Origin of the sequence: Microbulbifer okhotskensis (assembly GCF_023895975.1) — a bacterium.
Taxonomy (GTDB): Bacteria; Pseudomonadota; Gammaproteobacteria; order Pseudomonadales; family Cellvibrionaceae; genus Microbulbifer; species Microbulbifer okhotskensis.
The window spans coordinates 1-57096 of the sequence record NZ_JALBWM010000001.1 but is presented as its reverse complement, the minus strand read 5'-3'; the positions used below and the strand labels follow the sequence as shown (position 1 = coordinate 57096).

Sequence of the window (57096 nt, the reverse complement as noted above, 5' to 3'; positions counted from 1 at the left end):
TCATTGGCAGCCAGGAGCAGCCCAAAGTTCTGTACATTATCCCTTGGAAACAAGCCAACAGCCTACAACGACTCGATAGTGTTTTACCTCAGACCTTTTCTGCCGTATTCCAACATCAGGAATATTCAGAATTTCGCCGTGAAATTATTCTGCAAGAAACTCAGCAGAATCAATCCGAATAAATCGTTTTTGATGGCTAATCAATAAGTGGCGCAGGGAAGCGGCGCTGCCGAATTTTATACAGCACAAGTTGGAATGGCAATGTGCCCAAGGGCTTCTGCTGTCGTTCCTAATGGATATTGATGGAGTTGGAATCACTCACTCAATACACAAACATTCTATTTTAGCTTCTTACCCTTTTGGAGAATTTAACCATGGAATTTACTCAGACAATGCTACGTTTTTTTCAAAACGGCGGTCCTTTTATGTACCCGATTGCAGTGGTACTGGTCATCGGTTTGGCGATGGTGATCGAGCGTTGGATATTTTTGAGCCGCGCTGGAAGTGCGAACAAAAAAGCCTACCAACAGGTTTTACCCATGATGCAAAAGCGCAGCTATCAGAGCGTATTACAATTGGCAAACGATAGCGACGCCGCCATGGGACGTATTGCCGCTGCAGGGATCAACACCCTACAATTCGCCAAACGCGAAGAGAATATCGCCCTCGCCATTGAGGAGGGTATTCTCGAAGCTGTACCACGCCTGGAAAAGCGCACCAGTTATCTGGCCACACTGGCTAATATCGCCACTCTGCTAGGCCTGCTTGGCACCATTATGGGGCTGATTGCTGCATTTACCGCTGTGGCCAGTGCAGACCCCTCTGAAAAAGCCACTATGCTGTCCACCAGTATTTCTGTCGCCATGAATACCACTGCATTTGGCCTTATATCCGCCATACCTCTGTTGCTATTCAACTCCATGCTGCAAAACAAGACCAATGAAATTGTCGACAGTCTGCAAATGGCCGGAGTTAAATTCCTCAACCTGCTGACCATGGGGCGCCCACAGAAAGCGGATCCACGCACCGCCAACAGTTAGGGGTTACCACCATGCTGAATATTAATATTCGCCGGCGTGGGCACGAAGAAGCAGAACTGGATATCACCTCATTTATGAGCTTGATGACAATTCTGGTTCCCGTGCTGCTACTCAATATGGTGTTCTCCCATATTTCCGTGCTTAAACTGAACTTGCCTGGTCTTAGTGATGGCAGTGCCAGTAGTGCACAGGATAACCGTCAACTGGAAATGGTTTTGCGCGCACAATATATCGATATTAATTATCCTGCGGGAAACCCGGTGAAGCATATCCCCCATGTTGAGAACGCACCAGACTTCGCTACCGTCTCTCTGCTGTTACAGCAGATCAAGCGTCAATTGCGTGAAAAATCTATCGATAAAGATGACTTGGTCATTCTCTCGGAAAAGGGAACGCCCTACAAAACCCTGGTTGCTGCCATGGATACCGCTCGTAGTTATCGAGCGGTGCTGGCCACATCAGTGGTCGATGCAGAACTGTTTCCACAGATATCCCTCGGCGATGCACCCGAGCTGGAAAAATAGCGGGGCCGTTAAATGAAGATCAATGCAGCCGCGAAACTGCAGGAGCGCAGGCTCAGGCAAAAAAGGCAAACATCTAAGCTGAATCTAGTATCGCTGATGGATATTTTCACCATTTTGGTGTTTTTCCTGCTGGTGAACTCCACCAGTGATGTCCAGGTTTTACAGACTGACGAAACTATCAAACTTCCCAAGTCTACCGCTCAGCAAAAACCCGAGATAACTACGGTCGTTCGAGTTAATGGACAACAACTTTTTGTCGGAGATCGGTTTATTGCCAAAATCGATGATATCGATCTCAGCGCAGAAAATATTCAACCGTTAATGACAGAACTCAACTACCGCGCGGAACGGGCCGGAGAATTGAGTGAAACACAAAAAATAATGGGACGCGCTGTCACTATCCTCGGTGACGAACAGGTTCCCTATGAATTGCTCAAACAGATCATGCAAACTTGTGCCGCTGCCGACTTCCGCGATATGTCTTTCGCGGTAGAACAAACTGCGCCCGAGGAGCCATCGGGGGTGGACACCTGATATGAGTACAGCAACGATGAGTTATGCCCCCTGGCAGTTACAGGAGACGGTACTGCCCTGGTCCGCTTCCAAGGAGGAAGACCAGCGCTTTATTAAACTCCTGCGGGGTGGCCTTATTGCCCTGGCCATCAGCGGCATTGCGATTGCGCTGATTCCGGTACCCGAACTCACCCGCGAGCAGGCAGAAAAAGTACCGCCGCAGTTGGCCAAAGTCATTCTGGAGAAGAAAGAATTACCAAAAGCGAAACCCAAAGCAAAACCCAAGGAAAAAAAGAAACCCGAGGAAAAAAGAAAACCCGAAGAGACCCCCAAGCCAAAAAAAGAAGTTCGCGAGAAGCCCAAGCCCGTGCAGAAACCGCGCAGGGCAGAAAACCCTCCCGCCGTCGAGGTACAACAGGCGCGCGAGAAAGCAGCTAACAGCGGACTAAACGCACTTGCCGATGATCTGCTGGATATGCGTGACAGCTTTGATTCCTCGGAAGTCAACCGCGGGCAGCTCAGCAACGGTAATGCGACCGCCGCGAAGACTGAACGAAATATGATCGGCGATAAATCTAAAGCTTCCAGTGGTGGCGTTATAGCCGGTAAGGCGAGTCGAGATACCGGCGGCACCTCGCTGACGGCAAGACAAACTACCCAAGTGAAAAATGTCCAAGCTGCCGGTTCGGCCAAAGAAACTGCACGCGCGGTCAGAGGACAAAAATCTATACGAACTGACGATTCCATTCGCAGTATTATGGAAGCGAATAAAGAGGCAATTATCGCAATCTATAATCGCGCCCTACGTAAAGACCCCACTCTGCAGGGAAGGCTCACAGTACAGCTGGCAATTGCTCCAAATGGCTCTATTGCTTCTATCAAATTGGTGGAAAGTGAACTCAACAATTCCGCCCTGGAGCGCAAAATCCTGGCAAGAATCCGTATGATTAATTTTGGTACTGCGAACGTAGAAAGCACGACTAAAAATTACTCTATCGACTTTCTGCCCTCTTAAGCCCCACTCTTAACCCGGCTATGCAACGGGTTAGAGCGGTACAAGGATGTACCGCAGCCAGCTAGGTATCGATGAAAGTGGGGCCGCTTGTACCCCACTCGCTGTGGTTCTACAGTAAGTCCAGCGCGTACTTGCGTAGGGTTTGCATTGGCACTATGTCCAAAGCTTTAACGTGTGTACTTTGCAAAAATAACCGAGGGGCCATATTCATTTTCTCGGCCTCCAACCAGCGGGCTGCGCACAAGCACCAGCGATCGCCTTCCCTCAGCCCCGGGAAATTGAACTCCGCCACTGGTGTGCTCAGGTCATTGCCACGGCTGCGAGAAAAGTCGAGAAAATTCCCCGTCACCGAAACACAAACCGTATGGGAACCGGCATCCTCCTTACCGGTATTACAACAGCCATCGCGAAAAAATCCCGTGTTGGGATCCTGGCCGCAGGGAACCAGCGGGTCACCAAAAACGTTAATCGATTTATCCATCTCCATTGTTTGTTCCCCGGCCTATTTCGTTCAGCAATTCAATATCCACCAGCTGCCAACGCAACCCGTTGCGCTGCATCAACAAACGCAACTCTGCACGATCCTGCTCCCCATAATCAACACTCAGGTGGTTGACGTCGGTAAAACGCCAGCTCATACGCCGCCAGGCGTCCTCCTTCGGTTTTCCCGTCGAGGGTTCCGGTTCCGGCGCTGAACCAGCCGAGTCCTGTCGGTAAATTTCCCGCTCAAATTCGTCCAGGTCTTCACCACCGCGCAATAAATCGGCGATGCCCTCAGGGGTAATAAATTGCTGCAGCAAGGGTTCCATAAAGAAATTAGCGCCAGCGCCGAGAAGTTCATCAAACTCCTGTGGTATGGAATTGCCAATTGAAGTACGCAGCTGTGCCTGCAGACGCACTTTTAAATTGTCACGTAAAACCGGAAAATCAACATAATGCTCCAGAGTGTCGATACTCTCACCGCGAATCTGCGGGTCTTCCGACTTTGCCATCTCCGCCGCACGCTGTAATTGCCCAATAGAATAAAATGGCAAGGCCAGATAGCCGACAACAATCAACGTCAGTATCAATCCTCCCATCCACACTATTTTTTTCATCAATCAAACTCCTCATTGGCCGTGCAAAGATTCTATGTCGAGAAAGATCTATCACCTAATCTGCCAATGTATTGGCGTGGCATTGTTCGCCAACGCCGCCTGTGAGATATTCGCCTCCGGATTTTGCACCCTCAAATAATCTATTTCTCAATAAGGACAGCGTTCAGGATGAGTGACATTTATAAGGCCCCCGAAGCAAATCTGGCCAATGGAACAGAGACTGATGATTCAGGCTCTATTGAAAAGGGCATTGCCGGAGATTATTCATTTTCTATTGGGGAAACCATCAGCGAAGCCTGGGAGCGCACCAGTGGAAATAAGGGCACCATTTGGGTAGGGGCCATTCTCTACCTGGTCGCCTCTATGGGAATCAGCTTTGTTATTACTTTGATTACCGGCGGCGGCGCCGCTTTTAGCTTAGAGAGCGGCCAGGGGTCGACGGGTCTGGGCCTCCTCGGCCTATTAGCTCAACTGATCACCACTGTCGCCTGCGCCCCTCTGGGTGTAGGGATGGCAATGATTGGTATCAAGATTGCCCGCGATGAACAGACTTCCGGCACCGAGGTGTTTTCTCATTTCGATAAAATCGTACCTCTCGGCATCGCCACCATTGTGATGTACCTGCTGGTCGGAGTCGGCTTTTTACTGCTGGTGATACCAGGTATTTACTTGTTGGTTGCCTATATTCTGGCATTGCCGCTGATTGCCGATCGCAACCTGGGCCCCTGGGCTGCACTGGAGGCATCCCGCAAAGCCATCAGCAAAAACTGGTTTGCCTTCCTCGGCTTCCTGATTGTGTTACTGCTTATTTATATCGCCGGCGGCCTGGCCTTGCTGATCGGTCTGATCTGGGCACTACCACTAGGCAGTATTGCCTACGGTGTCGCTTACCGAAAAGTCTTCGGTTCACCCAATCACATCTAAGTTTTTCTATCTGACAGGAGCGGTGGCTTGCTGGATACCACCTATAACGTCGAAACACCTGAGGGTATCGATTTGCGCGCGCGGGCTGCAGGGCCCGTGCCGCGCATCCTCGCCTATGCCGTGGATGTTTTCTATCGGTCCCTTATATTAGCCGCGATCGGCTTGGCGCTGCTGTTTGCAGGCGTTGCCGGTATTGGCATCTGGTTGGTTTGCGCCTTTTTGCTCGAATGGTTCTACCCGGTGTTTTTTGAAGTACTGCGCCGTGGCCAGACACCGGGCAAAAAAGCTTTCGGCCTGATGGTGGTCAACGACAACCTCACTCCTGTGTCCTGGGGCGCATCCTTTGTACGCAACCTGCTGCGCTTTGCCGATTTTATGCCGTTTGCCTATGCCACCGGTGTAATTAGTATGGCCCTCGGTCGCCACTTCCAGCGGCTGGGAGACTTGGCCGCAGGTACCCTGGTGGTCTACCGGGAAGAGGAAAAAGCCCCGGTTGCCCTACCGGATTCCACTCCTCTTCCGCCACCGCAAAATCTCCAACAGGCTGACCAGCAGGCGCTGGTCAGCCTGTTGGAGCGCCACGATGATTTAAGTGAGGCGCGCCAGAGGGAGCTCGCCAACCTGCTCGAGCCCATGACCCGCAAGCGAGACAACGAAGCCCTGGCCTATTTGCGCTCTGTGGGCAGCTGGTTACTCGGCGGCAGGGGATAGGCAGAGGTATCCATGAAGCAGAGAGATTTTGAAAATCGCTACCGCGATAGCTGGGACCAGCTAGAAGCCTGGTTGAGAGCAGATAGTAATAAGGCCGAGACAGCGGTGCTGGATCTGCCGGCCGCCTACCGAAGCTTGTGCCAACAATTGGCCATGGCAAAAGAGCGCCAATATACCAACCGCCTGATCGATCACCTGAACCAACTGGTGATGTCGGCACACCATCGTGTCTACCGCCAGGAGACCCTGCGCCGCAAGGGTTGGCTGCACTACTTACTGGCAGGTTTCCCCCAGGCAGTGCGCGCCAATAGCCGCGCGGTCATCTTGGCCTCTGCTCTGTTTTTGCTACCGGGGCTGATTCTGGGTATTGGCACCTACAATAACGATGCCCTGGTTTACGCCGTGATGTCACCAGAGCAGGTGATGGGCTTTGAATCCATGTACGATCCAGGCAACCGCGTATTGGGACGCGAACGCGACTCAGATACCGACCTGTTTATGTTTGGCTTCTATATCAAGAACAATATCGGCATCGCCTTTCGCACCTTTGCCGGCGGTGTCCTGTTTGGCCTTGGCTCGATTTTCTTCCTGGTGTTTAACGGCATCTATATTGGCGCGGCCTTCGGGCATATCACCCGAGTCGGCTTTGTTTCCACTTTTTACCCATTCGTGATCGGCCACGGTGCCTTCGAACTGACCGCCATAGTACTGGCCGGTGCTGCGGGCCTGATACTGGGGCGCTCACTGGTGGATCCGGGTCAACACCGACGTACTGTGGCTCTGCGCCTAGCCTCTGTTGAAGCCATGAAGATCATGTATGGCACCTTCCTGATGCTGGTCATTGCCGCCTTCCTCGAGGCTTTCTGGTCCTCCAGTTCTTCCACACCGATCGCCCTCAAGCTCGGCGTCGGCACCGCACTGTGGCTGTTGGTCTTTGCCTACTTCATCCTGGCCGGACGCAAGGAGGGCGCGGCAAGTGCAAGTTAAGAATTTGGCCGTCCGTGCACGCTTGCGCTCCCCCTGGGAGTCTATCGATCTGGGAATCGCCCTGGCACGCAGATATTGGTGGCAATTATTTATCGTGTGGCTACTACCCGCAGCCACTCTATTAACACTGTGCTACTGGCTATTCCCCGAATCGCCCATGCTCTCGGGCCTATTTATCTGGTGGTTAAAACCGGTTTTTGACCGGCTGCCACTATTTATGATCAGCCGCGCACTATTCGGCTCACCGGTATCCGTTGGCACAGCGTTAAGGCACTTTTTTAGCCCGAACCGCCGTGACTGGTTCCTTTGGCTCACCCTGCGCCGCTTGAGCCCCACCCGCTCTTTCGATATGCCCATCACAGTACTGGAACAATCCGGCGGCAAGGCGCGCTCTTCCCGTATTGGTGTACTGCACCGCAAGCACTCCGGTGCAGCCACCTGGCTGACACTCACCCTATATCATATAGAGATCTTTCTGCTCGCTGCTTTATCGATGCTGGCCTTCCTGTTTATCCCTGAACAATATGCTGAGGGAATCGAGTGGATGCCGCTCCTACAGGGGGACACCCTTTGGTTGGAGTGGCTTTACAATGCCCTGTACTTGCTAATCATGGCCGCTGTAGCGCCCTTCTATATTGTCAGCGGTTTTTGCCTGTATATCGGCCGCCGTATTGAGCTTGAAGGTTGGGACATCGAGATTCAGTTCCGTGATTTTCTGGAGCGCCAGCAACGCGAACGGCGAGCTCGCCGCAGAGAAACGCCCGGCACCGCTTCCTTGATTCTGCTTTGCAGCCTCGCGCTCGGCACAATGCTGTCGGCACCGCCTCCAGCCAATGCCGAAACGGTAGACACCCCCCAGCAAGGGCAAGAGCGCATTGATGAAATTCTGGCCGGTGAAGACTTTCACCAAATGAAAGAGATCAGTGGCTGGCGCAAAAAAGAAGTCGATGAAGTCAAAGAAAAATTTCCTCAATGGCTGATCGACTTTATCGAGTGGCTGATCGACTTTATCGAGTGGCTGTTTGAGCGTTCTCCAGAGGACACTGAATCCGACAGTGATTTTGAGTGGGGGCCCGAAATTGCAAAAATTCTGGAGCTGCTGTTTTGGCTTGGCCTGATCGGTGGCCTCGGCTATTTCGGCTGGAAACACCGTGAGGCAATTCTCAACAGCTTGCAGTGGCACTCCTCTCCCAAGGAGCAGCAGGCTCCCCCCGAGACCCTGTTTGGCCTGGATGTACGCCAGTCAAGCCTGCCCGCTGACGTTTGCGCAGAGGTAATGCGCCTCTGGGCAAGCGGCGATAAACGCGCCAGTTTAGGACTGCTATACCGCGCTACGCTCTCCCATTTGATTGAGGACTTTGCCTTCTATTTTGGCGATCACCTCACCGAGGGCGAATGCGCTCAACTGGTGCGCGCCAGGCAGCTGGAAACCGAGGAGGAACTGCGTCCAGTGAGCCCTACCTTGAGCCATTTCGTGCAGGAACTCACCGCAAACTGGCAACAGCTAGCCTATGCCCATCGCCCCCCAGCAGAGGCTCAAGTAAGTACCCTGTGCAGTCAGTGGCAGGAGGAATTTGGCAATGACCGCTAAGCGAATTCTGATCGGAGCCTGCATACTCACTTGCGCAGCACTAGTGGGCTTATTTTTGACATTTTACGAGCGCTATACCGAGGAGCGGGATCTGGGTTTTGGCCCTGAGGCGCGGCGCAACCCCTTTTTAGCGGCCGAGCAATACCTCGCTGACATCGGCCTGCTCCCGCGCCAAGCGGATAATATTTCTGTACTACAGGGCCTGTCACCTAACACCACCCTCTATATCAGCAGTTCCAGCCAGGTCTACAACTCGACAAAAGCAGAGGCCCTGATCAACTGGGTCGAACAGGGGGGCCACGCCATTGTGGTGGCCTATACCGGCGACTTCGATAGCGATGCCGAACGAGGTGAAAACCGTGACTGGCTGCTTGAAGAACTCGATGTTTCCATTGAGGAGGGCCACGGACACTTCGAATTGGAGGAAACCCTGGAGCAACTGCTCGGGGAGGATGCAGTACTCACCCCCGAACAAAGTCCTGCCGACGCCATGCGCGAGCACAATCGTCAGATTGACGAAAGGGAAAGCGAAGCTGACGCCAAAACTGAGCCAGAGGAAGAGGAGAAGCCACGCAACCCCAGCGTAGACCCTGAAGATTTGGTGACTCTCCCCACCGACAACGGTGACGAGATACAGCTGTACCTCAATGCCAGTCATCTGCTTTACCACCCAGCTTTTGACGACAGCAATATCACCGATGGGCCGGTGTTCTATGCCAAGGTCTGGCGAGACGACACAGCAGTACCCTTTATGCAGTTCGAACGCGGCAGTGGTGTAATCACCCTGCTGACGGACGCCACTCTGTGGCAGTCCCGTCGCATCGGCCACTTCGATCATGCCTACTTCTTGCAACTGTTGGCGGGCGGAGACGAATTTGTCTTCCTCACCCGCCCGCGCTTCGACTCTCTACCCCAGCTTGCGCGCCAGTATGGGGCCGAATTCTTTATCGCCGGCGCCCTGGCTTTATTGGCCTGGCTGCTGCTGCATGGACGCCGCTTCGGTCCATTACAGCCGGCCCCAGAAGTCACCCGCCGCTCGCTGCTGGAACACATCTCCGCCTGCGGCCACTACTACTGGCAGGACGACCAGTGTGAGGCGCTGCTACGTGGATATCGCGGAGAGCTTTTGCGGCGCCTGGCTGCGACAGATCTCAGCGCCACCCAGAAACACAACCTGTGCGACAAACTCAGTGCCTCCACCGGCCTGGACGAACGGGTATTGGTAGCCACCCTGTGGGGCAAACCGCCTAGCACGGAAGAATCTTTTACCGAACACATGCGTAACCTGCAGCGAATTGAGGCAGTTCTATGAGCGATACCACTCTTCAACCGGAACAACAAACCACCAACCCGGCACCGGACTGGCAGGCTGCATCCGCCAGACTGCAGCTGCTGCGCAACAATATCAACCGGCTGTTGATCGGCCAGGAACAGGTGGTCGATCAGGTACTGGTGGCCCTGTTGGCTTCCGGCCACGTACTCCTCGAAGGCGTACCTGGCCTGGGTAAAACCCTGCTGGTGCGCACCCTGGCCAACTGCTTTGGCGGCCACTTCCGCCGCATCCAGTTTACCCCGGACCTGATGCCTGCCGACGTCACCGGCCACGCCATGTACAACATGGGCGAGAGCCGCTTTGAAGTGCGCCGCGGACCGGTATTTACCAATCTGCTACTGGCCGATGAAATCAACCGTGCCCCCGCCAAAACCCAGGCGGCCCTGCTGGAAGTGATGCAGGAGAAGCAGGTCACCATCGACGGCCAGGCGCTGAAAGTACCGAGCCCATTTATGGTCCTCGCCACCCAGAACCCCATTGAGCAGGAGGGCACTTACCCACTGCCAGAGGCGGAATTGGATCGTTTCCTGCTGAAAGTCCTGATCGACTATCCAAGCCTCGATGCAGAGCTGAAATTGGCCGCCGCCGCCAGCAGCGGGCGCATTGAGCGGGGCCTGCAGCAAAAACTGGCAGGGGAAATTACGATCGATGACCTGCAGCAATTGCAGGCACTGGTGCTTCAAGTGGACCTGGACGAGCAGGTTTTAAACTATGCCGTGCGCCTGGTTCGCGCTACCCGCCAATCGCCACAGCTGCGCAGCCCGGCCGGCCCGCGGGCCAGTATCGGTCTACTGCAGGCAGCTCGTGCCAACGCCCTGCTACATGGGCGTGAATTCGTACTGCCGGATGATATCAAGGCCATGGCAATCCCGGTGATGCGCCACCGCATCGGCCTCTCACCAGATATGGAGATCGACGGTGAAACCCCGGATTCCGCCCTGGCGATGATTATCGACAGCGTTGAGGCTCCCCGACTGTGATACAAACCGCTGCTGCCACAGAGTCGCAAACGGCCCCCGCACAAACCGGACGCACCGGCCCCAGCCAACGCTTGGTTAAATGGCTCGGCTACTGGTGCCTGTCAGCCCTCATTATCAGTGCAGCTCGTATCTGGCTACCGCAAACCGGTGAATTTATCGGAAATCTGTGGTGGACCGCTAGCGCCCTGTTACTGGCTTCAGCCCTGTTGGATTTTACTACTGGCTGTCGAGTAACCGGCCTGCAAGGTCTGCGGCGATTGCCCAGTAACTTGGCGCTGGGTGTGCGCAATACGGCACGACTGACACTGCGCAACAGCGGCCCTCGCACTTTAGTGTTGCAAGTTTCCGATTCCATTCCTCAACAATTGGGCGCAACAGGCCTGCCGTGCTCAACACAACTCGATCCCGACCAGGAAATCAGCATTGAGTACAACCTGGTTCCCCACCGCCGCGGCAGTGCCAGTTTCGGCCGGATTGAAGTTCTGGCCAATTCGCCCTGGGGGCTGTGGCAAACACGCGTCTGGTTGGGCCAGGAGCAAACGGTTAAGGTCTACCCCAATTTCCTCGGTATTTCCTCACTGCAGGCCCTCTCCACTGAGCAGAGCCTGCGCCTGATGGGCCTGCATCAGCAGCAGCGGCGCGGCGAAGGTATGGACTTCCGCCAACTGCGGGAGTACCGCCAGGGTGATAGCCAGAGACAAGTGGACTGGCGCGCAAGCTCGCGCCTACACAAATTGATCAGCCGTGAATATCAGGATGAGCGCGATCAGGAAATTATCTATATGCTCGACTGTGGCCGTCGCATGCGCGCTAAGGATGGCGATCTCAGCCACTTTGACCACGCGTTGAACGGCCTGCTTCTCTCCGCCTATGTCGCGATCAAACAGGGCGATGCTGTCGGCCTTCACTCCTTCGCCGCCGCGCGGGAGAGCAACGGTGGCCAGCTTCCTCCAGTGAAAGGGGAGAGCGCAATCAACCTACTGCTCAACAATGTGTACGACCTCCATTCCGGCACAGGCAGCGCGGATTATACTGGTGCCGCCCAACAGCTGCTGGCCAAGCACAAGCGTCGCGCACTGATTATTTTGATCACCAATTTACGCGATGAGGACAGCGATGAACTACTCGCAGCAGTAAGACTGCTGTCGCGCAACCATCTGGTGATGGTCGCCAGCCTGCGGGAAACCTCCGTCGACAAGCTGCTGCAACAGCCAATACAGAGCTTTGACAATGCAGTCAATGGCGCTGCCGCAAGGGACTTCCTACGACGCCGGGCGCAACTACTACAGCATTTACAAGCACATAACGTCATTGTGGTGGACTCTCGCCCAGAGCTTTTACACCAGTCGTTGGTGGAAGCTTACTGGCGCCTGAAGCGCAGCGGCAGAATCTGATCCAATTCGGTTATAGGTATTAGCTGTGGAGTATTCTTTCGAGTACTCCACTTCAAAGCACCGCCTGTACAGTAACCTATGTCGCTCCACTGGCAACACCCTTAAGTCTATAGCCCCCAATTTCCTGTCTTTAAAACTGTTAGCGGCAGTAAATCGAGATTCATGGGAGTTCGTCTCCCAGCTGGCAACACTCCAATTCACCGGTTAATTTTGCAATACAATTACACAGTCCGATTTTTATTAAATTAAATAAATTTTCGATAAATACCACGAAAGATAAATTAAATTTCAGTAAAAACCTGATGTAGCTCAACCCGCCTCTCATTGCTTCACAAAATTTACCCTGTGATAGTGGCACTTTCCAACATCTCCAGTTAATCTCTTGTGACTTATCCCCCGGTAATTAAAATAGACCCGGACAAAAACACAGACTCCCCTATTTATGAGCGGTACGCGCACCATACAAAGCTGTTCCCGCCTGCTCCAGTGGCAGGCGCTATTGCTGTTGTTGGTATTTCTCAGCGCGCGCGGTCTGGTTCCTGCGGGATTTATGCCGGCAGCCTTCACGGCAGGAACCCCCTACGGACTCTGTCACGGTGATAGCCGTACTGCTCTACTGCTCAACGCTCTCGCCAGCAATGCTCATAGCAATCACCACAACAGCCATACCAATCCCGCTACCAACCACAATCACGATGCGCTGACCGCACATTCGTTCGCCGACAATCACTGTAATTTCTCCGCCGTTGCCAGTATATCCAGCTCAGCTGCGACAGAACTGGATATAGCCTTATCTGGCTTTATTTATTCGCCCTCTTTGGCTGGCTTTCATCCTGCACTCTCAAGCCCTTATAACCGCCCACTGATCCGCGCACCACCGGCTTAATTCCTTTTTTCTATCCCCACTGACTGTGGACCACCAGGCTAGGCGCCGGTGCACTCGATTGTAGTTTGCCTTAGACAACCGCAACGCTTTGCCCTGCCCTTCGACCTTGTGCAAATACAACCGCCTTTTGCCCGTAAAAGCAAAAAAAGCGGATATTACGCGCGCGCTAAATTTGGATCGCACTCGCGCGCTTATGGCTGTGTGTGAAAAACACCAGCGGAAAGGAATAAAACCATGCATCAACGCATTAACATGAAACTATTTCTGAAAAACCCCCTCAGCCTGGCACTGGTTGCCTGTTGTACCTTTTCGACAAATCTCAGCGCAGAAGAAATCAAGAAAACGGAATCACTCAAAGATAATGAGATGGAGCAAATGGTGGTCACCGGAGTAAAAACTGAGCTGCCCCTCAATCTGGTAACTGACCCCAAAAAACCGCGCCAGCCACTACCGGCCAATGATGGTGCAGACTACCTGAAAACCATTCCCGGATTTTCAGTGGTCCGTAAAGGCGGCACCAGTGGTGACCCACTGCTGCGCGGCATGGGGGGCTCCCGACTGGGGATGGTAGTGGATGGGGAGACATTGGCCGGGGGCTGCCCCAGCCGCATGGACCCACCTACCGCGTATATTTTTCCCGAGTCGATGGACGAAATTGAGGTGATCAAAGGACCACAGAGCGTTCTTTATGGTCCCGGCAATTCAGCTGGCGTAGTGGTTTTTACCCAGCAGCAGGAACGCCCCACCGAAAACGAATGGAATATGCATACAAGCCTCCTCGGTGCCAGCGCCGAGCGTCGCGACGGGCTCTTCGATGTGTCTTACAACTCTCCTCTATTGTCCATTCGCAGTTCCTCCACCTCAGCGTCTGCTGACAATTATGAGGATGGGGATGGTAACGAGGTACACTCCAACTACGAGCGCTGGAGCAGCCAAGTAACCCTGGCCTGGACACCCAACGACGATACACGGGTTGAAATCGATACTGCATTTAGTGACGCCGAAGCCGCTTACGCAGATCGTGGAGTGGACGGCTCTAAATTTGCCCGGGAGAGCTACAAGGCAAAATATACCCGCAGCAATATCAGTAGCTGGCTCGAGTCTATGGAGTTGCAAGCCTACTACAACTATATCGACCACATAATGGACAATTACAGCCTGCGCGAGCTATCCAGCACCTCGACACCCATGGCCATGAATCTCGATAGCGAAACCACGGGTTTCAAGCTGACCCTGGTGTTTACCCCACTGGAAGATGTGGAACTGACCAGTGGCATCGACGGCCGGGATAATCGCCACACCAGCCGTTCGACCATGAATCAGTCCGCAATGGACTACCGCGATATGGACCGGGAGGCCGATGCCGAGTTTTCCCAGCTGGGTTTATTTTCTGAGGCCAGCTGGCAGGTAGCTGACAATCAGCGCTGGATTGCCGGCACTCGTATTGACGATTGGGAAGTAAAAGATCTGCGCGACTCAATTTCCCTGTCCATGATGTCCTCGGTGGATAACCCCACTGCGGGCGAAACGCGCTCGGAGCTTTTGAGCAGTGGCTTCCTTCGCTACGAATACGGCTTCGAGAGCGGTCGCAATAGCTCCACCACACTCTTCGCCGGACTCGGTTATACCGAGCGCTTCCCCGACTACTGGGAAGTTATTGCCCGGGAAATTGAAGACTCCTACAGCGCTTTGGATATCGAATCGGAGAAGACCACCCAGCTGGATATCGGATATATTTTAAGCGGTAAAAAACTCTCCGTAAGTATTTCAGGATTCGTCAACGAGATTGACGATTACCTAATGATTGAGACGGATTACGAAAAGGCTGCTGTCTTGAGCAGCATGAGTGGCATGGACTCCTCTGTCGACACCCGCAACACCACAATCGTCAGAAATATCCAAGCGCGATCCTGGGGCTTGGAATTCGACTCCTCCTATCAACTCGCTGAGCGGTGGCGCACTGAATTTACCCTGACTTCTGTCCGCGGCGCCAACGAGACGGATGGAGCTACCCTTTCACAGCTTCCCCCGCTAGAGGGCCGCGCAGGGCTTTACTATGAACAACCCCAGTGGTCTGCAGGTATTTTGTGGCGAGCTATCGCCAGTCAGGACCGAGTGGATATTGGCAAAGGAAATATTATTGGCCAGGACATAGGTTCAACTGATTCCGCCAATGTGGTTTCCATCAACGCCGCTTGGAAGCCCATTAGCAAAGTGCTAATTACCGCCGGTATCGACAATTTATTCGATGAAACTTATGCGGAGCATATCAGTCGCTCTGGCGCTGATATTGCCGGATTTGAGCAATTGACTCGCGTCAATGAACCGGGGCGCACTTTTTGGCTTAAGACCATTTACCGACTTTGATGTCAGCGGGGGCCCTTATCGGCCCCTTATATTTCCCCACCATTTTTCGGAGAGAATTTCTTCAGAATCTATATATTTTATTATTACAAAATGAAATTTCTATAATAGCTGGTTATACAAAACAACTTATCCAGGTCAAATAAAGGGTCAGGTTAATAAAATAAAAGAATAAGACTAAAAACGATAGGAAAGATTAAAAGACACTGTGCGCAAGTGGCCTAAATCAACACGCTTAACTTTTCCCACATTGTTATAGTTATATTCTATCGAGGTATCAAAATTCTGCGTCCACATAAGGCGATAACCCGCTCCGATATTCCAGAAAGTATCACTGCCACTCTCATCCACAATATGAATATATCGGTCATCCGGATACCAGCCTGGATGTTCATGATACCAGTAGCCTCTTTTTATAACATTGTTCAATTCCAAGTCTGCATAATTCCATCCCACCATCCAATAGAGGCATTGCACATAGCAATTGAGGGTGAAATCGATTTTTATATTCAGTCCGATTTGGCTGACAGTCACATGGCTATCATCAAAACGGGATGCGCGTAACTCTACCTGCCAGACACCCACTGCAGGAGTCACCCCCAGGCTGACATAGCCAAAAAAATCTCGCTGCTTATTTAACTGTTGCTCTCCACTGCCCAGGCCTAAGGTACCAATAATCCGATACTCTCCACTGGCAACGCCATCAAATGGATTATTTGCCTCGAATCCATGGCTTGTGCTTCCAAGCAAAAGGGCCAGCATACAAAGAAATAGCTTCACGACTGTCATCCTAGCAACCCATTAATTACCGGTCATACAGATAATCTCAGGTTGACTCCACATCAATAATCGCCCAGACACCTCCAACAAATGCGGGGTTTTCACGCAAAGTGTCAACGGAACCGGCTTCGGGCATTGGTTGCCCGGCTTGACGAAGCTCTTCCAAACGCTGGAATATCGTTTCCGCCATTTTTTGCAAAGCTGCCTCAAGGGTATCGGCATGACAGTGGCAATGTGGCAGATCCGGCGCAATGGCACCAAATCCGGCATACTCAATGTTGTGCACCACAACCGGATAGCGCATTGAAAAATACTCTTATGTTTTAGCTTTTCAAAGGGTAGACTGCTTTGCATTCTGCGTGGGAAATTGGCAAGTAAATTAGCCGTTTGGCGAAGAAATACAATTTCAGACTGGTACCGCTCAACATGCTTTAACTACAAACTTGGCAGGGAAAAGACTATAGAAAATTACTTAATAGGCAGGTGACAGGCAAAGTCAGTGCACTTTTGGCAAAAGTAAAAGAGCTGAGAAAATTAGCAAAGGTATATTTAACAAGCTAACTAAAACAGACGCTGATTACCGGGGCATTCTCCCCAGTAGCGCCCTGCGAGAAAACAACATGCTGTTATAGGTGCGTCGCAATGCGATATCGTTTTCAGCACTCACATTGGAAAGCGCTTCAAAATGCCGCTGCAGCCAGGCTATCTCCTCCTCCAGCTCGCGACGCAAACAACGAACCTCACCTTTTTCCTGCTTTAACCGCTGATTGGCTCCAGGCATAGGAGAGCCCCTTCAGTTATCTGCACTGGGTCTAGTTTTTAAAGCCCCCACCAACAATGGTGGGGGCTCATGACGTATTTCTTTTGACGATAAAAGCTAAGCTGTGGATTGACTCTTCAGCAGCGCCTGCCAGTCAAAGGAGGTATCCCCTATCACATAGAAAAAGGGATTTAGCAGCGATTCCTTGCTGTTATAGCGCAACAGATTAAAATCCTCATCCACCACAATACCACCTGCCGCTTCAACGACGGCCTGAGCTGCTGCTGTATCCCACTCGCAAGTGGGCGCCAGACGCGGGTACAAGTCGGCTGCGCCCTCAGCGACCAGGCATAGCTTCAGTGAGCTACCCATATTTTTGCAGGCCACTGTGCCCAGCTCCGACTCTATGCGCTGTACCAGCTGATCGACAGTGCCGGTTCCATGGCTGCGGCTGGCAACCAGCTCCACAACTTCTTTCTTTTCCAAACGCGGTTTGAGCGAACGCACCTGGATTTGATTTTCGCCGCTCGCATCTCTCTTAATGGCACCTTCGCCCTTACAACCGGCGTAGGTAATATCCAGCACTGGTACGTGAACCACCCCCAGTACCGGTTCGCCATTGTCAATCAGGGCAACATTGACGGTGAATTCTCCGTTGCGCCGGATAAACTCCTTGGTACCGTCGAGTGGGTCTACAATCCAATAGCGCTGCCACTGGCTGCGCTCGTCGAAGGACGGTATCTCTTCCTCTTCGGACAGTACCGGCACGCCTTCAATTAACTGTGCCAATGCGGGCGCCAGTACCTTGTGTGCAGCCAAGTCAGCAACCGTTACCGGTGAATCGTCCTTTTTGGTCTCCACTTGCAGTTCTTCACTGCTGTGATACACCTCGAGAATCGCCTCTCCAGCGCGTTTGCAGATATCAATAACCTGCTCTAAAAGTACTCTGTCCATTACCACTCCCTAATCTGTGAGCTCGGCATTATAAGGCTTTAAGCGGGAAAAAGGTCCTGCACCGAGAGATAGCGCTCACCGGTGTCATAACTGAAAACCAGCACACGACTACCCGGATTCATTTCACCCTCCCGCTTTTTTAAGGCAGCTAGGCTGGCACCGGACGAAATACCGACAAAAATTCCCTCTTTCAACGCGCAACGCCGCGCCATTTCAAAACTGTCTTCTTCATTGACTAATACAGTGCCATCGAGAATTTTGGTGTTTAGTACCTGCGGAATAAATCCGGCGCCAATGCCCTGCAGCCGGTGTAGTCCTTTTTCACCACCACTGATAACCGGTGATTTTTCCGGCTCTACCGCATAGACCTGAAGGTTGGGAAAATGCTCCTTCAACACCTCTCCACAACCGGTAATATGCCCACCCGTACCAACTCCGGTAATCATATAATCGAGCCCGTCGGAAAAATCCGCCAGAATTTCCTTCGATGTAATTTCCCTGTGTACCTGGACATTGGCACGATTGTTAAACTGCTGTGGCATCCAGCTATTTTCATGCGAGGCGAGTAGCTCTTCTGCCTTGGCAATAGCACCGCCCATACCGCGCTCTTTTGGTGTAAGTACCAATTCTGCCCCCATCGCTTTCATTACCTGGCGGCGCTCTACCGACATCGACTCAGGCATAGTCAGGATCAGCCGATATCCCTTCACCGCAGCGACCATTGCCAAGCCAATACCGGTATTGCCGGAGGTGGGCTCGATAATGACACCCCCCGACTGCAGAGCGCCCCTGCGTTCGGCATCCTCGATCATCGCCAACGCAATACGATCTTTAATACTGCTGCCCGGATTAAAACGCTCTACCTTCATCCAAACTTCGATATCAGGTCGAAAGAGATGATTTATTTTTACATGCGGGGTATTGCCGATTGTTTCCAGAATATTGGCTGCTTTCATCGGTGAAGCTCTCCATTATTAATGCGCACAACAGGCCTGTGCCAGGCGTATTTATTCAATATCGGGCCATACTACCTCAGAAATACCCCGCACCAGCTACCCAGGGAAACTCATTTGGGTACCAGCTCAGGAAGCCATCGAAGAATGCGTTGAAAAACGCTAAATTGATCAGAGGGCACACAAAATAACAACAAGGTAGATCCCAATGAACTCAGAAACCCCAATTTCTACGCAATCTATCCCACACTCCTTTCTGCGCTTTTTTATTGCCAGTGCCACCCTATTCATCCTCTTGGATACCTGGAAAATAGAGGGCCTCTGGATGCCAGCTTTAAAGGCACTGCCAATTCTCTCTCTATTGATCATTGCCAAAATCGAACTTGGTGGCACCACCCAACGCTTCGTTATTGTGGCTCTCAGTTTCTCGGCACTGGGAGATATATTGTTGGAACTGCAATTCGCCCATCACTTTATTTTTGGCTTGGGCGCTTTCCTGATCGCACAACTGGTCTACGCCGCCGGGTTCCTACGCTATGCGGAGCGGCTGAATCGGCGCAGCCTTGCAAGAGTGATCCCCATAGCATTAGTAACACTGGCTTTAGGGCGGGTTATCCTGCCCGCATCGGGGGGGCTAGCACCTGCTGTACTGTTCTATCTGCTGGCCATCGTCGCCATGGCTGTTGCTGCGTCGATACACCGGGGCGATTCCGCTCTACTATTTACCGGAGCGGTAACCTTTATGCTCTCGGATACATTGATCGCCATCAACAAATTTATCGCGCCGCTACCATTTGCAGATAGTGCAATTATGCTGACTTATTACGGCGCACAACTCGCTATCCTGTACGGCATCCGCCGCGCCCAGGCATAATACCGGACCGACCGGGAGCACAAGGCCAAGCCAACTAAACTTTGTCTTCCCAACACACCTCAGAAAGGTAGACAGTGCCCATGCTCGACTGGCGAAGTATCGATACCGTATTACTGGACATGGACGGCACCCTGCTGGATTTGCACTACGACAATCACTTTTGGTTGACCCATTTGCCCAAGCGTTACGCAGAGGTTCACGGCTTTGACCCCAATGAGGCCCAGCAAAAATTAGAGACCGAAATCAACGCCCGCCGCGGCACCCTGGAGTGGTACTGCCTCGATTTTTGGCAGGAAAAGCTAGAGCTGGATATCCTCGGAATATTGCGCGAGATTGAGGAGCGTATCGCCCTGCGCCCCCATACCGAGGCCTTTTTGAACGGCCTACAGCAACTGCAGAAACCCACTTTCCTGGTCACCAATGCACACCGTCAAGGGCTGGAACACAAGCTGGAAATCACCGGCATCGACCGCTGGTTTGACGGCATCGTCTCTTCCCACGATTATGGACATGCCAAAGAGAGTGCCCATTTCTGGGGTACATTGCGCGAGAAGCTGGAATTTAATCCAGACAGAACCCTGTTTGTCGACGATAACCAGAGTGTGCTCGCCGCAGCCCAGGATTACGGTATCGCGCACCTGCTGTGTATTCGCCAGCCAGACAGTCGCGGGCCCAAACGGGAAATTACCGATTTTCCGGCAATTCATCATTTCGACGAAATTATGGCACTCGATAACAGCGCCCCAAACGAGCGACCCGCATAGCCCGCATTGGCGAAGTCACCTTAGTTAAACGCTGGAAACCGATGGAAAAAGTACGTATCGACAAGTGGCTCTGGGCCGCACGCTTCTTCAAAACCCGCAATATTGCCAAACAGGCGATTGAGGGCGGCAAGGTTCATGCTGATGGCCATCGGGTCAAAGCCAGCAAAGAAGTCTCTACTGGTGCCAAACTAAGCATTCGCCAGGGCTGGGACCTGGTGGAGGTTGAGGTGGTCTCCCTGTCTAACCAGCGCCGTGGCGCCGAAATTGCCCGCATGCTCTACCGCGAGACAGAGGACAGCATCAGCCGCCGCGAGCGGGAAAAAGCTGAGCGCCAAGCCACCAATGCCGGTATTCAACAAGATCGGCCCAATAAAAAGCAGCGCCGGCAAATACACCGTTTTTTGCGAGAACAGGAGTAGAATCCTAGGACAAAAGTGGTGAAATTTCCGCCATTTGCCACTTTAGCTGCTAAACTGCCCCCACTTAACCCGATAGAAAACAGCCATGATGAAACGACTGATCGCCATCTCCCTGCTGGTTTTGCTCGGTATGCAGACCGCCCTAGCAGACAGCCGTGAACACGAGCAGCTCAAGCGCTCAATCATCAAGATTTACACCACTGCCGCCGCTCCGGATTACTTCAATCCCTGGGCCCTGCTCAACCCCAAGCAGCTATCCGGCTCTGGCGCAGTGATCCGCAACAGGCAGATTCTCACCAATGCGCACGTGGTCGCCAACGGCAGCTTTATTCAGGTGCAGCGCCACGGTGATGCCAAGAAATTTCGCGCACGGGTTAAGTTTATCTCTCACGATGCAGACTTAGCGTTGCTGACCGTCGAAGACGAGATTTTTTTCAACGACACCCACCCACTCACTCTGGGTAAGCTGCCCGACTTACAAGAAGAAGTCACCGTCTACGGTTATCCGATTGGCGGCAAATCCTTATCCATTACCCGCGGCGTGCTCTCCCGAGTCGAGCACCAGTATTACGCCCATGCCGAAAGCTACCTGATGGCCGGCCAGATTGATGCTGCAATCAATCCCGGCAACAGCGGCGGCCCGGTCATTTCCAACGGGCGCATCGTCGGCGTGGCCATGCAGACCAACCAGAGTGCAGAAAACCTGGGTTATTTTGTTCCGCCTAGTGTAATCACCCATGTACTCGAAGATGCCAGGGACAATGTTCACCAGGGTTTCCCCGAGTTGGGTGTGGTCACCCAAAGCCTGGAGAGCCCCTCAATGAAAAAGGCCGCCGGCCTGGAGGAGGACCAGGATGGCGCCATGATCGTGAAGGTATTTGATGACGCTCCCTCCGCCGGAGTATTCCAACCCGGGGATGTGCTACTGCAAGTGGATGGCTTTAAAGTAGCCGCAGATCGCACAGTGGAATGGCGCGAAAATCAGCGTACCAACTACCATTATGCCGTAGACCGACACCATGTCGGCGACAAGTTACCCGTGCGTTTCTCCCGCAACGGTGAAGAGCAGGCGGCAGAAGTGACCCTGGCGGCAGCGCCCCCCTCGCGCGCGATGGTTCTAGGCGAGCAGTTTGACCGCCAGCCCCGCTACTACATCTATGGCGGTGTTGTCTTTGTGCCTCTGAATATGAACCTGATCAAACGTTGGGGCAGTAACTGGCACTCAAAAGCGCCTATTGACTACCTCTACGCCCGCAACCAGTGGAGCAACGAGGAGCAGCGTGAAATGGTAGTAGCGCTGAAGGTGCTACCCGCTAACGTGAATCTCGGATATCACGACTGGAAGAACTGGACCATCAATACTGTGAACGGCCACAGCATTACAGACTTTGATGAGTTTGCCCAATTGATGGAAACCAATAAGCAGGACTTTATCGAGCTGCGCGACCGCTCCGGCTATCGTATGGTGCTCGACGCCGCTGAAGCGCGAGAGCAGGAACCGCGAATCCTGCAAACTTACCACATCCCCCAACGCCACTCTCAGGGGCTATTTAGCCAACTGGCTAACAAAGAACAATAGAACAATAAGGGGCATGGAATAGCCGTGAAATTACTGTGTTTAGAAGTCGTTCTGGGCGGCCTGTTACTGACCGCCAGCGCAGTTGCCTATAGTGGAGAACTGTACCGCTGGGTCGATGAAGGTGGCCGTGTCCACTTTGGTGATCGCCCACCGGTTGACACCAAGGCCAAGGATATCTCCGGGAACCTTACGCCGATCAACGCTGTTGGCTCTACAGAAAAACGGCAGCCATTAAATACGGTGAGGGTTTCTCGTAATGTTGACGAGGAGTACCAGGCGCGACAACTGCGCGAAGCGCAAGAAAAGCAGCAAGAAATGGATAAAGCCTGCAGTAAGGCCCGCAGTAACCTCAAGATCCTGCAGGGCCGCGTGGCATTTTTCGACAATAACGGTAACGAAGTCCGCCGTACTGAGCGGGAACGCCAGCAAATGGCAGCGAAGCTACAACGCCAGATTAACGATTACTGCAGCTAACACTCTCTTGTCCGTGCCGCCAATGCCCCAATCGGTGCGCCTCCCCTGCGGCAACAGGGGCCGCAATGATTACCGACGGCTACCATTTAGGGATATCCACCTCTAAAATCCTGCGGTTTTAATACCGAGGCACCCGATCCATGTCCGATCAGCTGGAACGTTTTATCTTCTCCAAACACGACATTCGCGGGCAGGTGGTAACACTGACTGATGCCTACCGCGATATTCTCGAACACAATCCCCTGCCAGCACCGGTAGCGCGTCTACTGGGAGAATTCCTAGCCGCAGCCTGCCTACTTTCAACCACGCTGAAATTTGAAGGGGTACTCAGCCTGCAAGCCCGCGGTGAGGGCAATGTGCCCCTGATTATGGCGGAGTGTACCCATCACAGTGATCTGCGTGGCATAGCCCGGGTTGCAGACGATGTGCAGTTCAATGAAAACGCCACCCTGCGCGATATGATCGGTACTCGCGGAGCCCTGGCCATCACCCTTGAGCCCAAACGCGGTGAGCGCTATCAGGGGGTGGTCCCTATGGAAAAGGAAAGTCTGGCAGAGTGCCTGGAAGACTATTTCAAACAGTCAGAGCAACTGGCCACCCGCGTCTGGCTCGAAAGTAGTGATAGCTCCGTGGCCGGGCTCATGTTGCAAATTCTACCCGGCAACAACGCCGCTTCAGCAGAGGAAAACGAAGATACCTGGGAAACAGCCATTCATCTGGCAGATACAGTGACTGCTGAAGAGCTCTTCACCGTCCCTCATCCGGAACTGATTCACCGCCTGTTCCACCAGCTAGAGCCCGCAACTCTGGGTACTGATAATATTCGTTTCAAGTGCAGCTGCTCACGAGAGCGCAGTGCCCGCGCACTGGTCTCACTGGGCGCCGAAGATGTGTATCAACTACTGGAAGAGCAGGGTGGTGAAATTGTCGCCGACTGCCAATTTTGCAATGCCCATTACCGATTTGTACGGGATCAGATTGAATCCCTGCTAAACGCGCCTCCCCATACCTTGCATTAAACCCGCTGGGGCTACACAACAAACTCCCGCTTTGTGTAGCCTCAAAACAAATCCCAATCAGCGACCGACAATAATTCACGCAGGAAATAATGGCTACAACCTATATAAATTAAACTAATCTAAACTCAGATTATTTTCCATGACAGCGCTGTCACTGACTACAAAGCATCCAAGGTTGCTACCGGCTTATTTTGATTTTTGCAATAATGCGCCCCCCAAATTTTCTACGGCTGTCTAAACCTTGGGCAGCCCCAATGTTTTTACTATCCAACTTTCACGGGTAATGCACGAATGGCACAGATCGACGACTCCGCGCTGGTCTTCAAGAACCTATCACCGGCACAATTGGTAGAGCAGGCTCTGACACGCGGCGAGGGCAAGCTGTCAGATACAGGCGCTCTGGTGACTGAAACCGGCGCGCGCACCGGTCGCTCCCCAGCTGACCGCTTTGTTGTAGAAGAGCCCTCCACTGCCGACAGTATCGCCTGGGGCAACGTCAACCGCCCTTTCCCGCAGGATAAATTTGACGCCCTGTGGGATCGTGTAGAGGCTTTTGCTGCTGGTGACGATACCTTCGTTCAGCACCTGCATGTGGGCCAGGACGAAGACCACTATCTGCCGGTTGTAGTGACCACCCAAACGGCGTGGCACAACCTGTTCGGGCGCAACATGTTTATTCGTGCCGAGAAATACAATCCCAAGTCCAAGGAAGAGTGGAAGATTCTTCATGCTCCTCACTTTGTCTGTGAGCCCGAACGCGATGGCACCAACTCCGAAGGCTGCGTGATCATCAACTTTGGTCAGCGCAAAGTACTGCTGGCGGGCATGCGCTACGCCGGTGAAATGAAAAAAGCCATGTTCTCCGTGCAGAACTTCCTGCTGCCGGAAAAAGACGTAATGCCTATGCATTGTGCGGCTAACGTCGGCGAAGATGGCGACACCTGCCTGTTCTTTGGTCTGTCCGGCACCGGCAAGACCACCCTTTCCGCCGATCCAGAGCGCTACCTGATAGGCGATGATGAGCACGGCTGGACCAAGGGTGCCGTGTTCAATATGGAAGGCGGCTGCTACGCCAAAACTATTGACCTGAGCCAAAAGAATGAGCCGGTCATCTGGGACGCAATTCGCTTCGGCGCCATCGTCGAGAATGTAGTGACCAACGATAACGGCACCGCCGATTATTGCGACACCAGTCTCACCGAAAACGGCCGTTGTTCCTACCCGTTGGAGCATGTCGAAATGCGCCAGCTGGAAAACCGTGCCGGTGAGCCGAAGAACGTTATCTTCCTCACCTGTGATGTCTCCGGCGTACTGCCTCCGGTATCCATCCTCTCCAAAGAGGCTGCGGCTTATCACTTCCTGTCTGGCTACACTGCTCGCGTCGGCTCCACTGAGCTGGGCGCAGAGGCCGGAATCCACCCGACTTTCTCCACCTGTTTCGGCGCTCCATTCATGCCGCGCGCACCGCGCGAATACGCAGACCTGCTGATGAAGCGTATCGAAGAGTTCGGCTCCAAGGTTTATCTCGTCAATACCGGCTGGACCGGCGGCTCCGGCGGCAACGGCAAGCGTTTCCCAATTCCAGTGACTCGCGCAGTGGTTGCCGGTATCCAAAGCGGCGCTCTGGAAGGCGTAGCTACAGAGCACCTGGACGCCTTGAACCTGGATATCCCGGTGGAAGTGTCCGGTGTCGACAAGTCCTACCTGAATCCGCGCGAAGCCTGGGCTGACAAGGCCGCCTACGACGACCAAGCCGGTAAACTGGCAAAGCTGTTCGCCGAAAACATTAAGAAATTCAATGTCAGCGAAGACGTCAAGAAAGCGGGCCCACAAGCCTAATTGATAGGTCATCAGGCGGACTGAGCCCTCTGTGACTTCAAAGCCGCTGCCCCCCCGGTGCAGCGGCTTTTTTACACCCTCGCAAAGCCCCCGGCTCGTAGAATTTTGCGGCTATAGTGATTAAACAGGCGCCGACGAATTCAACGTCTGCAACGTAATCACCGAAGCAGCAGTTGCGAGTCCTATGTCCGCAGGCAATTCCTTTACCCGCTTTGAAACTCTGTATCCGCATAAACCGCCTGGGCAGCGCGTCAACCGGGTGGTGGTCGGTACCCTTATCCTGATTCTCAGTGCGATCCTCTTGGCACTCTGGTTATTCCTTTATTTCATTTCGCAGGAAAAGCCCTACGTAGAGCTCAAGGGGCACCGAATCGCCAGCGAGGGGACCTTCGACAAGTTCCTGCGAAGTGGCAACAATCGAGCACAGATACAAGCACTCAACCAGTTTCTGCAGGAGCGCGGTGTGGTCGGCGTATTCCCTGTGCAGGATTTACTGCGCCAGGGCAGTGATTGGCTCGACCTAAAAGAAGCGCCATTCGCAATCCCCCCTCGGAGCCAGTGGCCGAATATTGTCAGTACGCTCACCCTGGTACGGGATCATGTAGTGCCTCTGATTGGCCCGGTCGCCGTAGTGTCAGCATTTAGAAGCGATACCTACAACCGTAAGTTTCAGGGCAGAGACTCAGCTAGGCACCGGAATTTTTGTGGGCTGGACCTGATTCCAAAATCCAATATCGGTCACAAAGAACTCAAAGAGGAATTGACCGCTATGCACGCTCGCCTTGGTCCCGATAGCAATCTCGGTCTGGAGCTCACTGAGGAAATTCTGTTTCACATAGACACCTGTGGCTATCGCACCCGGTAACTGAGGTAGCGCCCTATGTTTAAGCAACGTAATACAGAGTTCGTAGAGATCAGCCGACAGAACTTGCGCCGCCAAATACTGATTATCGGCGCAATCGTTCTTGCCATCCTGCTCGGTTTTTTTATTTTCACTTTCGAGCGGGTTCGAGACTTAGACGACAGGGTAAGATCGCCAATCAATATCCTGCCTCTACTCATGATCCCCGAGGTATACGACATTCAAGGCTATCCCGCCGCTTCAGAGCGCGCTTTCAGCCGATTTCTCAGCAAGGGGAATAACCATGCGCGCTTCACCAAGCTGAAAAAATTTCTGCGTAATAACCGAGTCGATCAGGTGGTTCCCCCCTTTGAACTATTGCGACAGGGCAGCGACTGGCAGGATCTGGATGAACCCCCTTTCGCGATTCCCCCCAAAGAACTCTGGTGGGGGATGGTCAATACTTTGCGGGTTATTGAACGGGAAATCGTACCTCGCATTGGCCCCATTACGGTTGTCTCCGGTTGGCGCACTGTCGGCTACAACCGCAAAGCCGGTGGCTCCAAGGGCAGTAAGCATTTACATTTTTGTGGACTGGATATGGTGCCACAACAGAAATTTTCTAGAGACCAGTTGATTCCCGTACTCAGGGACATCCACAAACGCAACGGCCTTCAGTGGCAAATGGGTCTGGGGATTTACAGGAGTGTCCGCTTTCATGTGGATACCTGCGGGTACAGGCGCTGGTAAAACCACACTGCTTCTGCTTAGATAGAGCAAAAATTGGGCACCCCATATCGCCGGGTAGCCCGTGAAGCAGAGGAAGTTGCAGTGCAGGAAAAACTCGAAAGGCGCTCGTTTATATTAACTCTTTTGTTGGTAAGCGTAGCTTTTTTACTACTGATAAAACCCTTTTTTACTCCTATTTTTTGGGCATGTGCCACAGCCTTGATTTTTTACCCGGTCTACCGCTTGTTAATGAAGCGTTTTCCCAATTCGCCTAATTCAATGGCTCTGCTTACCCTGTTGATGTGTATTGTCTTACTGGTAATACCGGTACTAGTGGTAACCACCTCATTTATTAATGAAGCGGTAACCCTTTACCACAAGATTCAAGAGGGGCAAATTGACGTTTCTAAATCCTTTGAGCAGATTCGCAATGCCTTCCCCAGGGTCAACAGCATACTCGAAGGCATTGGCGTGGATATTGAAGAAGCCAAACAACGCTTGCTAGGAGGCGTAATGAACGCCGGCAGCTTCGTAGCACGAAACGCAATTGAAGTTGGACAAAATACCGTTAACTTTTTTGTCATGCTCGGCTTAATGCTCTATCTCACCTTCTTCTTAATCCGCGACGGTGAAAAGCTGGTAAACCTGATTATCCACGCCCTACCCCTCGGCGATGAGCGCGAACACCTATTGCTGGCCAAGTTTGCCGAAGTAACTCGAGCAACGATCAAGGGAAACCTGGTAGTGGCCATTACCCAAGGCGCGTTGGGCGGTATAATTTTCTGGATACTCGGTATACCCGCACCGGTGCTTTGGGGGGTTCTGATGACCTTGCTATCGCTATTACCGGCCGTGGGTGCAGCGCTGATCTGGCTACCTGCTTCCATTTACCTCTACGCGATTGGCGAGCCAATAAAGGCTACGATTCTACTGGCCTACGGTTTAACCGTGATCAGCCTGGTCGACAATTTGCTGCGCCCCATCCTGGTAGGTCGCGATACCAAGCTCCCTGACTATCTAGTGCTCTTTTCCACCGTTGGCGGCCTGTTTATGTTTGGGATTAGCGGCTTTGCTATTGGCCCCTTACTCGCCGCTCTCTTCCTCGCGTTCTGGGAGATATTTATGCGGGAGTTTGTCCACCCTGAAGATATGCTGATGCCTCCAAAACCCGAGGATCTTTGATAATTTCTCAGGTGGCGCAAATCGATGAATTATAGATTTCGCCGACGGACATTTTGCACAGATAAAAACCAAGCTCTCCGACTGAAAAGGGCCTCTTATCAAAGTGGCCCGATCGGTTACGCCGGAGTAGCATAGACGTACCATCAACCTCAAGGGACCTATTCGTGAAACACTGGCTAACCTTTCTGCTTACAACTCTGATCAGCCTCCCCGCCCTAGCCCTCGAGGTAGGGGATATAGCACCGGACTTCTCCCTTCAAGGCTCGGATGGGAAAACCCATTCACTGGCCGATCTGAAGGGTAAAAGCACCGTGGTAATCGCCTGGTACCCAAAAGCTTTTACCAAGGGTTGTACGATTGAATGTAAATCTCTCGCCCAAAATGGCCACTTGATCAAAGAGTTTAAAGCCACCTACTACATGGCCAGTACGGATGACCTGGAAGACAACACACGTTTTGCCAAGGAAAGCGAAGCTGATTTCCCGCTACTCAGCGACCCTACGGGTGAAGTCGCCAAATCTTATGATGTACTGATCCCCATAATGAATATTGCCCGCAGGATTACTATTTATATTGGGGAGGATGGCCGTATACTGAAGATTGATAAAGATATAAAGCCGGCCACTAGCGCTGAGGATATAGCGCGAACTCTGGCCGAACTGGACGTAAAAAATAAGTCATCCTAAGTACGCCAGTCATCCAGCACATAATAAATAGCCCGGAAAGTCTCCGGGCTATTTATTGATATTCAAAAATACAGTCGTCAGCAAATCACAAAAGAGATACCGAAGCAGCATTTTTCCCCCTCAAATTCATCCAACCATTTGCAGACATTCAGTGTGGCCTCTCCTCGACTAGACCTATCGACGTACTCATGCAAATATTCGGGTGTACCAGAAGAAAAAACACGGGTATCTGCTGCTCTTAGTGCCACTGCATTATTTGCCCAGGGCAACTCATCGTCTGTTTTTCCAACAACAGCGCCACCGGCCAATTGGCCTATTTGCTGATTGCCCCAAAGGTAGATCCCTGACCGATCTTTCACCCAAAATAAAAATGGAAGTGCGCTCAGTACTTGTAAATCTTCAGCAGTCATATAATACCAGCGACAATAATAGTTTAGCCTACCCCTAATTCTAGCAGTGCCTAAATGTAATGCTTAAAATATATTAATACTGTCACGAGCAGAAAATAGGGATTCACTATTCAAGGTAAATCGCAAGCATACCCGACAAAATTAGAAGGGTGATATTCAGAAAACGTAAGGATAGATACAATCCACTCTACAGTGAAGAATCTAAAAAGCGCTATGGCTAAATATAAAACAATCAAAACTATTAAGTATTGCTGCCGTTAAAATCGGGTTCTTTATTTTCATAAAGAACCCCTTCAGGAGGCCTAGTCTCCGACAATTTCCAATTCTTTCAGCTTGCGAGTCAAGGTGTTGCGCCCCCACCCGAGTAAATCAGCAGCGTCGCGTTTTCGACCAGCGGTATGTTTGAGAGCAATTTCAATCAGGGCGCGCTCAAATGCGGGAACTGCTTCACTGAGAATCTCGCGCTGCCCTGACGATAAAGCCTGATCGGCCCACAGACGCAGGGCCTTTTGCCAGTCTGCCGGGGCCTCTGCTACCGCGCCCTGCTGGTGAAGCTCTTGCGGTAGATCTTCGATATGTACTTCACGACCGGAGGCCATCACGGTAATCCAGCGACAGGTGTTTTCCAGTTGCCTAACATTACCGGGCCAGTCGAGCCCGGACAGGTACTCTTCGGCTTCCTTGGTCAGGATCTTCGTTTCCACCCCCAGATCATTGGCCGCAGAGTTAAAGAAGTGCCTTACCAGCCTTGGGATATCTTCGCGGCGGTCCGCCAGTCTCGGAATATGGATGCGAATCACGTTGAGGCGATGAAATAAATCCTCACGGAACTTGTACTGACGCACCAAATTTTCCAGATCCTGGTGTGTCGCAGCAATAATCCGCACATCCACTTTTACCGGGGTGTGACCACCCACCCGGTAAAACTCCCCATCGGCGAGCACCCGCAATAATCGCGTCTGAGTATCTGCGGGCATATCACCGATCTCATCCAAAAACAAAGTACCGCCATTGGCCTGTTCGAAGCGCCCTGCACGCTGCGAGCTGGCACCGGTAAAGGCGCCTTTCTCATGACCAAATAATTCCGATTCCATCAGGTCCTTGGGAATAGCGGCCATATTCAACGCAATAAAAGGCTTATCCCGGCGCGGGCTGTGATTGTGCAGCGCCTGCGCCACCAGTTCTTTCCCTGTACCGGATTCTCCGTTGATCAATACAGTGATATTGGAGTGCGAGAGGCGGCCGATCGCGCGAAACACCTCCTGCATCGCCGGCGCTTCGCCAATGATCTCTTTACTGCCCGTGCCGTTTTCGGGTTCTACACGCTCCTCCGCACTCTGTTCACTGGCGTGCATCAATGCACGGCGGGTAACAGCGACGGCTTCATCAATATCAAAAGGCTTGGGCAAATATTCAAAAGCCCCCCCCTGATAGGCAGCCACTGCGCTGTCTAGATCCGAGTGTGCAGTCATAATAATAATTGGCAGACCTGGGCGCTCAGCCTGAAAGCGCTGCAATAGCTTAAAACCATCGGAGCCCGGCATACGAATATCACTGATAACGACATCCGGTGAATCGCTATAAAAATCATCCAGAGCACGATCACCACTCTCATAACATTGGGTTTCAATGCCCTCCCGCGACAGCGCCCGCTCCAGCACCCAGCGGATTGATCTGTCGTCGTCAATAATCCAAACGCGATTACTCATGCTCTAGGTTCCTGTATTTGCTAATTCAGTCATGAGGGGCAGGTAAATCTGGAACACACTGCGCCCGGGGCGGCTGTCACACTTAATCAGCCCCTTGTGTTGATTGATAATGTTCAGAGAAATAGAAAGTCCAAGACCCGAACCTTCGGCGCGTCCAGAGATCATCGGGAAAAATATCCGCTCACGGATTTCTTCCGGAATACCGGGGCCGTTGTCTTCAATCTCTATACGACATACCAGTGGGCAGTTGCGCCGGCCTATGGTGAACTGGCGCTGTATACGTGTGCGCAGCACCATTTCGCCGCTACTGAGCCCGATACTTTCATCGATAGCCTGCATCGCATTGCGCGCTATATTCAGCAGCGCCTGGATCAATTGCTCGCTATCCGCTGGCACATCGGGAATTGACGGGTCGTAATCCCTTCGAATCCACAGCTTTCCGCCACATTCGGCATCCACAAGCTGTGCCACCCGCTCCAATACCTCATGCGCATTGACCGGCTGCAGCTGTACCGGCTGGCGCGGCCCCAATAGACGATCCACCAAGTTGCGCAGGCGGTCCACTTCTTCAATGATGATCTGGGTATATTCATCCAGAGAGGGATCCGGCAGTTCCCGCTGCAACAGTTGCGCAGCACCGCGAATACCACCGAGCGGGTTTTTCACCTCGTGTGCCATACCGCGTACCAGATTGCGCGTGGTTTCCTGGGCACTGATCAATGCGTCCTCCCTGGCGATACGTAACAGACGATCCATCGGCTGTACTTCCAAGAGCAATAGACCCAACTCCGGCACCGGGCTTACCGAGTAATCCACAGTGCGGGTTTCCAGGTTATTCAAGTGCCAACTAGCCCGGCGCACCGTGTATTTTTCACTCTTGCGCAAGGCTTCCCGCATAGTCTGATGAGCACTGGATGATTCGCGTACCACCTGCTCCAACGGCAAACCATTGACCCTGGCACTCGAGGCGGCGAGTAAATCTTCTGCAGCATTGTTCAGATAACAAACTGATAACTTTTCATCCAGCACCAGCACAGCAGAAGTTAGGCTATCGAGTAGCTGGCGCAACTGGCGATCATTAAGCATTTACAAAATCTCCAGTTCTGTCCGGGGTCAAGGCCAGAGTCCATCCAGCCCCCGGAGGAATAAGCGCTTGTATCCAGTCAGTGCAAAAAGTAAACCAAAATGGCGCAAAAGCAGGTCCTTGCACGCTGAACTGACCTCGACCGAACATTTCCAGTGCGCAGCCAGTGACGATGGCGATGGCGATGGCGGCAAGCGTTATCTATCAGGAGAGAGTCATTTGTATCAACTGGCGAGAATGCACCATAAGGGTGCGAAGGTCAAAAAATAAACAGATGGAAGGGGTGCGAAAAGGGGGAGGCAGCGATTAAATCCTGAAGGGGCATTGCGCCCCATACTGTGACCTCAGCCCCTCGCTATCGGGCGTTTAACATAGATGGTTATCGCCGGGGATTGGGCCAGGCGCTGTCCTTTGGCCCCGACCAGGACCACCTGCACGCTATGGGCACCTCGTTCCAGCGCTGAGATATCCAAGGATTCCCCCCCAGAACTCCCCTGCCAGCGCTGGCCGTCGATGATTGCATAGAAGCTCGCCCCCTTCGGATACTGGGGAGCCACCTCCACTTGGAGTGCGATTAATGTCTGTCCCGGAGGAATGGTTGCCTCACTTAAAGGACTCACTATTCGAATCGAGACAGGACCCAGTGCCTCATCCTCATCGCTGCTCGGAGACAACTTGCGCCTGGGCAGCTCCCGCGGCAACGCTATCGGCTGAATATTGATAGGGGCGAGCTCGACTTTCTCTGAATTTCCACTAGGCGGTGGCGTATCGCTAAAGGTCACTTGACCATCGGGGCCAGTGACTTTGTAAATAGCCCCGGTTTCACTGCCGCCATCGGTACCCGCGGTAGCCACTAGTGGTGTAGCCAGGAAAATAACTCTCAGTAGCCTCTGAATTCCCATCGTGTTATTCGACCGCTGGACGGACGCTCCTTTTCAGCCCCTCAAAGGGCTTCATGACACACTTAAATACCGCTTTACCCCAGATGCGGCAACAACGGCACAGTCAACTTCCAACTGACAGTGTACCCATAATAAAAAAGCCCGCACCAGAGGGGTGCGGGCTTTTCGCGAACAGCTCGACGGCATCCAAGTGATGCCAGTCGCTATTACACGGAGTAGTACATATCGAACTCGACCGGGTGAGTGGTCATGTTCAGGCGCTCTACTTCTTCACGCTTCAACTCGATATAGGCATCGATCGCATCATCAGTGAATACGCCACCGGCTGTCAGGAACTCGCGATCCTCGTCCAGGGCGTCCAGGGCACTCTCCAGGCTGGTAGCAACCGTTGGGTACTCGGCCAGCTCTTCTGGCGGCAGGTCGTAAAGGTCTTTGTCCGCAGGGTCGCCAGGGTGGATCTTGTTTTTGATACCGTCGAGGCCCGCCATCAGCAGTGCGGCGAAAGACAGGTAGGGGTTGGCGGTCGGGTCCGGGAAGCGAGTCTCGATGCGCTTGCCTTTCGGGGAAGGTACGAAAGGAATACGGATAGACGCAGAGCGGTTGCGCGCGGAATAAGCTAGGATAACCGGTGCTTCGTAGCCAGGAACCAGACGCTTATAAGAGTTGGTAGAGGCGTTACACAGTGCGTTCAAGGCGCGAGCGTGCTTGATGATACCGCCGATGTAGTACAGAGCAGCTTCGGACAGCCCAGCGTAGGCATCACCGGCACACTGGTTGACACCGTCCTTGCTGAAGGACTGGTGTACGTGCATACCAGAGCCGTTATCACCAACCAACGGCTTGGGCATAAAGGTTGCGGTTTTGCCGTAGGCGTGAGCAACGTTGTGCACGGCGTACTTAAGGATCTGTACTTCGTCCGCCTTCTTGGTCAGGGTGTTGGCAGCAACACCGATTTCGCACTGGCCAGCAGTACCCACTTCGTGGTGGTGTACTTCTACACGCAGGCCCATCTGCTCCATAGCGGAACACATAGCGGCACGGATATCGTGCAGGGAGTCAACCGGAGGCACCGGGAAGTAGCCGCCTTTAACACCGGGACGGTGACCGATATTGCCTTCGGCGAAGCTGTGACCAGAGGACCAGGCCGCTTCTTCGGAGTTGATCTTGTAGAAGGCGCCCCCCATTTCGGCACCCCAAGTAATGTCGTCGAAAACGAAGAACTCAGGCTCTGGACCAAACAGCGCGGTGTCACCCAGGCCGGTGGACTTCAGGTACTCCTCAGCGCGCAGTGCGATGGAGCGGGGATCGCGCTCGTAACCCTGACCGGTGATCGGGTCTACGATGTTACAACGAATAATAACGGTGCTTTCATCGGTGAAGGGATCGAGGAAAGCAGTGTCGTCATCCGGCATCAGGATCATGTCGGATTCATTGATACCCTTCCAACCGGCGATGGAAGAACCATCAAACATTTTGCCTTCTTCGAAGAACTCGCCGTCAACTTCCGACACAGGGATGGAAACGTGCTGTTCTTTACCCTTGGTATCGGTAAAGCGCAGGTCTATCCACTTCGCTTCACTCTCATTAATCAAACCGAGCGTTTTCGCTGACATTGCAGTCCTCCAGGTCTTGAAAAGTAATTGGTCGCTATGCCTTGCAGTCGCTGCTGGCATTCACTCTTTACCTGGCGTGTAATAAAGCAAGGAGTGTGCCAAATTAGGGCAATCGCCTTGTGGCGCCAGTGCAAGGCCCAGCAAAGTGCTAACGGAGCCAGGATAGATGCATTGTGGCCCGGCGGCCACCCAAATACGCACCAAAAAAGCACACACCTAGTTCGACCTCGCCCACAAACAGTGCGCAACCAAGTTGCCTCTGGCTAGTTTATAATGCGGCACCTTCTATCAACATGCGGTACCCCACGGATTCCCATGCACTTTGTCGTCAAGTTTTTTCCAGAGATCACCATTAAGAGCAACCCTGTGCGCAAACGCATGTCGCGTCAGCTCAAGGACAACCTGCAGCGCCTGCTGCGCCCGCTGGACGATCGTATCCAGGTGCGCAAGGACTGGGAAAAGATCGATGTGATCGCTCCCGATGCTGTCTCTCACTTGGGCGGGCGTATCGAAGAGGTGCTCTCTCACACCCCCGGTATTGCCAACTTCTCCCGCGTGCGTCAGTTCCCTTTGGGCGACTTGCACGACATGTACGAGAAAACCCTATCAGTGTGGGGCCCCGCGCTGAAAGACAAGACTTTCTGTGTACGGGCAAAACGTTCGGGCAAACACGATTTCAAATCCCTCGATGTGGAACAGTACGTGGGTGGCGGCCTCAACAAGAACACCGAGGCAGCCGGGGTAAAACTGAAAAACCCGGATATCACGGTGAAACTGGAAATCCGTCACGACAAGCTCAATGTCATCGAGGTGCAGCACCCCGGTCTCGGCGGCTTCCCGTTGGGCACCCAGGACCCGGTACTGTCGCTGGTATCCGGCGGTTTTGATTCCACCGTGGCCAGCTACCTGACGATGAAACGCGGTCTCCGCACTCACTTCCTGTTCTTTAACCTGGGGGGGCGCCAGCACGAACTGGGCGTTAAGGAGGTGGCTTACTACCTGTGGAATAAATACGGAGCCTCCCACCGCGTGCGTTTTGTCACGGTATCGTTTGAGGAAGTGGTCGCAGAAATTCTTGAGCGCGTCGACGACTCCCATATGGGCGTAATTTTAAAGCGTATGATGCTGCGCGCCGCCGATGTGATTGCCAAGGAACTAGAGGTGGATGCGGTGGTGACCGGTGAAGCCATCGCCCAGGTCTCCAGCCAGACCCTGAAAAACCTGGCGGTTATCGATAGTGTTACCAACACCCTGGTATTGCGCCCGCTGATCACTACGGATAAAACCGACATTATTCGCACCTCGCGGGAAATCGGCACTGAAGAGTTCGCGGCGAACATGCCCGAATACTGCGGCGTGATATCGGTGAGACCCACCACCCGAGCCAAAATCGAAAAGGTGGAATCCGAGGAAAACCGTTTCGACTTCGCCGTTCTGGACCGTGCCATCAGCAATCGTACAATTCAGAACATCGACCAAGTGATCGAAGAAGTGGATGGCGAAGCACCTGAAGTGGATATCCGCGAGGAGCCTGGCAACGCAATCGTGATCGACATTCGCCACCCCGACGAGGAAGAGTTGGACCCCTTGGAGCTGGACTGCGAAATACAGACGGTGCCTTTCTATCGCCTCAACAAAACCTTTGCCCACCTGGACCAGGACCGGGAGTACCTGCTGTATTGCGCGCGCGGTGTAATGAGCCGCTTGCACGCCTCCCACCTGCTGGATGAGGGCTTTCGCAACGTCGGAGTATTCCGCCCGGAGCTCCCACATCGCAACGCGGGCAACAAAAATAGCGGCGATGCCAGCTGACACACCCTAAACCCCGGCCGCCACTATCGGCGGCCGGCAGTTCACTCCTACCGCCCCTCACGCCCCCTTCAAGTAAAAGTAACTGCTGGTAGTTGCACGACCTGTTCTGGTATCACGGCCCGGCATCGAGGAAATACCTTCTCCAACAATCCCCCCTGCAGACGAAACTAGCCGCCAAGTGGGCACTTCGAACTGAGGAGACACCCGCGCTCCCCAGCCGGCCCCAAGCCCATTGCGGGCGGCCGACACCACCAATCCCACATCTCCGCGCATTTTTTATCCAATTGCTGCTCCCATTTGTAACGCTACGCCCCTATAATCGCCGCCTTTGGCCGGAATGCTGCTGTAGAAACCCCGCAGGTGCCCCGCCCCGATTTACCCAGATTTAACGCCCAGAGGCCCCCAGTGATAGACAATCTGCGCAATATTGCCATTATCGCCCACGTTGACCACGGCAAAACCACCCTGGTGGACAAGCTGCTGTCCCAGTCCGGCACCCTCGACCGTCGCGACGAAGGCGCCGAGCGGGTCATGGACTCCAACGATCAGGAGCGTGAGCGCGGCATCACCATCCTAGCGAAGAACACTGCCATCCGCTGGAACGACTACCGCATCAACATCGTCGACACCCCAGGGCACGCCGATTTCGGCGGCGAGGTAGAGCGTGTTTTGTCCATGGTTGACTCAGTACTGCTGTTGGTCGATGCAGTGGACGGCCCCATGCCTCAGACCCGTTTCGTGACTCAAAAGGCCTTTGAGCAGGGCCTCAACCCCATCGTAGTTATCAACAAAATCGACCGCCCCGGCGCCCGTCCGGACTGGGTAATGGACCAGGTTTTCGATCTGTTCGACAGCCTCGGCGCCACCGATGCACAGCTGGACTTCCCCGTCGTTTACGCCTCAGCCCTAAACGGCATCGCCGGCCTGGACGACACGGACATGGCCGACGATATGACGCCGCTGTTCCAGATGATTGCGGACAAGGTTGAGCCGCCCAAGGTTGACCCCACCGGTGCTTTCCAGATGCAGATTTCCGCCCTGGACTACTCCAGTTATGTGGGCGTCATCGGCGTTGGCCGCATCAGTCGTGGCACCCTCAAGCCCAATCAACAGGTTGTGGTACTCGACCGCGAAGGCAACTCACGCAAGGCCAAGGTTCTGCAGGTCATGGGTTACCTGGGGCTGGAGCGTGTGGAAGTGGAACAGGCCAGCGCCGGCGATATCGTTTGTATTACCGGTGTCGGTGAGCTGAATATTTCCGACACTCTGTGTGATATTGACACCCCGGAAGCCCTGCCCGCCCTGAGCGTAGACGAACCCACCGTGAGCATGACCTTCCAGGTCAACGACTCACCTTTCGCCGGCCAGGACGGCAAATACGTCACTTCGCGCAATATCCGGGAACGCCTGGATCAGGAGTTGATTCACAACGTGGCCCTGCGCGTAGAGCAAGGCGACTCTCCGGACAAATTTAAGGTCTCTGGACGCGGCGAACTGCATCTGTCCGTGCTGATCGAATCCATGCGCCGTGAAGGCTTCGAGCTGGGTGTATCCCGCCCCGAAGTAGTGCAAAGAGAAGTCGATGGCGAGATTCACGAGCCCTACGAGCAGGTGGTCATCGACGTCGAGGACCAGCACCAGGGCCCGATTATGGAAGAGCTGGGTCTGCGTAAAGCCGACCTCACCAATATGGAGCCGGACGGCAAGGGCCGCGTGCGCCTGACCTTTATCGTCCCCTCGCGCGGCATGATCGGCTTCCGCTCCCAGTTCCTCACCATCACCAGCGGTTCTGGCATCATGACCAGTATCTTCGACCACTACGGTCCGGTGAAGCAGGGTGAAGTGGCCAAGCGTGTCAACGGCGTACTGGTTTCCATGGTTAAGGGCAAGACCCTCGCCTACGGCCTGTTTGCACTGCAAGACCGCGGCCGTCTATTCCTTGGCCACGGCGAAGAAGTTTACGAAGGGCAAATCGTTGGTATTCACTCCCGCGGCAATGACCTGGTGGTAAACCCCACCAAAGCCAAGCAGCTCACCAACGTGCGCGCCTCCGGTACCGATGATGCGCTGACTCTGTCGCCGCCGGTTCGCCACACTCTGGAACAGGCTTTGGAGTTCATCGAAGACGACGAATTGGTCGAGGTAACTCCCAACTCTATCCGTCTACGCAAAAAAGTCCTGCAGGAAAATATGCGTAAGCGCGCGAAGAAATAATTTATATTTTCTTCAAATTTTAAAAGGGCCCCACGGGGCCTTTTTTATTTGCCATTTAGTGACAGCAGGATTTATTAAAGACCCAAAATCTCAAATGTTCTGTTTCCTTACAAAATAATAAATAGCCTTTTAATTGATGCCTCAATAAAGAGGCCACTTGAAAAATCCATTATGCCCCGCCAAATAAATATGTGGTTAACCCTTCATATGTAGTATTTGCTTCCCAATTCTGAACAAAAAAATAAAAAAAAGGTTTCCTTAATAAAAGGTTTTAGACTATTCGCATCGATATTTAAATTTTTAACATTATCCTGAATAGGGGCTAATAAGCCCCACCTATGCCTTTCTTCTTATTGCTTTTAAAACAACCTCAAAGAAATTCTTGCCGCCATTAGCCCCCTTGTCCAAGCGGCTTCCACATTTATTCCACATTTCCCCGCGGAACTTTTACGCTTTCAATTATTCCAACTTTCCCAAATATAACGACAAATTCATTAATACATAATAGGACCTATGGGAGGTCAATCTAATGTTTTCTTTCCTGCAATCTCAGGATCGAACAAGGATGTTGGAGGGCAACCGCAGTGAACGCGGATCTAAACTTGGGTTTAAATTAAAAATGGCTGCAGCACTCGCAGCAGCAATCGCCTTCAGCGGAAATGTCAGCGCACAAGAGACAAGCAAACGAGTATCGGCCTACTGGGCCGACTGGGAATATTGGGCCGACTCATCTTTCACCCACGACAACGTGGATTTCTCCAAACTCACTCACGTTCAGTATGCCTTCGCGTGGAACGACGAAGACGGCAACATCTACTTTACGGACCCCTATGTCTTCTACGGACTCGGTGCCCAATCCTTTTCTGGCGGCGCCGGTGATGGCCCAGTGAAGTGCTCACCGCAATTCTGGCATCCCTACAGCCAGTACGATTCAAGTATTCAGGACGCAGTCTGTCAGGGGTGGAACGACCACGAATCAGGCTTCGTAAAATCGGTGCACGACGACGGCGCCAAGGCGATCCTCTCCATGGGTGGCTGGACCCTGTCGCATAAAGTATCTGAGATGATGGAGAGCGACACCGCGCGTGCGGCATTCATCGAGAATGCAGTAACACTCCTGACCGATTGGGACTTCGACGGACTCGATCTCGACTTCGAGTATCCGGGCTATGCACCGAACGGTGGGCGTTCGATCGACAAAGACAACTTCACAACACTTCTCAAGGAGCTTCGCGAGCGCTTCGATGAAGTCGAAGCTGAGACTGGCAAAAGCCTGGAGCTGACCGCAGCAGTCGCTTGCGGCCCATCAATTGCAGAAGAAGGTTATGATTTTGCTGAGGTCGGAGCGGTCCTCGATTACGTCAACCTGATGACCTACGACTTCGGTGGGGACTGGGATACAGTAGCTCAGCACACGTCGCCGCTGTTCCCCTATGAAGGCCAGGTCAATGAGGGCTTCGATGCGGACAGCTGCCGCAACATGTGGATGACTGAAGGTAATATCCCAGCCGAAAAAATCATTCTGGGTATGTCCCACTATGGCCGTAGCGTCGCCGGTGCCACGGCGATCGGCGAGACCGCATCGGGGCAGGACGTCGCTCACTGGGGTTCTGACACCGAGACACGCTATTACCAGATCGTGGAGAAAATGCAGAGCGACTCTTCATTCCAGACCGCCTACGACCCAGAGGCGGTCACCCACTATGGATGGTTTGAGGATGGTGGCTTTATCTCTTTCGAAGATACAACCTCTATTGCCGAACGCGCTCAATACGTGGTCAACCAAGACCTGGGTGGCGTGATGATCTGGCAGCTCCGTGGCGGAATGCTTCAGGAGAATGACACCTATCAGTACCCCCTGCTGGATGCTGCGCTTGAGGTCTTCGGTCAAACTGACCCTGGATCGGAAGATGACGATAGCGCAGATGACGGAGATACTGGCGATACCGGCGATACCGGCGATACCGGCGATACCGGCGATACCGGGAGCGATGGCAGCACAGGAAGCAGTGCCTGTGTAGCATTCGAACAGCCCTATGCCGGCGACCCGGGTTACTCAGTCGGTGACGTTGTTGTCTTCGACGGTGTCGCCTACGAGTCAAACCACGCGCCAAACTGGTGGTCTCCGAGCGCTGCACCATCACTGTGGAGCGAAACCACCTGTCAAACCGCCGATGATGGCTCCGACAATAATACCGACAATGGCTCCGACGATAACTCAAATGACAGCACCGGCGGCGACAGCTCTGCAGCCTCCTGTCCTGAGTTCCAGCAGCCTTACGCGGGTGATGCCGGCTATGAAATTGGTGACATGGTGACTTTTGAGGGCCAGGTATACGCCTCAACCTTCGGACCAAACTGGTGGTCCCCAGCTAACGCTCCCCAGTACTGGGAAGCGAGTTCCTGCCAGTAACCTGAATACACTTTGGGCGTCTCCTCAAGGAAGGCGGCTGAAGGTTTCTTCTAATAAAAAGGGCCCTTATGGGCCCTTTTTATATACTGTTTAGTCCGCGCTCATAAAAAATCATTACGGGGTATCTTGTAAGATATACATCACTTCACCAAAATCGCTCTTTGACAAATGATTTCTCAACCAACGAACACCATCATCTGTCAAACTTTGCTCATACTTAATATGATTTTGATCTCGCAGATAAATTCTGAGTCTGGGGTAAGAAGCAATAAATTTTTGTAGCTTATCATCAATTAAATTGATTTTATTATTATCATCCATTCTAAAAATGTATTTAGGAATCCAACGATTACGCGCTGCGCCAGTACCGGTAGTTGTTTCAACCGCCTGAATTTGACTCCAATTATACTCTTTAGGGAAAAGAGAAAATAATGAGTTAAATTTCAGTCCACTGGAGCTGACAACATAATAACTATTTAGACCCAACCCCATCATAGGCACAAAAAAAGCAAGAAAACACAGGAGAATTCTAAAATTATTACGGATTGACTGCCTCAACCCATAGCCCCCCAGGTATCTCAGGTTTAGCTCTTTATCAAGTTCTTTTCTTGCCGTAGGAATTAAATATGAAATCAGCTTAGAGAGGGTGGCAAATAATATTATAGAAACAAAAATTACTGGCAGCGTCGAAAAAATATACCCCTCACTGGTGAGGTCTGCCAAGATAGCCCCTTCAGAGAGAGACTCTACTCGCTGAGATATTACCACCTTAAAGTAAGAAATAACTATAAGAGCTACTAGTGAAATGGTAAGCACGATGACAAACAAGTCCCACTTGCAGCGAATAAAAATATGTTTCCTATTCATATCAGGCATAGGAAATTGTAAAAAAGATGGCTTCTTTTTTATTTTAGGTGGCTCCCAACCCCGACACAATACACATCTATGCCCTACATCTTCATAAATTTTCTGCTCCTGTATACAGACTTTACAATAACTCATAGCTATGAAAACCTCCTTATGCTGGAAAATTTCCTAATACAAACTGGGCCATTATTAACAATGCCATCAAAAAACCATCTCTAGTGAACAGATAACCATTTACAATAAATGAAAGCGACATTTACTGTGGTAGATCAAAATTATTGAGCTAAATCATCAAATGGAAATATGGCACTGAACAGTAAAAAACTGAAGATTGTATAACAGCATAAATCTACAATTCCAAGAATGAAGAAGAAGCATGATAAGTTGATACTTATTGGAATAGCAATCTATAACTCGATCCCCGCACCCGGCAGTGATCATTTACACAAATAACAAGAAATTATTGTGACGAAAAATAAACCAGACTGGATCAATAGGGTTTTACTGGATTGTTAGCCCCATACGATGCTATTCAATCACTCACCATACAATACATCAATGAGGGCCATAGAAGCGACGCTCAATCTTCTGCCACTGCGCCAATGCAGTTGGTGAGTGCAAACAAACTGTGAGGCGCTCAAAGCTTGCGGCATAGCTGCGCAAAACCGCCAGGCCCTGATGTGCCGCAATCTCGTGTGGGAAGCGGTTCGTACCAGCCCCTAGTGCTGGAAATAGTATCTTTTTGCACCCCCGTTGTTCCGCCAACTTCAAAACACTTTCATAACAGCATCGCAACTGCACTATCGCCTGGCTGCCCCACTGATCGCCACTACTCCATTGGGGGGTAACCGTATGCAGAAGATAATCGACGGGTAAATCATAGGCCTTGGTTAGGCGAGCCTCTCCTACGGGGCAAGCCCGTTGACGGGTGCACTGAGGGGTTAATTGGGTCCCACAGTGGGCATAAATCTGTGCGGAAAGCCCACGGCCCCGAATAAGGTACTTGTGGGCGGGACACACCAATGCATCCCCTCCCATCGTTAAAATATCGCCCCAAGTCAGTTCAATTTGTGTCACGATTTCTCAGTTCTAAAGTTTGAGTTACTGATACTGTAGCTTGCTACTTTGGTCGGTGACGGATTCCCCCTATACTCAGCGTTGCTTCACTCCGGTAGTGGCTACCCTCCTTGGTTGTAAATGAAGGGCAGTCCCGAGCAAGCGGAAGGTTGCAGTCGGTATAGCAACGGGAATGACTATGAACACAGGGTATAACAATCAGAATCCCGCGATTTCCACCTCTATTGATGAGGTACAGCGCATAGACCTGCGCCGCCGTATATTGGCCTCTTCCTACATGTTGATATTCGCTATGGCGATTACCGGGGCCATGGCCATTATCGCTCTATCTGCGACCAACATCCTGCAGGCATCGACACTTTTTATAGCAGCCGTTGTTATTTTGATGGCTTATATCGCCGTTAATCTCATAGGCCCCAGCGAAAAGACGCCATTGCTGGTAGGTATTCTTTTACTGGTGCTCTATTTCTACCTATTGATGACCGGCGGCGTTAACAATACTGGCTTAATGTGGGCAGTGATGCTAGTTCCGGGATTTATCAATCTATACGGCTATAAAACTGGCACCACCGCTCTACTGGGTATCGGCCTGGCCACCGCTGCAATCCTGTTTTATCCGGACTTCCCAGGCCTCACCGCCAAATACGACACCGCCTATCGCGCGCGCTTTATAGCCGTGTTTGGTGCTTTAACCGCTCTTACCGCACTGCTCGATAGCAGCCGCCATCAAACCCAGCAGTTGCTTCAACGATTGACTGGCGAGCTGGAAAGCTATGCCGCAACCGATACCTTGACAGGCCTGGCCAATCGCCGTGAGGCCTTCCGTGCAATCCGCGAGATGGAGCGCCGCAATGCTGAGCTCCAGGACCAATATGTCATCCTGATCGGTGACCTGGATAACTTTAAAACCATCAACGATACCTTTGGGCACTCTTTCGGCGACCGTGTATTACAGGATGTGGCCAAAATTCTTAAAAGTAACACTCGCACAGAGGACATTGTGGCCCGCTGGGGCGGCGAAGAATTTCTATTGCTATTACCCAACACCGACCTTAAGGGCGGCGGTGTACTGGCAGAAAAACTGCGTCGCAAAGTGTCAGCCCTAAGCAGGCGCTATACCCGCCCGGTGAAGATATCTATCAGCCTCGGGGTTGTCGAAGGCAGCATCAGCGGAAAGCCCCTCAACCAATTATTGGGCGAGGCGGACAAGCGTATGTATCGGGCGAAGAACGGCGGTCGCAACAAAGTGGTGGCCGCATAAACTGCGAATGGATTACTAAAGGGGTCTACCGTGGCTTTTTTATTCTGGCTCGCAGCGTCTATCTACAGCTCCCCAAAATAAATTACGTCTCAAACATTCTAACTAAACAACGAAATGACGCAGCAGGTAGCCAACAGCGAGTGCCAGGGCTGCAGCGCAACTGCCGAAAATGAGGGTTTTAATCGCTGCCACCAAGGTATGCCGGGAAGACACTAGCCCCTTAGCGAGCCCAATGGCGAAGAACGCACAGGCCGATAAAACAGCACTACTGTAAAACTGCTCAGTGGTATTAAGACCCTGAAAAAGGTAGGGCAATAAGGGGATAGCCCCCACACACACAAAAGCGGTGAAGGTCATCAATGCGGCACTTAACGGGTTGTGTCGCGCACGACTGATACCGTACTCCTCGGCAAGCATGGTATCTATCCACAGTTGACGATTTGCCGTAATTGTGGAAACGACATTTTCCAGGACTTCCCCAGTGAAGCCCTTTTGATGGAAAATCTGCCGGATTTCTTCTCTTTCACCCTCGGGAACCAGAGCAATATGCCGGCGTTCTGTACGCGTAGCTTCAATCCTCTGCTCCCGCTCCACACTCGCCGCCTCATAGTTACTGACGGCCATACTAAAGCCATCGGCAATCAGGTTGGCAAAGCCCATCACGAGTACTACCGCCTCGGTAAATCCCGCCCCAAAAGCCCCAGCGACAATGGCAAAAGTAGTCACACACCCGTCTATCGCGCCAAGAACAAAGTCAGACATTCGCCGTGAATGGGGCGGACGCTGTAAGCGCGCCTCGATACGATCCGGCCGGTGCTCATCGAGTAGGGATTTACGGGATTCCCCGTTTTGTTCAGGGCTGTGGTCGTCCATGCCTAGCCTGCATTCTGTAACGGATAGTGTCAGCAGTTACTGTAAAAAACGCTGCAAAACATAGGCTTCACACAATTCCCCGCAGCGGTCTGTGAATGCCCTCGGTTGCGTCTCGATGATATCGAAGCCCAACTCGGTATAGAGTGTCATTGTTGGCTGGCTTGTGCTCGGGATATAGTTAAACTGCATTTCCAGATAGCCCACATCTTGGGCCCTGGAAATACTGTGCTCGATCAGCGCGCGCCCCACACCGCGGCCCCGCACAGCCGTGTGCACCAGATAGTATGCCGCAGCAACATGGCTGTTTATGCCCGGGAAATTAACTCCCAATTTATAAGCCCCCAATAAGTGCGGCAATTCTTCGGCGACGTACGTCTGCAAGTCTCTATTGAACCATTGGACGGAAAATTCTTCGCGACCGATTTTGGCTGAGTAACGCAACTCACCATTGGCTCGTACGCCACAAAAAAGACTCCACATCCCCTCGATATCATGACTTGTCGCTTCCCGGATCTGCATCGGATCTCCCCGGCAGGCGGCATAGGCCTGCCCGTTTACCTCACTATAAAGCTACCCCTATCGACACCGGTATTACCCGTCTTTGGATCATAGGCATACACTAGAATTTTATAGGCACCGGGTACATCTGTTGCAAAAGGAGCGCTGAAGGTATTCATCGTTTCCTGAATTTTCAGGGGGATACTGGCGAAACGCTCACCATTTCTTTCCAGCAGCGCCATAACTTCGATCTGACTGCCGTCCCATAGCCCTCCGTCTGTCAAAGAACAGCCACACATCATCACTACATTGGCGCGAATCTCAAAGGGACTCTTATCCAGGCCTGTGTAGAGGTGGGTCTGAGGACTGAGCAGATCGACTAGCATCCCCGGTATTTCCACAATCAAGCCATCACCCACAATCGGCTTGCCAGGCACCAGCCAAGTCTGAGTTTGCGCCATTACCCGAGCCTGTTTTTTAATATAAGGGGCCAGCACCTCTACGGTCAGAAATACCGGCTCACTGATATCCAGTGTAGCGGTGAAATGCGCCGCCTCAGTGGCAATTGCTTGATATCGTGCGCGCGGGGTTTTCATAATCTTGCCAGTGTTACCAGTACTTCCCTGGGTCAGCCCCTTGGCGAGAATTTCCCCGGTATCCGCTTCGCGGATAATTACCATGGCACCCCCAATAGAGGAGCCAATAAATTTGGCATCCTTAGCCTTTGCGCGCACGGTAATTTCGGTAGGCGTCGTTTCGGCCCACAATGTAGCCGTCCATAATTGCAATGCCAAGGCAAAAATAAAAAATCCTATATACCTCATCAATATCCCTCTTTTTCTATACGCCCAATAAAAAATAGGCCCCAAAAATAACAAACCCCCAAAGCAAAGCACCTATCGCTAACCATATAAAGTTCCAGGGGGTAAACCTTGAGTTTATTTGTCCAGAAACATCTCCACTAGCCATGTTGGCTGCCTTCTGTCCCTGATACAGTGGCCACACCGTCAATAGTAGTAATAATATACTCACCATATCGACCAATGAAATTTCATCGGAATAATAGGAGACCCTGTCGACGATAGAACCCACAATCGTAAATATTACATAAAATGTAGCCCACAGCCCCGGTGACCAGCGGTAATCTATCTCAGTTTCCTCTAAACGACTTTGGATCTTGGAAAAAAGAGAATGAGTAAAAAATATCGAAAATATAGCCCGCATAACCGGCCACATATCCTCACCACTAGCACGCCGGTATTCAGCCCAATGTCGATAAATCCAATAAACTGAATACAACCCCATAGTACCGAGGCTCATCACCCAGAACTTGATTGGAGATACTACGTAAAATGATGATTCACCTTCCAGAGTGGTATCTAAGTCAGCCTCCGGAGCGGAGTAAATATTTGAATCCATTTTAAATATCCATTGAATAAACACTATCGGGAAATCCAGCATTCCCTATATACAGACGATATTTACAGAAATAGACCCAATAAAAAAACCGGGCTTTGCCCGGCTTTTTTATTGGGATCAGCAGAGAAGCTTATGACTGCTTAACTGACTCCACCCAAGAAGCGACTCGACTCTCCAATACCGGTACCGGCAGAGCGCCGCCACCCAATACGGTGTCGTGGAAACTGCGGATATCGAATTTGTCACCCAGCTGCTCTTCGGCCTGCTGGCGCAGTTCCTGAATTTTCAACATACCAATCTTGTAAGCGGTAGCCTGCCCCGGCCACGCCAGGTAGCGGCGCACTTCAGAGCGCACTGCCGTTTCAGGAATGGCAGAATTTTCCAGGAAGTACTCTACTGCCTGCTCCTCGCTCCAACCCTTAGCGTGCATTCCGGTATCCACTACAAGGCGAATTGCACGCCACATTTCTGCGGTCAAGTGTCCGAACAGGTTGTAGGGGTCTTCAAAAGCGCCCATTTCCATGGCCAGTTTCTCGGAGTACAGCGCCCAGCCCTCGGCATACACGGTAAAGTGTGCCTGGGTACGGAACTGTGGAATACCTTCAAGTTCTTGCGCAATAGAGATCTGCATATGGTGACCAGGATTACCTTCGTGGTAGGCCACCGTTTCCATATCGGTTGTGGAATAAGCACTCATGTCAGACAAATGTGCATAGTAAATACCCGGACGCGAGCCATCTGGAGTGCCGGGATAGTAGTGCTGGGCACCGCCATCCTGCTCGCGGAAGGATTCCACCCGCTTCACAACCAGCTCAGCCTTGGGCAGTAGACCGAAATATTCCGGCAGTTTCTTGGAAATATTGTCGAGGAAGGCTGTGGAATCATCCAGGTAACCCTGGCGGCCTTTATCGGAATTCGGATAGTAGAACTGGCCATCTTCACGAATAAATTTGAAGAAGTCTTGCAGGCTATTCTCGTAGCCAACCCGCTCTTTGATGGTTTCCATTTCACCGCGAATACGCGCCACTTCCTTGAGACCAATATTGTGGATCTCATCGGCCGTCAGGCTGGTTGTGGTGGTATTGGCCAGACGCTGGTTATAGTAAGCCATACCATTCGGCAGGCTGCTGGCGCCCTGAGGCTCTGCAGAGGCCTTCTCAACGTCTTTCTCTAGCCAGGTGATCAGGTTTGCGTAGGCGGGCAGAAACTCACTCTCCAGCGCTTTGCGTGCGTCTGCAGTCAGCTTATCCGCTTGCTTCTGGTCAATACTGCCCGCTTCGAGCAGATCGGTAATCTTACCCTTGGCGCCGGCCCACAGAGGCGCGTCGTCACCATCACTAAAGGGGGCGCCAGCAATCAGCTTGCTGGATTGTTCGATCGCACCTTCATAGGCAAAACGAGGTGGACGAATCCCCTCGTTCGAAGCCAGTTCTGCACGTTCATGCAGCTGGCTAATAGCGCGGGAGATACCACCAATACGGGTGATATAGGCCTGCATATCCTCGGCAGTTTCTACCTTGTGGAAGTTCAGCAGGAAGTTGGGCAGTTGCGACTGCGCACCGCCCATCTGTTCAAAGATATAACCGTGGCGCTTGAAAGGTTCGGCAGCTTTGGACTGCTCAAACTGGTACACCCATATATCGTAGGAAGTCTTGCCTTCCCCGCTCAATTTTTCGTAGTCAAAGTTCTTTTTCAGCTCGGCAACACTTTTTTCCAGCCAAGCCAACTGGCGAGCCTCAGCGGCCTCGCTCATATCGTCAATTTGGTCGTACTGCTCTTTGCGACCCAAATAGGAGAGCTGAATCGGGCTGAACTGCAATTGCTCTTCATAGCGCTCATCCAACCACTCTGTCAGGCGCTTGGTTTCTGCGACCGCATCCACCGCAACCGACTCTTCGGCAACAGCGCCCTGAGACTTATCGACATTCGCTCCGGACTGAGCGCTCTTGTCACCCTGACAGCCCGCGAGAATAGCGACAGCCAACAGACTGGGGATCAGTGGATTATTCAGCTTCATCGGCATCTTTCTATCTCGATCAAAAGTTGTACAAAAAAACGCCGCTAACTTTGACACGAAATCAGCTAGGTGTCGATCAAAGCCCCCCCAAACGCCATATCTGTGCGTCGAGTCGAAGCAGATCGCAGGTTTTCTTCCTAAAAATAGATGCAAGGGTCCGAAATTAAGACCAGTGACCAATCAGTAAAGCGATCAGTGTTTACTCGAAGACCGATCCACGATATGCAGCTCGCGCTGGGGAAAGGGTACCGTGAGTCCGGCAGCTTCCAGCGCAGGTTTCAATTGCTTCATCATCGACCAATAGACCTCCCAGTATTCTTCGGTTGATGCCCAGGCGCGCAGCTGTAAGTTGACCGCACTGTCAGCTAAGGCGCGCACGGTATAACTGGGCTCAGGCTCGACCAGTAAGCGCGGTTCCGCTGCCACCAGGCGACGCAATACTGCCAGCCCAATTTCAATATCGTCGCCATAAGCGATGCTGGCGACTATTTCAATACGGCGGGTCTTGTTGCGGCTGAAGTTAGTGAGAGTTTGTCCCCAGATTGCATTATTGGGTGCAGTAATTCGCAACCCATCCGTGGCATCCATTTCTGTGGTAAATAGCCCCACCTCCCGCACCGTGCCCATTGTGCTACCAAACTGGATCACATCCCCAACACGAAAGGGGCGAAGTCCGAGCAGGATAAATCCCGAGGCAATATTCTGTAGCGTATCCTTCAACGCCAGTGCTACCGCGACACCCGTGGCACCGAGAAGGGCAATCAGGCTGGTTGTATTTACACCGAAGGCATCCAGCACCAACAGGGCGCCGACGATATAAATGGCCCAACTGGAGATACTGCGCAACACCGGGCGCAAGGTAACATCGAACCGTTCCGGTAAACGGTCGATGGCTCGGCGGGCGAGGTGAGCAACAAAAAGAGTTACCGCAACTACCAGTAGTGCGGCCCCTAGCTTCAAGAGAGCCGCGATCAATAGGGGCCAGTAGTTGCTGGCCAAACTGTTGATATCCATCGTTAATCTTACCGAAATGGGGTCTTATCACACTTATTCCCGACTCACACAAGCCCCATAGCCTTCGCCTCGTCGGCACAGCGCTGATGCGCGGGACAGGTTTGCAGGTGGTCATTGACCATGCCCGTGGCCTGCATATGCGCATACATGATGGTGGAACCCACAAAACTAAAGCCGGCCTTTTTCAATGCCTTGCTCATAGCATCAGACACCGGGGTACTAGCAGGTACCTGCTTGAGAGAGTTCGGCCGATTGATCAGCACCCACCCGTTGGTAAACTGCCAGAGAAAATCCTTCAGGGAGCTACCCGCTTCTCGTAGCGTAAGCGTAGCCCGTGCGTTTTTTACTGCGGATTCCACTTTGAGCCGGTTGCGAATGATCCCCGGCTCCTGTAACAGTTTTTCAACCCGCTTAGGGGTATAGCGAGCAATTTTTTCCACCTTAAAATCATCAAAAAGACGGCGATAATTTTCTCGTTTATTAAGGACCGTAATCCAGGACAATCCTGCCTGGGCCCCCTCCAATAGCAAAAATTCAAACAGGGTCTGATCGTCCGTCACCGGCCGGCCCCACTCCTCATCGTGGTAGCTCTGATAAAGCGGTGTCGATAGGCACCAACCGCAGCGTTTCTCCTTCATGATTACTCCTAAACCGCTGGCTAGCTGGCACCAGAAAAAAAGTAATACTGTACAAGCTGTAAAACCAAAAGCAGGGCGACCAGTCCGAAAATAATATTGTTACGATTCACGATACCTCCAATAGTTTTTCCTGTAATAACCAATCGCGACATTCGCACAACATGGCATCTAATTCCACTGTTGAATCATATCCCAGTTCGCGCTCTGCTTTGGCGCAACTCGCTATTACACGGCGCGTAGCCAAAGCTGCCTTCTCCGGCGTTACTACCGGTTCACGGCCATTAAATCGGGATACAAAATCTGAAATTTCGGAAATTACCCGGATCACAAAAGCAGGAGTGGTTCTTTTGGGCACCGGTTGATCTAGTAATTCCGCAATGGTGCTGAAGAATTCCAGGAAACTGGCATCAGCGCCGGCGAGGATATAGTTTTCTCCACAACGCCCATGTTCAGAGGCACTAATATGCGCTCTCGCCACCGAGCCTGCATAGCAAAAAGATCCAGAGCCCAGTGGCACGCCGGGAAGCTGCCCCCTCGAAATCAGGAAAAATGCCTGAGCCCAGCTACCGGTATCGTATTTTCCCACAATGCCACAAGGATTTAGGAAAACTGCATCGAGACCTCGTTCAATTTCTGCACGAACCACAATTTCTGCGCGTTTTTTGGTATACAAATAATGATGGCGAGGATCATCTGCAAGCTTGGGGCTGTCTTCTGCAATCACTCCTTGGTGATAGCCATAAGCAGAGATCGAACTGGTAACAACCATCCGCCCTACGCTTTTTTCTCTGGCAACTTTAGCAATATTGGCCGAACCCTCAACGTTATCTTTCCACTGCTGGGCATTGCCACCACGCCACATATTGGTATTGGCCGCCATATGGAAAACGACATCTACCTTGTCCGGCACAGCAGCCGCCAGGGAATCTACATCACTCAGCGAGGCTTCGACCAGCTCAGCCCCCATACTGCGCAGTCGGTGGGGGTTTGAGCTGGACCGGTGCATGGCAGTCACCTGCCACTCACTGGCAATAAGCTGTTCGACAAGATTGGCACCGAGAAAGCCGGTGCCCCCAGTTACAAAGGCATGTTTCATAAATCCACCGGATGATATTTATCATTATTTATACCCAGTGATACTCTCTGCCGGAAACGCCACTCTTCGCAGGGTTTAACCGATGAGTGGAACCGCTATTTCGACAAAGCTGGCTACACCCGATTTTCCATGCAGTTGCAGCCTCAAGGCTTCCCCCAACGGTTTATAGAAATACCGACAGCCATCACAATGTCACCGGTATTCTCCTACCCTGTCGGAGTTACCCGTTAATCGATTTTCAATCCCAGCTGGTAAGCGAGAAAGCCCCACTGGTTTGCATAATCCTCTACTTGCATCCATACCGGCTTACCGGCGCCGTGCCCTGCGCGAGTCTCTACCGCAAGCCAGACCGGATTTTCACAACTCTGATCTTTTTGCAGCGCTGCGGCAAACTTATAACTGTGCCAGGGCACAACACGGTCATCTCGATCCGCAGTCGTGATAAGGGTTGCCGGATAGCAGGCACCCTCACGGGTATTGTGCACAGGCGAGTAGGAGTACAGGGCCTCAAATTGTTGGCGATCTTCACTCAGGCCATAGTCACTGGACCACTGACGCGCATTCGCAGAAGCCGTGTGATAACGCAGCATATCCAATACACCAACTGCAGGTAGAGCTGCGGCAAACAGGTCCGGGCGCTGTACCAAGGTGGCGCCGACCAGTAACCCACCATTAGAGCGTCCATTAATACCCAGCTTTTTCGGGGAAGTGACCTTCTCCTCAATCAACCACTCTGCCGCAGCGATAAAGTCATCAAAGACATTTTGCTTCTGAGTTTTGGTACCCGCTTGGTGCCAAGCTTCACCATACTCACTACCACCGCGCAGGTTAACCACCGCCAGGGTGCCGCCCATATCCAGCCAGCCCGCAAAGTGATTGTAAAAGCGCGGTAAAATAGACACATTAAAACCGCCGTACCCATACAACAGTGTTGCATTGGAGCCATCGCGCTTCATGCCTTTCTTGTGCACCAAGAACATAGGTATACGAGTACCATCCTTGCTCTTGTAAAAGTGCTGGCTCACTGTCAAATCTGAAAAATCCGCAGCGTATTTTGGTTGCCTGAACAACTTGGTTTCACCGGTCTGCACATTCAGGTGATAAATACTTGGCGGAGTAATAAAGTTACTAAAAGAATAAAAGGTCTCAACCGCATCCTGCTCGCCCTGCAGGCCTGACACCGAGCCAACTCCCGGTAACTTCAATTCGTACTGTTGCTCACCTTTGGTATCAGTTACCAGGACGCGAGACTTGGCATCTTCCAGGTAGTGGAGTACAAATCGGTCTCCCATCAGACTGGCACTTTGCAGAGCACTCTGACTCTCTGGAATCAGATTACGCCAATACTTGCGCTGTGGCTTGTCCAGATCAATCGCTACCACACGCCCCAGAGGCGCATCTGCACTGGTTTTAAAGAAGAAGGTTCGGCCTTTGTTACCCAGAAACTCATAGAGGCCATCCCAGTCATCCAGCAACTTTACGACCTTTTCGCTCTCCACGCGAAGATCGCGATAATAAAAGCCGTTTGAGTCGTAACCATCGAAAATAGACAGCAACAAATAGTCACCGTCGTGGCTCACGAAGGCTTCAGGGTTGCGGGTTGGATGATCGGTAATCTGGAAAATTTGCTGATCTCGTTCTTTTGCCTCCCCCAACTTATGGAAATACACAGCCACCTGCTGGCTATCATCAGCACTGCCATTCATCTTGAACGGATAGCGGCTGTAGTAAAAGCCAGATTCATCAGCAGCCCAACTGGCACTGCTGAACTTAATACCGGTTAGCTGCTCCTTAAGGTCTTTGCCGGTTTTCAGATCACGAATACGGTAGTCCGTCCAGTCAGTACCGCCATCTGAGACACCGTAGGCCAGGTAGCGGCCTTTAGGACTTACCTTGAGACGTCTGGCCGCAATGGTCCCATCCTCACTGAGATTACGCGGATCCAGTACCGCCTTACCCTCAGTACCGAGGTTCGTGGCCTTATAAAAGACATTTTGGTCCCAATCACCGGTGTTGTAACTGTAGTAATAGCTACCGCCCTTCTTGTAGGGCACACCGTAGCGTTCATAGCGCCACAATTCAGAAAGGCGGTCATTGACCTTCTGCCAACCGGGTATGTTTTTTAAACGGGGTAACGCATGGTCGTTCTGCGCTCCCACCCAGGCTTTCACCTCTTTACTGGACATATCCTCCATCCAACGGTATGGATCTGCCACCTGTTGACCAAAATACTCATCGACATGTACCAGCTTCTTGCTGCCCGGATAGTCATCCCCTGCGTGAACACTCGCCGCAGCAAGGACTCCAGCCAGTAGTGCCACTATCTGTCTCTTCATACTGTTATTCTCAGTTTCTCTACTTGGATCAGTCCGTTAATCTAGGCCATTTATGCCATAGGTTCCAGAGAGACAGAGAGAGGTGAGATGAAAGGATTAATCCAGCGGGTGAATCATGCCCAAGTCGATGTGGCTGGACAGTCGGTGGGCGCCATCGATAAAGGCATTCTGCTGCTGCTCGGTATTGAAGCCAAAGACAGCTCCGACAGCGCCGATAAACTACTGCACAAGGTATTGAATTATCGTATTTTCCCTGATGAAAAGGGGCGTATGAATCTCAACTTGCAAAAGACAGGGGGCGGGCTACTTGTTGTCAGTCAATTCACACTAGTAGCGGATACCGACCGAGGGCTAAGGCCCAGTTTCAGCTGCGGCGCCACTCCCGAATATGCTGAAGAGCTCTACAACTATTTTCTAGGACGTGCTAAAACTCAATTTTCTCCCCTAGCCTGCGGTATATTTGCAGCGGATATGCAGGTTTCATTAGTCAATGATGGTCCCGTTACTTTTATGCTGGAGACCTGAGTCTATTCGGTAATCATTTGGGGCTGTGAAGAATAAAATTCTATGGCCTTTACCAACTACTGCTTACCGAGGTTGTCCGCCACGAGTCCACAGCAGATCAAGCATTCCTATTTGGGTTAGGGAAATCATTGCTCTCAACTGCCTGTTTAAATGTAATATTAGTATTCTCGGAGTTATAGCACTGGAATAAACCGGCCAATAAAAAAATTGATATCAATATGATAGAATAACGTATCTACAAAAAAATATATCTCGCTTGCGGAAAACTGAGTCGGATCATAATGTACGTATTTTATTTGCTATCGAATCTGGCAGCAAGGCTTGGGGATTCGTATCTCTCGAATGGATACAATCTCCTAGCACTTACTTTAATGATAGCAAGTTCCGGATAATTGTCTCAACTTAGTCAGGGAAATGTATTCAAAACTTAAAGCTATCCTCCACTATCGAAGTATCACCAGGACCAACTATAAATGTCATTTACACTGCGACCAGGTATTTCTAATAAAACACTTCTATACCCTAAGATATCTACTTGTTGCTCGCAGGATAGGACAATATTCATCCGCGCCCCAAATCGAGCTTAATAAATTATTGGAATTTATTGAGGATAACTCACCAGAACACTCGATTGAATAATAATTGAGCTCAAAAAAATTTTCTGGTAAAAAGTCTCTTCGCTGCCACCCGATCTCTCTACCAGTACTCTGAGGAGGAACCACAAAGATTCGAGTTATCTACTCTTTATACTAACAGCCATCGCCAACAACTTACACACCAAACAAACTGTTTCGCAACACCTTGCAAGAACAATATTGTGAGTAGGTTAATTTTAAAAATAGCCAAACGCACTTTGCATTAGTACAGAAATAATTAAAACCTTTAAATATGAGAATATTAGAAATAACCGTTGACAATGAGATACAACTTGACCCACTGATGGAGCGCGACGCCGAGCAGATTTTTGAACTCATAGAAAGTAACAGGCCATTACTGGAAAGATATCTTTACTGGGCAAAAACTGTTGTCGACTTGTCTTCGACACAGGAATATATTAATGAAAGAGTTTACAGCAATCATTTTGGCTCCGCCTGGTACAAGATAATATTTAATCGTGAAGTTGCCGGAATTTTTGGTATCAAGACGATAGACCAGGAAAAGAATAGTGCGGAAGTTGGCTACTGGCTCTGTAAAGAGCGCCAGGGTAGAGGCGTAATGACCCGGGTTCTGGGAAAAATAGGCGTCTATTTAAAAGACCAAAAAAACATTACAGCTCTGAAGATCCATTGCCTATCGGAAAATACTGCCAGTATTGCAGTTGCCGAGCGGGTAGGTGGTGTACACAGTGATACCATTCCCAATTACTACTTAATTAATGGCACCTTTCAGGATTTAAAAATATACACAGTAATTATTTAGCACGCTGCCGAAAATCTATGTATGGGTGTAAATCCATTAGCGATGGCATATAACTTACCATTGACGCTTACAGGTATTCTCTGAAAAACTACGATGAAATGAGGCTGTAATTTAAATTGTGTAACTGCTCATGCCCCCATACTCTATACCGGAGCAACCCATGAGCAAAACAATGAACGATAAAGACCTCGAGCAGCAACTCAGTGCCAATATCACAGAGCTAGCAAAGGGTGTTAAATCTGAAGCCGACCTCAACAGCCTCACTCAGAAGCTTATCAAGATGACGGTCGAAGCAGCCCTGGGGGCTGAGCTGGATGAGCACCTCGGGTATACAAAGCATGATGCCGCTGGTCGAGGCTCTGGCAATAGCCGCAATGGTGCCAGCTCCAAACGCCTTAAGGGGCAGCATGGTGAAGTTGAAATCAACATTCCCCGCGATCGAACCGGATCTTTTGAGCCTCAATTTGTCCGCAAGGGCCAAACTCGTCTAACACAGATGGACGATCAGATTTTGGCCCTGTATGCGAAGGGGATGAGTACCCGTGACATTGTCGATGCTTTCAAGGAAATGTACGGAGCCGATGTTTCAGCAACACTGGTATCTAAGGTTACTGAGCAGGTTCTGGAGACCGTTACAGAGTGGCAAAATCGACCGCTGGATCGGGTCTATCCAATTATCTATCTCGA

At 51.9% G+C, this 57096-nt stretch carries 58 protein-coding genes and 1 pseudogene (1 of these 59 only partly in view); 35 read left to right on the top strand and 24 right to left on the bottom strand.

The window, feature by feature from the left end:
* The 5 genes from MO867_RS00285 to MO867_RS00265 all read left to right on the top strand — a co-directional run.
* Positions 1–182 carry the 3' portion of a hypothetical protein gene (locus tag MO867_RS00285; protein ID WP_252463933.1) on the top strand. 91 nt of this gene lie to the left of the window's left edge, so 182 of the gene's 273 nt are visible here — the last part of the coding sequence; its start codon lies off the left edge, out of view; the stop codon is at positions 180–182.
* Positions 183–374: 192 nt separating this feature from the next.
* A complete protein-coding gene (locus tag MO867_RS00280) occupies positions 375–1040 on the top strand; it encodes a MotA/TolQ/ExbB proton channel family protein (protein WP_252463932.1) in 666 nt (221 codons plus the stop codon).
* Between the two features lie 11 nt (positions 1041–1051).
* On the top strand, positions 1052–1564 hold the full coding sequence (locus MO867_RS00275; protein ID WP_252463931.1) for an ExbD/TolR family protein: 513 nt from the start codon (positions 1052–1054) through the stop codon (positions 1562–1564).
* A 12-nt stretch (positions 1565–1576) separates the two neighbouring features.
* On the top strand, positions 1577–2098 hold the full coding sequence (locus tag MO867_RS00270; protein WP_252463930.1) for an ExbD/TolR family protein: 522 nt from the start codon (positions 1577–1579) through the stop codon (positions 2096–2098).
* A 1-nt stretch (position 2099) separates the two neighbouring features.
* Positions 2100–3092 (top strand): AgmX/PglI C-terminal domain-containing protein, encoded by a 993-nt coding sequence (locus tag MO867_RS00265; RefSeq protein ID WP_252463929.1) that lies wholly within the window; start codon positions 2100–2102, stop codon positions 3090–3092.
* A gap of 109 nt (positions 3093–3201) precedes the next feature.
* Here the strand turns inward: MO867_RS00265 and MO867_RS00260 are convergent, their stop codons facing one another.
* Positions 3202–3579, bottom strand: coding sequence for a DUF2237 family protein (locus MO867_RS00260; RefSeq protein WP_252463928.1), 378 nt, complete (start codon positions 3577–3579; stop codon positions 3202–3204).
* Positions 3566–4189 (bottom strand): DUF2939 domain-containing protein, encoded by a 624-nt coding sequence (locus MO867_RS00255; protein WP_252463927.1) that lies wholly within the window; start codon positions 4187–4189, stop codon positions 3566–3568. The genes MO867_RS00260 and MO867_RS00255 overlap by 14 nt, the downstream gene beginning before the upstream one ends.
* Before the next feature lie 168 nt (positions 4190–4357).
* Between MO867_RS00255 and MO867_RS00250 the strand changes: the two genes are divergently transcribed.
* From MO867_RS00250 to MO867_RS00210, 9 genes are all read left to right on the top strand, one after another.
* Positions 4358–5113: a hypothetical protein gene (locus MO867_RS00250; protein WP_252463926.1), complete on the top strand. Its 756-nt coding sequence runs from the start codon at positions 4358–4360 to the stop codon at positions 5111–5113.
* A 27-nt stretch (positions 5114–5140) separates the two neighbouring features.
* Positions 5141–5824 carry an RDD family protein gene (locus tag MO867_RS00245; RefSeq protein ID WP_252463925.1) on the top strand — a complete coding sequence of 228 codons (684 nt, stop codon included), beginning with the start codon at positions 5141–5143 and terminating at the stop codon, positions 5822–5824.
* Positions 5825–5836: 12 nt separating this feature from the next.
* Positions 5837–6811 (top strand): stage II sporulation protein M, encoded by a 975-nt coding sequence (locus tag MO867_RS00240; RefSeq protein ID WP_252463924.1) that lies wholly within the window; start codon positions 5837–5839, stop codon positions 6809–6811.
* Complete coding sequence (locus MO867_RS00235; protein WP_252463923.1) at positions 6801–8402, top strand: DUF4129 domain-containing protein; 1602 nt, start codon at positions 6801–6803, stop codon at positions 8400–8402. The genes MO867_RS00240 and MO867_RS00235 overlap by 11 nt, the downstream gene beginning before the upstream one ends.
* On the top strand, positions 8392–9714 hold the full coding sequence (locus MO867_RS00230; RefSeq protein WP_252463922.1) for a DUF4350 domain-containing protein: 1323 nt from the start codon (positions 8392–8394) through the stop codon (positions 9712–9714). The genes MO867_RS00235 and MO867_RS00230 overlap by 11 nt, the downstream gene beginning before the upstream one ends.
* Positions 9711–10715 (top strand): AAA family ATPase, encoded by a 1005-nt coding sequence (locus tag MO867_RS00225; protein WP_252463921.1) that lies wholly within the window; start codon positions 9711–9713, stop codon positions 10713–10715. Before MO867_RS00230 ends, MO867_RS00225 begins: the two co-directional genes overlap by 4 nt.
* Positions 10712–12109, top strand: a complete 1398-nt coding sequence (locus tag MO867_RS23765) for a DUF58 domain-containing protein (protein WP_252463920.1) — start codon at positions 10712–10714, stop codon at positions 12107–12109. Before MO867_RS00225 ends, MO867_RS23765 begins: the two co-directional genes overlap by 4 nt.
* A 442-nt stretch (positions 12110–12551) precedes the next feature.
* Complete coding sequence (locus MO867_RS00215) at positions 12552–12995, top strand: hypothetical protein (protein WP_252463919.1); 444 nt, start codon at positions 12552–12554, stop codon at positions 12993–12995.
* A gap of 234 nt (positions 12996–13229) precedes the next feature.
* Positions 13230–15362: a TonB-dependent copper receptor gene (locus tag MO867_RS00210; RefSeq protein WP_252463918.1), complete on the top strand. Its 2133-nt coding sequence runs from the start codon at positions 13230–13232 to the stop codon at positions 15360–15362.
* 174 nt (positions 15363–15536) lie between these two features.
* Here the strand turns inward: MO867_RS00210 and MO867_RS00205 are convergent, their stop codons facing one another.
* The 5 genes from MO867_RS00205 to cysK form a co-directional block, all read right to left on the bottom strand.
* Positions 15537–16148, bottom strand: coding sequence for an outer membrane protein (locus MO867_RS00205; protein ID WP_252463917.1), 612 nt, complete (start codon positions 16146–16148; stop codon positions 15537–15539).
* Positions 16149–16185: 37 nt separating this feature from the next.
* Complete coding sequence (locus tag MO867_RS00200) at positions 16186–16443, bottom strand: type II toxin-antitoxin system HicB family antitoxin (protein WP_252463916.1); 258 nt, start codon at positions 16441–16443, stop codon at positions 16186–16188.
* 273 nt (positions 16444–16716) lie between these two features.
* Positions 16717–16920, bottom strand: a complete 204-nt coding sequence (locus MO867_RS00195; RefSeq protein WP_252463915.1) for a hypothetical protein — start codon at positions 16918–16920, stop codon at positions 16717–16719.
* Positions 16921–17016: 96 nt separating this feature from the next.
* Entirely contained in the window at positions 17017–17853 is an 837-nt protein-coding gene (gene cysQ, locus MO867_RS00190; RefSeq protein ID WP_252463914.1) for a 3'(2'),5'-bisphosphate nucleotidase CysQ, read from the bottom strand.
* A 38-nt stretch (positions 17854–17891) separates the two neighbouring features.
* On the bottom strand, positions 17892–18809 hold the full coding sequence (gene cysK / locus MO867_RS00185) for a cysteine synthase A (protein ID WP_252463913.1): 918 nt from the start codon (positions 18807–18809) through the stop codon (positions 17892–17894).
* Positions 18810–19014: 205 nt separating this feature from the next.
* Between cysK and MO867_RS00180 the strand changes: the two genes are divergently transcribed.
* The 11 genes from MO867_RS00180 (at position 19015) to MO867_RS00130 (ending at position 29212) form a co-directional block, all read left to right on the top strand.
* Entirely contained in the window at positions 19015–19680 is a 666-nt protein-coding gene (locus tag MO867_RS00180) for a lysoplasmalogenase (protein WP_252463912.1), read from the top strand.
* Between the two features lie 80 nt (positions 19681–19760).
* Positions 19761–20444 carry a GMP/IMP nucleotidase gene (yrfG, locus tag MO867_RS00175; RefSeq protein WP_252463911.1) on the top strand — a complete coding sequence of 228 codons (684 nt, stop codon included), beginning with the start codon at positions 19761–19763 and terminating at the stop codon, positions 20442–20444.
* Between the two features lie 41 nt (positions 20445–20485).
* On the top strand, positions 20486–20863 hold the full coding sequence (locus MO867_RS00170; protein WP_252463910.1) for an RNA-binding S4 domain-containing protein: 378 nt from the start codon (positions 20486–20488) through the stop codon (positions 20861–20863).
* Between the two features lie 85 nt (positions 20864–20948).
* Positions 20949–22442, top strand: coding sequence for a S1C family serine protease (locus MO867_RS00165; protein ID WP_252463909.1), 1494 nt, complete (start codon positions 20949–20951; stop codon positions 22440–22442).
* A 24-nt stretch (positions 22443–22466) separates the two neighbouring features.
* The gene (locus MO867_RS00160) at positions 22467–22916 is read left to right on the top strand and encodes a DUF4124 domain-containing protein (protein ID WP_252463908.1); all 450 of its coding nucleotides are present in this window, start codon (positions 22467–22469) and stop codon (positions 22914–22916) included.
* Between the two features lie 140 nt (positions 22917–23056).
* Positions 23057–23935 carry an Hsp33 family molecular chaperone HslO gene (gene hslO, locus MO867_RS00155; RefSeq protein ID WP_252463907.1) on the top strand — a complete coding sequence of 293 codons (879 nt, stop codon included), beginning with the start codon at positions 23057–23059 and terminating at the stop codon, positions 23933–23935.
* A 291-nt stretch (positions 23936–24226) separates the two neighbouring features.
* The gene (locus MO867_RS00150; protein ID WP_252463906.1) at positions 24227–25774 is read left to right on the top strand and encodes a phosphoenolpyruvate carboxykinase; all 1548 of its coding nucleotides are present in this window, start codon (positions 24227–24229) and stop codon (positions 25772–25774) included.
* A 184-nt stretch (positions 25775–25958) separates the two neighbouring features.
* Positions 25959–26639, top strand: a complete 681-nt coding sequence (locus MO867_RS00145; protein WP_252463905.1) for a D-Ala-D-Ala carboxypeptidase family metallohydrolase — start codon at positions 25959–25961, stop codon at positions 26637–26639.
* Positions 26640–26654: 15 nt separating this feature from the next.
* Positions 26655–27365 (top strand): D-Ala-D-Ala carboxypeptidase family metallohydrolase, encoded by a 711-nt coding sequence (locus tag MO867_RS00140; protein WP_252463904.1) that lies wholly within the window; start codon positions 26655–26657, stop codon positions 27363–27365.
* A gap of 33 nt (positions 27366–27398) precedes the next feature.
* Positions 27399–28526 (top strand): AI-2E family transporter, encoded by a 1128-nt coding sequence (locus tag MO867_RS00135; protein ID WP_252463903.1) that lies wholly within the window; start codon positions 27399–27401, stop codon positions 28524–28526.
* A 164-nt stretch (positions 28527–28690) separates the two neighbouring features.
* The gene (locus MO867_RS00130) at positions 28691–29212 is read left to right on the top strand and encodes a peroxiredoxin (protein ID WP_252463902.1); all 522 of its coding nucleotides are present in this window, start codon (positions 28691–28693) and stop codon (positions 29210–29212) included.
* Between the two features lie 77 nt (positions 29213–29289).
* Here the strand turns inward: MO867_RS00130 and MO867_RS00125 are convergent, their stop codons facing one another.
* From MO867_RS00125 to glnL, 3 genes are all read right to left on the bottom strand, one after another.
* Complete coding sequence (locus tag MO867_RS00125) at positions 29290–29622, bottom strand: PAS domain-containing protein (protein WP_252463901.1); 333 nt, start codon at positions 29620–29622, stop codon at positions 29290–29292.
* Positions 29623–29924: 302 nt separating this feature from the next.
* Positions 29925–31331: a nitrogen regulation protein NR(I) gene (gene ntrC / locus MO867_RS00120; RefSeq protein WP_252463900.1), complete on the bottom strand. Its 1407-nt coding sequence runs from the start codon at positions 31329–31331 to the stop codon at positions 29925–29927.
* A gap of 3 nt (positions 31332–31334) precedes the next feature.
* The gene (gene glnL / locus MO867_RS00115; RefSeq protein ID WP_252463899.1) at positions 31335–32417 is read right to left on the bottom strand and encodes a nitrogen regulation protein NR(II); all 1083 of its coding nucleotides are present in this window, start codon (positions 32415–32417) and stop codon (positions 31335–31337) included.
* 118 nt (positions 32418–32535) lie between these two features.
* Here glnL and MO867_RS00110 point away from each other — a divergent pair, with 118 nt between their 5' ends.
* Complete coding sequence (locus MO867_RS00110; protein WP_252463898.1) at positions 32536–32685, top strand: hypothetical protein; 150 nt, start codon at positions 32536–32538, stop codon at positions 32683–32685.
* 74 nt (positions 32686–32759) lie between these two features.
* Here the strand turns inward: MO867_RS00110 and MO867_RS00105 are convergent, their stop codons facing one another.
* Together MO867_RS00105 and glnA are read right to left on the bottom strand one after the other, a co-directional pair.
* Positions 32760–33317 carry a DUF4124 domain-containing protein gene (locus tag MO867_RS00105; RefSeq protein WP_252463897.1) on the bottom strand — a complete coding sequence of 186 codons (558 nt, stop codon included), beginning with the start codon at positions 33315–33317 and terminating at the stop codon, positions 32760–32762.
* Between the two features lie 206 nt (positions 33318–33523).
* On the bottom strand, positions 33524–34930 hold the full coding sequence (gene glnA / locus MO867_RS00100) for a glutamate--ammonia ligase (protein WP_252463896.1): 1407 nt from the start codon (positions 34928–34930) through the stop codon (positions 33524–33526).
* Positions 34931–35245: 315 nt separating this feature from the next.
* Here glnA and thiI point away from each other — a divergent pair, with 315 nt between their 5' ends.
* A complete protein-coding gene (gene thiI / locus MO867_RS00095) occupies positions 35246–36742 on the top strand; it encodes a tRNA uracil 4-sulfurtransferase ThiI (protein WP_252463895.1) in 1497 nt (498 codons plus the stop codon).
* Between the two features lie 57 nt (positions 36743–36799).
* Here the strand turns inward: thiI and MO867_RS00090 are convergent, their stop codons facing one another.
* Positions 36800–37015 carry a hypothetical protein gene (locus MO867_RS00090; RefSeq protein ID WP_252463894.1) on the bottom strand — a complete coding sequence of 72 codons (216 nt, stop codon included), beginning with the start codon at positions 37013–37015 and terminating at the stop codon, positions 36800–36802.
* 132 nt (positions 37016–37147) lie between these two features.
* On the opposite strand from MO867_RS00090, the gene typA reads away from it, so the two are divergent.
* On the top strand, positions 37148–38956 hold the full coding sequence (typA, locus tag MO867_RS00085; RefSeq protein WP_252463893.1) for a translational GTPase TypA: 1809 nt from the start codon (positions 37148–37150) through the stop codon (positions 38954–38956).
* A 529-nt stretch (positions 38957–39485) separates the two neighbouring features.
* Positions 39486–41369 carry a glycoside hydrolase family 18 protein gene (locus MO867_RS00080; protein ID WP_252463892.1) on the top strand — a complete coding sequence of 628 codons (1884 nt, stop codon included), beginning with the start codon at positions 39486–39488 and terminating at the stop codon, positions 41367–41369.
* Positions 41370–41483: 114 nt separating this feature from the next.
* Here the strand turns inward: MO867_RS00080 and MO867_RS00075 are convergent, their stop codons facing one another.
* The gene (locus MO867_RS00075; RefSeq protein WP_252463891.1) at positions 41484–42371 is read right to left on the bottom strand and encodes a hypothetical protein; all 888 of its coding nucleotides are present in this window, start codon (positions 42369–42371) and stop codon (positions 41484–41486) included.
* Positions 42372–42791: 420 nt separating this feature from the next.
* Positions 42792–43313: a macro domain-containing protein gene (locus MO867_RS00070; RefSeq protein WP_252463890.1), complete on the bottom strand. Its 522-nt coding sequence runs from the start codon at positions 43311–43313 to the stop codon at positions 42792–42794.
* 178 nt (positions 43314–43491) lie between these two features.
* On the opposite strand from MO867_RS00070, the gene MO867_RS00065 reads away from it, so the two are divergent.
* The gene (locus tag MO867_RS00065; RefSeq protein WP_252463889.1) at positions 43492–44574 is read left to right on the top strand and encodes a GGDEF domain-containing protein; all 1083 of its coding nucleotides are present in this window, start codon (positions 43492–43494) and stop codon (positions 44572–44574) included.
* Between the two features lie 102 nt (positions 44575–44676).
* Here MO867_RS00065 and MO867_RS00060 read toward each other — a convergent pair whose 3' ends face one another.
* From MO867_RS00060 to MO867_RS00020, 9 genes are all read right to left on the bottom strand, one after another.
* Complete coding sequence (locus MO867_RS00060; protein ID WP_252463888.1) at positions 44677–45447, bottom strand: VIT1/CCC1 transporter family protein; 771 nt, start codon at positions 45445–45447, stop codon at positions 44677–44679.
* 36 nt (positions 45448–45483) lie between these two features.
* Positions 45484–45966 carry a GNAT family N-acetyltransferase gene (locus MO867_RS00055; protein ID WP_252463887.1) on the bottom strand — a complete coding sequence of 161 codons (483 nt, stop codon included), beginning with the start codon at positions 45964–45966 and terminating at the stop codon, positions 45484–45486.
* A 35-nt stretch (positions 45967–46001) separates the two neighbouring features.
* Complete coding sequence (locus MO867_RS00050) at positions 46002–46769, bottom strand: hypothetical protein (protein WP_252463886.1); 768 nt, start codon at positions 46767–46769, stop codon at positions 46002–46004.
* A gap of 16 nt (positions 46770–46785) precedes the next feature.
* The gene (locus MO867_RS00045; protein WP_252463885.1) at positions 46786–47364 is read right to left on the bottom strand and encodes a hypothetical protein; all 579 of its coding nucleotides are present in this window, start codon (positions 47362–47364) and stop codon (positions 46786–46788) included.
* Between the two features lie 130 nt (positions 47365–47494).
* On the bottom strand, positions 47495–49381 hold the full coding sequence (locus tag MO867_RS00040; RefSeq protein ID WP_252463884.1) for a DUF885 domain-containing protein: 1887 nt from the start codon (positions 49379–49381) through the stop codon (positions 47495–47497).
* A 192-nt stretch (positions 49382–49573) separates the two neighbouring features.
* Positions 49574–50395 (bottom strand): mechanosensitive ion channel family protein, encoded by an 822-nt coding sequence (locus MO867_RS00035; RefSeq protein ID WP_252463883.1) that lies wholly within the window; start codon positions 50393–50395, stop codon positions 49574–49576.
* 44 nt (positions 50396–50439) lie between these two features.
* Positions 50440–51033 (bottom strand): DNA-3-methyladenine glycosylase I, encoded by a 594-nt coding sequence (locus MO867_RS00030; protein WP_252463882.1) that lies wholly within the window; start codon positions 51031–51033, stop codon positions 50440–50442.
* Between the two features lie 106 nt (positions 51034–51139).
* Complete coding sequence (locus tag MO867_RS00025; RefSeq protein WP_252463881.1) at positions 51140–52129, bottom strand: NAD-dependent epimerase/dehydratase family protein; 990 nt, start codon at positions 52127–52129, stop codon at positions 51140–51142.
* Between the two features lie 227 nt (positions 52130–52356).
* Positions 52357–54465, bottom strand: coding sequence for a prolyl oligopeptidase family serine peptidase (locus MO867_RS00020; protein ID WP_252463880.1), 2109 nt, complete (start codon positions 54463–54465; stop codon positions 52357–52359).
* A gap of 87 nt (positions 54466–54552) precedes the next feature.
* Between MO867_RS00020 and dtd the strand changes: the two genes are divergently transcribed.
* From dtd to MO867_RS00005, 5 genes and pseudogenes are all read left to right on the top strand, one after another.
* Positions 54553–54990, top strand: coding sequence for a D-aminoacyl-tRNA deacylase (dtd, locus tag MO867_RS00015; protein ID WP_252463879.1), 438 nt, complete (start codon positions 54553–54555; stop codon positions 54988–54990).
* Positions 54991–55246: 256 nt separating this feature from the next.
* Entirely contained in the window at positions 55247–55396 is a 150-nt protein-coding gene (locus tag MO867_RS23890; protein WP_373565851.1) for a DNA polymerase beta superfamily protein, read from the top strand.
* Positions 55393–55629, top strand: a pseudogene (locus tag MO867_RS23885) (DNA polymerase beta superfamily protein); the annotation flags it as partial. The gene MO867_RS23890 and the pseudogene MO867_RS23885, both read left to right, overlap by 4 nt.
* Before the next feature lie 249 nt (positions 55630–55878).
* Positions 55879–56409 (top strand): GNAT family N-acetyltransferase, encoded by a 531-nt coding sequence (locus MO867_RS00010; protein ID WP_252463878.1) that lies wholly within the window; start codon positions 55879–55881, stop codon positions 56407–56409.
* 172 nt (positions 56410–56581) lie between these two features.
* Positions 56582–57096: transposase (locus MO867_RS00005; protein WP_252463982.1), on the top strand; the 515-nt coding region annotated here is incomplete at its 3' end.

What these genes read in the sequence shown, in the direction of transcription:
- MO867_RS00215 (WP_252463919.1), top strand. Translation starts at nt 12,552, where the DNA reads ATGAGCGGTACGCGCACCATACAAAGCTGTTCCCGCCTGCTCCAGTGG.
- MO867_RS00150 (WP_252463906.1), top strand. Translation starts at nt 24,227, where the DNA reads ATGGCACAGATCGACGACTCCGCGCTGGTCTTCAAGAACCTATCACCG.
- MO867_RS00210 (WP_252463918.1), top strand. Translation starts at nt 13,230, where the DNA reads ATGCATCAACGCATTAACATGAAACTATTTCTGAAAAACCCCCTCAGC.
- MO867_RS00265 (WP_252463929.1), top strand. Translation starts at nt 2,100, where the DNA reads ATGAGTACAGCAACGATGAGTTATGCCCCCTGGCAGTTACAGGAGACG.
- dtd (WP_252463879.1), top strand. Translation starts at nt 54,553, where the DNA reads ATGAAAGGATTAATCCAGCGGGTGAATCATGCCCAAGTCGATGTGGCT.
- MO867_RS00030 (WP_252463882.1), bottom strand. Translation starts at nt 51,033, where the DNA reads ATGAAGGAGAAACGCTGCGGTTGGTGCCTATCGACACCGCTTTATCAG.
- yrfG (WP_252463911.1), top strand. Translation starts at nt 19,761, where the DNA reads ATGCTCGACTGGCGAAGTATCGATACCGTATTACTGGACATGGACGGC.
- ntrC (WP_252463900.1), bottom strand. Translation starts at nt 31,331, where the DNA reads ATGAGTAATCGCGTTTGGATTATTGACGACGACAGATCAATCCGCTGG.
- MO867_RS00280 (WP_252463932.1), top strand. Translation starts at nt 375, where the DNA reads ATGGAATTTACTCAGACAATGCTACGTTTTTTTCAAAACGGCGGTCCT.
- MO867_RS00040 (WP_252463884.1), bottom strand. Translation starts at nt 49,381, where the DNA reads ATGAAGCTGAATAATCCACTGATCCCCAGTCTGTTGGCTGTCGCTATT.
- MO867_RS00050 (WP_252463886.1), bottom strand. Translation starts at nt 46,769, where the DNA reads ATGAGGTATATAGGATTTTTTATTTTTGCCTTGGCATTGCAATTATGG.
- MO867_RS00250 (WP_252463926.1), top strand. Translation starts at nt 4,358, where the DNA reads ATGAGTGACATTTATAAGGCCCCCGAAGCAAATCTGGCCAATGGAACA.
- MO867_RS00240 (WP_252463924.1), top strand. Translation starts at nt 5,837, where the DNA reads ATGAAGCAGAGAGATTTTGAAAATCGCTACCGCGATAGCTGGGACCAG.
- MO867_RS00165 (WP_252463909.1), top strand. Translation starts at nt 20,949, where the DNA reads ATGATGAAACGACTGATCGCCATCTCCCTGCTGGTTTTGCTCGGTATG.
- MO867_RS00065 (WP_252463889.1), top strand. Translation starts at nt 43,492, where the DNA reads ATGAACACAGGGTATAACAATCAGAATCCCGCGATTTCCACCTCTATT.
- MO867_RS00180 (WP_252463912.1), top strand. Translation starts at nt 19,015, where the DNA reads ATGAACTCAGAAACCCCAATTTCTACGCAATCTATCCCACACTCCTTT.
- MO867_RS00145 (WP_252463905.1), top strand. Translation starts at nt 25,959, where the DNA reads ATGTCCGCAGGCAATTCCTTTACCCGCTTTGAAACTCTGTATCCGCAT.
- MO867_RS00140 (WP_252463904.1), top strand. Translation starts at nt 26,655, where the DNA reads ATGTTTAAGCAACGTAATACAGAGTTCGTAGAGATCAGCCGACAGAAC.
- MO867_RS00225 (WP_252463921.1), top strand. Translation starts at nt 9,711, where the DNA reads ATGAGCGATACCACTCTTCAACCGGAACAACAAACCACCAACCCGGCA.
- MO867_RS00205 (WP_252463917.1), bottom strand. Translation starts at nt 16,148, where the DNA reads ATGACAGTCGTGAAGCTATTTCTTTGTATGCTGGCCCTTTTGCTTGGA.
- MO867_RS00060 (WP_252463888.1), bottom strand. Translation starts at nt 45,447, where the DNA reads ATGGACGACCACAGCCCTGAACAAAACGGGGAATCCCGTAAATCCCTA.
- MO867_RS00035 (WP_252463883.1), bottom strand. Translation starts at nt 50,395, where the DNA reads ATGGATATCAACAGTTTGGCCAGCAACTACTGGCCCCTATTGATCGCG.
- MO867_RS00090 (WP_252463894.1), bottom strand. Translation starts at nt 37,015, where the DNA reads ATGCGCGGAGATGTGGGATTGGTGGTGTCGGCCGCCCGCAATGGGCTT.
- hslO (WP_252463907.1), top strand. Translation starts at nt 23,057, where the DNA reads ATGTCCGATCAGCTGGAACGTTTTATCTTCTCCAAACACGACATTCGC.
- cysQ (WP_252463914.1), bottom strand. Translation starts at nt 17,853, where the DNA reads ATGGACAGAGTACTTTTAGAGCAGGTTATTGATATCTGCAAACGCGCT.
- MO867_RS00275 (WP_252463931.1), top strand. Translation starts at nt 1,052, where the DNA reads ATGCTGAATATTAATATTCGCCGGCGTGGGCACGAAGAAGCAGAACTG.
- MO867_RS00260 (WP_252463928.1), bottom strand. Translation starts at nt 3,579, where the DNA reads ATGGAGATGGATAAATCGATTAACGTTTTTGGTGACCCGCTGGTTCCC.
- MO867_RS00045 (WP_252463885.1), bottom strand. Translation starts at nt 47,364, where the DNA reads ATGGATTCAAATATTTACTCCGCTCCGGAGGCTGACTTAGATACCACT.
- MO867_RS00075 (WP_252463891.1), bottom strand. Translation starts at nt 42,371, where the DNA reads ATGAGTTATTGTAAAGTCTGTATACAGGAGCAGAAAATTTATGAAGAT.
- MO867_RS00105 (WP_252463897.1), bottom strand. Translation starts at nt 33,317, where the DNA reads ATGGGAATTCAGAGGCTACTGAGAGTTATTTTCCTGGCTACACCACTA.
- MO867_RS00200 (WP_252463916.1), bottom strand. Translation starts at nt 16,443, where the DNA reads ATGCGCTATCCGGTTGTGGTGCACAACATTGAGTATGCCGGATTTGGT.
- MO867_RS00230 (WP_252463922.1), top strand. Translation starts at nt 8,392, where the DNA reads ATGACCGCTAAGCGAATTCTGATCGGAGCCTGCATACTCACTTGCGCA.
- cysK (WP_252463913.1), bottom strand. Translation starts at nt 18,809, where the DNA reads ATGAAAGCAGCCAATATTCTGGAAACAATCGGCAATACCCCGCATGTA.
- glnA (WP_252463896.1), bottom strand. Translation starts at nt 34,930, where the DNA reads ATGTCAGCGAAAACGCTCGGTTTGATTAATGAGAGTGAAGCGAAGTGG.
- thiI (WP_252463895.1), top strand. Translation starts at nt 35,246, where the DNA reads ATGCACTTTGTCGTCAAGTTTTTTCCAGAGATCACCATTAAGAGCAAC.
- MO867_RS00255 (WP_252463927.1), bottom strand. Translation starts at nt 4,189, where the DNA reads ATGAAAAAAATAGTGTGGATGGGAGGATTGATACTGACGTTGATTGTT.
- MO867_RS00010 (WP_252463878.1), top strand. Translation starts at nt 55,879, where the DNA reads ATGAGAATATTAGAAATAACCGTTGACAATGAGATACAACTTGACCCA.
- MO867_RS00020 (WP_252463880.1), bottom strand. Translation starts at nt 54,465, where the DNA reads ATGAAGAGACAGATAGTGGCACTACTGGCTGGAGTCCTTGCTGCGGCG.
- MO867_RS00125 (WP_252463901.1), bottom strand. Translation starts at nt 29,622, where the DNA reads ATGACTGCTGAAGATTTACAAGTACTGAGCGCACTTCCATTTTTATTT.
- MO867_RS00170 (WP_252463910.1), top strand. Translation starts at nt 20,486, where the DNA reads ATGGAAAAAGTACGTATCGACAAGTGGCTCTGGGCCGCACGCTTCTTC.
- MO867_RS00080 (WP_252463892.1), top strand. Translation starts at nt 39,486, where the DNA reads ATGTTTTCTTTCCTGCAATCTCAGGATCGAACAAGGATGTTGGAGGGC.
- MO867_RS00055 (WP_252463887.1), bottom strand. Translation starts at nt 45,966, where the DNA reads ATGCAGATCCGGGAAGCGACAAGTCATGATATCGAGGGGATGTGGAGT.
- glnL (WP_252463899.1), bottom strand. Translation starts at nt 32,417, where the DNA reads ATGCTTAATGATCGCCAGTTGCGCCAGCTACTCGATAGCCTAACTTCT.
- MO867_RS00025 (WP_252463881.1), bottom strand. Translation starts at nt 52,129, where the DNA reads ATGAAACATGCCTTTGTAACTGGGGGCACCGGCTTTCTCGGTGCCAAT.
- MO867_RS00195 (WP_252463915.1), bottom strand. Translation starts at nt 16,920, where the DNA reads ATGCCTGGAGCCAATCAGCGGTTAAAGCAGGAAAAAGGTGAGGTTCGT.
- MO867_RS00270 (WP_252463930.1), top strand. Translation starts at nt 1,577, where the DNA reads ATGAAGATCAATGCAGCCGCGAAACTGCAGGAGCGCAGGCTCAGGCAA.